This is a genomic window from Leptospira andrefontaineae (assembly GCF_004770105.1).
Classification (GTDB): Bacteria; Spirochaetota; Leptospiria; order Leptospirales; family Leptospiraceae; genus Leptospira_B; species Leptospira_B andrefontaineae.
On sequence record NZ_RQEY01000024.1, the window covers coordinates 1 to 54776 of the forward strand.

At 44.3% G+C, this 54776-nt stretch carries 71 protein-coding genes and 1 tRNA gene (1 of these 72 running past the window's edge); 6 read left to right on the top strand and 66 right to left on the bottom strand.

Going from position 1 to position 54776, the window contains the following annotated elements; translation table 11 throughout:
* From EHO65_RS18145 to EHO65_RS18295, 33 genes are all read right to left on the bottom strand, one after another.
* On the bottom strand, nt 1–477 hold a 477-nt coding region (locus tag EHO65_RS18145), incomplete at its 3' end, for a hypothetical protein (protein WP_135775962.1).
* Between the two features lie 3 nt (nt 478–480).
* On the bottom strand, nt 481–1983 hold the full coding sequence (locus EHO65_RS18150) for a hypothetical protein (protein ID WP_135775963.1): 1503 nt from the start codon (nt 1981–1983) through the stop codon (nt 481–483).
* The gene (locus tag EHO65_RS18155; RefSeq protein ID WP_135775964.1) at nt 1976–3667 is read right to left on the bottom strand and encodes a hypothetical protein; all 1692 of its coding nucleotides are present in this window, start codon (nt 3665–3667) and stop codon (nt 1976–1978) included. The genes EHO65_RS18150 and EHO65_RS18155 overlap by 8 nt, the downstream gene beginning before the upstream one ends.
* A gap of 107 nt (nt 3668–3774) precedes the next feature.
* Nucleotides 3775–4173: a hypothetical protein gene (locus tag EHO65_RS18160; RefSeq protein ID WP_135775965.1), complete on the bottom strand. Its 399-nt coding sequence runs from the start codon at nt 4171–4173 to the stop codon at nt 3775–3777.
* Between the two features lie 335 nt (nt 4174–4508).
* Nucleotides 4509–5648 carry a hypothetical protein gene (locus EHO65_RS18165; protein WP_135775966.1) on the bottom strand — a complete coding sequence of 380 codons (1140 nt, stop codon included), beginning with the start codon at nt 5646–5648 and terminating at the stop codon, nt 4509–4511.
* Nucleotides 5649–5804: 156 nt separating this feature from the next.
* A complete protein-coding gene (locus EHO65_RS18170) occupies nt 5805–6206 on the bottom strand; it encodes a hypothetical protein (RefSeq protein ID WP_135775967.1) in 402 nt (133 codons plus the stop codon).
* Nucleotides 6203–7846: a phage portal protein gene (locus tag EHO65_RS18175; protein WP_135775968.1), complete on the bottom strand. Its 1644-nt coding sequence runs from the start codon at nt 7844–7846 to the stop codon at nt 6203–6205. The genes EHO65_RS18170 and EHO65_RS18175 overlap by 4 nt, the downstream gene beginning before the upstream one ends.
* A 103-nt stretch (nt 7847–7949) precedes the next feature.
* A complete protein-coding gene (locus tag EHO65_RS18180) occupies nt 7950–9515 on the bottom strand; it encodes a phage terminase large subunit family protein (protein ID WP_244243580.1) in 1566 nt (521 codons plus the stop codon).
* Nucleotides 9439–9948, bottom strand: a complete 510-nt coding sequence (locus EHO65_RS18185; RefSeq protein ID WP_135775969.1) for a hypothetical protein — start codon at nt 9946–9948, stop codon at nt 9439–9441. The genes EHO65_RS18180 and EHO65_RS18185 overlap by 77 nt, the downstream gene beginning before the upstream one ends.
* Nucleotides 9949–10029: 81 nt before the next feature.
* The gene (locus EHO65_RS18190; protein WP_135776027.1) at nt 10030–10803 is read right to left on the bottom strand and encodes a DNA-methyltransferase; all 774 of its coding nucleotides are present in this window, start codon (nt 10801–10803) and stop codon (nt 10030–10032) included.
* Between the two features lie 280 nt (nt 10804–11083).
* On the bottom strand, nt 11084–11539 hold the full coding sequence (locus tag EHO65_RS18195; RefSeq protein WP_135775970.1) for a hypothetical protein: 456 nt from the start codon (nt 11537–11539) through the stop codon (nt 11084–11086).
* Nucleotides 11536–11862, bottom strand: coding sequence for a ubiquitination-like system serine protease family protein (locus EHO65_RS18200; RefSeq protein ID WP_135775971.1), 327 nt, complete (start codon nt 11860–11862; stop codon nt 11536–11538). Before EHO65_RS18200 ends, EHO65_RS18195 begins: the two co-directional genes overlap by 4 nt.
* A 10-nt stretch (nt 11863–11872) precedes the next feature.
* Entirely contained in the window at nt 11873–12322 is a 450-nt protein-coding gene (locus EHO65_RS18205) for a hypothetical protein (protein ID WP_135775972.1), read from the bottom strand.
* Between the two features lie 132 nt (nt 12323–12454).
* Nucleotides 12455–13291 carry a DUF5131 family protein gene (locus tag EHO65_RS18210; RefSeq protein WP_135775973.1) on the bottom strand — a complete coding sequence of 279 codons (837 nt, stop codon included), beginning with the start codon at nt 13289–13291 and terminating at the stop codon, nt 12455–12457.
* Between the two features lie 255 nt (nt 13292–13546).
* A complete protein-coding gene (locus tag EHO65_RS18215) occupies nt 13547–13915 on the bottom strand; it encodes a hypothetical protein (protein ID WP_135775974.1) in 369 nt (122 codons plus the stop codon).
* 11 nt (nt 13916–13926) lie between these two features.
* Nucleotides 13927–14802, bottom strand: a complete 876-nt coding sequence (locus EHO65_RS18220) for a DNA adenine methylase (RefSeq protein ID WP_135775975.1) — start codon at nt 14800–14802, stop codon at nt 13927–13929.
* Between the two features lie 503 nt (nt 14803–15305).
* A complete protein-coding gene (locus EHO65_RS18225) occupies nt 15306–15881 on the bottom strand; it encodes a hypothetical protein (protein ID WP_135775976.1) in 576 nt (191 codons plus the stop codon).
* Nucleotides 15882–15901: 20 nt separating this feature from the next.
* Nucleotides 15902–16261, bottom strand: a complete 360-nt coding sequence (locus EHO65_RS18230) for a nucleoside triphosphate pyrophosphohydrolase family protein (protein ID WP_135775977.1) — start codon at nt 16259–16261, stop codon at nt 15902–15904.
* Entirely contained in the window at nt 16258–16800 is a 543-nt protein-coding gene (locus tag EHO65_RS18235) for a hypothetical protein (protein ID WP_135775978.1), read from the bottom strand. The genes EHO65_RS18230 and EHO65_RS18235 overlap by 4 nt, the downstream gene beginning before the upstream one ends.
* A 77-nt stretch (nt 16801–16877) precedes the next feature.
* Nucleotides 16878–17450 (bottom strand): hypothetical protein, encoded by a 573-nt coding sequence (locus tag EHO65_RS18240; protein ID WP_244243581.1) that lies wholly within the window; start codon nt 17448–17450, stop codon nt 16878–16880.
* Nucleotides 17451–17688: 238 nt separating this feature from the next.
* Nucleotides 17689–18129: a hypothetical protein gene (locus EHO65_RS18245; RefSeq protein WP_135775979.1), complete on the bottom strand. Its 441-nt coding sequence runs from the start codon at nt 18127–18129 to the stop codon at nt 17689–17691.
* The gene (locus tag EHO65_RS18250) at nt 18116–18820 is read right to left on the bottom strand and encodes a hypothetical protein (RefSeq protein WP_135775980.1); all 705 of its coding nucleotides are present in this window, start codon (nt 18818–18820) and stop codon (nt 18116–18118) included. The genes EHO65_RS18245 and EHO65_RS18250 overlap by 14 nt, the downstream gene beginning before the upstream one ends.
* On the bottom strand, nt 18817–19569 hold the full coding sequence (locus EHO65_RS18255) for a hypothetical protein (RefSeq protein ID WP_135775981.1): 753 nt from the start codon (nt 19567–19569) through the stop codon (nt 18817–18819). The genes EHO65_RS18250 and EHO65_RS18255 overlap by 4 nt, the downstream gene beginning before the upstream one ends.
* Nucleotides 19570–19853: 284 nt before the next feature.
* Nucleotides 19854–20069 carry a hypothetical protein gene (locus EHO65_RS18260; protein WP_135775982.1) on the bottom strand — a complete coding sequence of 72 codons (216 nt, stop codon included), beginning with the start codon at nt 20067–20069 and terminating at the stop codon, nt 19854–19856.
* Nucleotides 20066–20665, bottom strand: a complete 600-nt coding sequence (locus tag EHO65_RS18265) for a J domain-containing protein (protein ID WP_135775983.1) — start codon at nt 20663–20665, stop codon at nt 20066–20068. Before EHO65_RS18265 ends, EHO65_RS18260 begins: the two co-directional genes overlap by 4 nt.
* A 468-nt stretch (nt 20666–21133) precedes the next feature.
* Nucleotides 21134–21331, bottom strand: coding sequence for a hypothetical protein (locus EHO65_RS18270; protein ID WP_135775984.1), 198 nt, complete (start codon nt 21329–21331; stop codon nt 21134–21136).
* Between the two features lie 337 nt (nt 21332–21668).
* A complete protein-coding gene (locus tag EHO65_RS20115; RefSeq protein ID WP_279632294.1) occupies nt 21669–21803 on the bottom strand; it encodes a hypothetical protein in 135 nt (44 codons plus the stop codon).
* A gap of 56 nt (nt 21804–21859) precedes the next feature.
* Complete coding sequence (locus tag EHO65_RS19965; RefSeq protein ID WP_167482060.1) at nt 21860–22033, bottom strand: hypothetical protein; 174 nt, start codon at nt 22031–22033, stop codon at nt 21860–21862.
* Nucleotides 22030–23289, bottom strand: coding sequence for a hypothetical protein (locus EHO65_RS18275; RefSeq protein WP_135775985.1), 1260 nt, complete (start codon nt 23287–23289; stop codon nt 22030–22032). Before EHO65_RS18275 ends, EHO65_RS19965 begins: the two co-directional genes overlap by 4 nt.
* On the bottom strand, nt 23289–23615 hold the full coding sequence (locus EHO65_RS18280) for a single-stranded DNA-binding protein (protein ID WP_135775986.1): 327 nt from the start codon (nt 23613–23615) through the stop codon (nt 23289–23291). Before EHO65_RS18280 ends, EHO65_RS18275 begins: the two co-directional genes overlap by 1 nt.
* Nucleotides 23612–24628 carry an ATP-binding protein gene (locus tag EHO65_RS18285; protein ID WP_135775987.1) on the bottom strand — a complete coding sequence of 339 codons (1017 nt, stop codon included), beginning with the start codon at nt 24626–24628 and terminating at the stop codon, nt 23612–23614. The genes EHO65_RS18280 and EHO65_RS18285 overlap by 4 nt, the downstream gene beginning before the upstream one ends.
* Before the next feature lies 1 nt (nt 24629).
* A complete protein-coding gene (locus EHO65_RS18290) occupies nt 24630–25004 on the bottom strand; it encodes a hypothetical protein (protein WP_135775988.1) in 375 nt (124 codons plus the stop codon).
* Nucleotides 25005–25647: 643 nt separating this feature from the next.
* Nucleotides 25648–25722 (bottom strand) — tRNA-Met (locus tag EHO65_RS18295).
* 754 nt (nt 25723–26476) lie between these two features.
* Between EHO65_RS18295 and EHO65_RS18300 the strand changes: the two genes are divergently transcribed.
* A complete protein-coding gene (locus tag EHO65_RS18300) occupies nt 26477–26902 on the top strand; it encodes a helix-turn-helix domain-containing protein (protein ID WP_135775989.1) in 426 nt (141 codons plus the stop codon).
* Nucleotides 26903–26910: 8 nt separating this feature from the next.
* On the opposite strand, the gene EHO65_RS18305 is transcribed toward EHO65_RS18300, so the two are convergent.
* The 6 genes from EHO65_RS18305 to EHO65_RS18330 all read right to left on the bottom strand — a co-directional run bounded on the left by EHO65_RS18305 (nt 26911) and on the right by EHO65_RS18330 (nt 31364).
* Nucleotides 26911–27615, bottom strand: coding sequence for a matrixin family metalloprotease (locus EHO65_RS18305; protein ID WP_167482061.1), 705 nt, complete (start codon nt 27613–27615; stop codon nt 26911–26913).
* Nucleotides 27616–27727: 112 nt separating this feature from the next.
* Nucleotides 27728–28630 (bottom strand): LIC10906 family membrane protein, encoded by a 903-nt coding sequence (locus tag EHO65_RS18310; RefSeq protein WP_135775991.1) that lies wholly within the window; start codon nt 28628–28630, stop codon nt 27728–27730.
* A 21-nt stretch (nt 28631–28651) separates the two neighbouring features.
* Nucleotides 28652–29293 (bottom strand): LBL_2463 family protein, encoded by a 642-nt coding sequence (locus EHO65_RS18315; protein WP_244243582.1) that lies wholly within the window; start codon nt 29291–29293, stop codon nt 28652–28654.
* A 74-nt stretch (nt 29294–29367) separates the two neighbouring features.
* Complete coding sequence (locus EHO65_RS18320; protein ID WP_135775992.1) at nt 29368–30096, bottom strand: SOS response-associated peptidase; 729 nt, start codon at nt 30094–30096, stop codon at nt 29368–29370.
* A 436-nt stretch (nt 30097–30532) separates the two neighbouring features.
* Entirely contained in the window at nt 30533–31087 is a 555-nt protein-coding gene (locus tag EHO65_RS18325) for a hypothetical protein (protein ID WP_135775993.1), read from the bottom strand.
* On the bottom strand, nt 31059–31364 hold the full coding sequence (locus EHO65_RS18330; protein WP_135775994.1) for a hypothetical protein: 306 nt from the start codon (nt 31362–31364) through the stop codon (nt 31059–31061). Before EHO65_RS18330 ends, EHO65_RS18325 begins: the two co-directional genes overlap by 29 nt.
* Before the next feature lie 149 nt (nt 31365–31513).
* On the opposite strand from EHO65_RS18330, the gene EHO65_RS18335 reads away from it, so the two are divergent.
* The 5 genes from EHO65_RS18335 (at nt 31514) to EHO65_RS18355 (ending at nt 34835) form a co-directional block, all read left to right on the top strand.
* Nucleotides 31514–32233, top strand: coding sequence for a ParA family protein (locus tag EHO65_RS18335; protein WP_135775995.1), 720 nt, complete (start codon nt 31514–31516; stop codon nt 32231–32233).
* Nucleotides 32230–32790 carry a DUF3102 domain-containing protein gene (locus EHO65_RS18340; RefSeq protein WP_244243583.1) on the top strand — a complete coding sequence of 187 codons (561 nt, stop codon included), beginning with the start codon at nt 32230–32232 and terminating at the stop codon, nt 32788–32790. The genes EHO65_RS18335 and EHO65_RS18340 overlap by 4 nt, the downstream gene beginning before the upstream one ends.
* A gap of 420 nt (nt 32791–33210) precedes the next feature.
* A complete protein-coding gene (locus EHO65_RS18345) occupies nt 33211–33909 on the top strand; it encodes a helix-turn-helix domain-containing protein (protein ID WP_167482062.1) in 699 nt (232 codons plus the stop codon).
* Entirely contained in the window at nt 33906–34232 is a 327-nt protein-coding gene (locus EHO65_RS18350) for a hypothetical protein (protein WP_135775997.1), read from the top strand. Before EHO65_RS18345 ends, EHO65_RS18350 begins: the two co-directional genes overlap by 4 nt.
* 162 nt (nt 34233–34394) lie before the next feature.
* The gene (locus EHO65_RS18355; protein WP_135775998.1) at nt 34395–34835 is read left to right on the top strand and encodes a hypothetical protein; all 441 of its coding nucleotides are present in this window, start codon (nt 34395–34397) and stop codon (nt 34833–34835) included.
* 295 nt (nt 34836–35130) lie between these two features.
* On the opposite strand, the gene EHO65_RS18360 is transcribed toward EHO65_RS18355, so the two are convergent.
* The 27 genes from EHO65_RS18360 to EHO65_RS18490 all read right to left on the bottom strand — a co-directional run.
* Nucleotides 35131–35367, bottom strand: a complete 237-nt coding sequence (locus EHO65_RS18360; protein ID WP_135775999.1) for a hypothetical protein — start codon at nt 35365–35367, stop codon at nt 35131–35133.
* 7 nt (nt 35368–35374) lie between these two features.
* On the bottom strand, nt 35375–36193 hold the full coding sequence (locus EHO65_RS18365) for a DUF4942 domain-containing protein (RefSeq protein WP_135776000.1): 819 nt from the start codon (nt 36191–36193) through the stop codon (nt 35375–35377).
* Nucleotides 36194–36196: 3 nt separating this feature from the next.
* On the bottom strand, nt 36197–36607 hold the full coding sequence (locus EHO65_RS18370) for a DUF6908 domain-containing protein (protein ID WP_135776001.1): 411 nt from the start codon (nt 36605–36607) through the stop codon (nt 36197–36199).
* A gap of 130 nt (nt 36608–36737) precedes the next feature.
* Nucleotides 36738–36989, bottom strand: coding sequence for a hypothetical protein (locus EHO65_RS18375; protein ID WP_135776002.1), 252 nt, complete (start codon nt 36987–36989; stop codon nt 36738–36740).
* A gap of 153 nt (nt 36990–37142) precedes the next feature.
* Nucleotides 37143–37679, bottom strand: a complete 537-nt coding sequence (locus EHO65_RS18380; RefSeq protein ID WP_244243584.1) for a ParB N-terminal domain-containing protein — start codon at nt 37677–37679, stop codon at nt 37143–37145.
* A gap of 229 nt (nt 37680–37908) precedes the next feature.
* On the bottom strand, nt 37909–38367 hold the full coding sequence (locus tag EHO65_RS18385; RefSeq protein WP_135776004.1) for a hypothetical protein: 459 nt from the start codon (nt 38365–38367) through the stop codon (nt 37909–37911).
* A 28-nt stretch (nt 38368–38395) separates the two neighbouring features.
* On the bottom strand, nt 38396–38707 hold the full coding sequence (locus tag EHO65_RS18390) for a hypothetical protein (protein WP_135776005.1): 312 nt from the start codon (nt 38705–38707) through the stop codon (nt 38396–38398).
* Complete coding sequence (locus tag EHO65_RS18395) at nt 38707–39393, bottom strand: hypothetical protein (RefSeq protein WP_135776006.1); 687 nt, start codon at nt 39391–39393, stop codon at nt 38707–38709. Before EHO65_RS18395 ends, EHO65_RS18390 begins: the two co-directional genes overlap by 1 nt.
* A complete protein-coding gene (locus EHO65_RS18400; protein WP_135776007.1) occupies nt 39390–39746 on the bottom strand; it encodes a hypothetical protein in 357 nt (118 codons plus the stop codon). The genes EHO65_RS18395 and EHO65_RS18400 overlap by 4 nt, the downstream gene beginning before the upstream one ends.
* Entirely contained in the window at nt 39743–41275 is a 1533-nt protein-coding gene (locus EHO65_RS18405) for a hypothetical protein (RefSeq protein WP_135776008.1), read from the bottom strand. Before EHO65_RS18405 ends, EHO65_RS18400 begins: the two co-directional genes overlap by 4 nt.
* Nucleotides 41276–41878, bottom strand: coding sequence for a hypothetical protein (locus EHO65_RS18410; RefSeq protein WP_244243585.1), 603 nt, complete (start codon nt 41876–41878; stop codon nt 41276–41278).
* A 67-nt stretch (nt 41879–41945) separates the two neighbouring features.
* Nucleotides 41946–43487 (bottom strand): baseplate J/gp47 family protein, encoded by a 1542-nt coding sequence (locus tag EHO65_RS18415; RefSeq protein ID WP_135776010.1) that lies wholly within the window; start codon nt 43485–43487, stop codon nt 41946–41948.
* The gene (locus EHO65_RS18420; RefSeq protein ID WP_135776011.1) at nt 43484–43852 is read right to left on the bottom strand and encodes a hypothetical protein; all 369 of its coding nucleotides are present in this window, start codon (nt 43850–43852) and stop codon (nt 43484–43486) included. Before EHO65_RS18420 ends, EHO65_RS18415 begins: the two co-directional genes overlap by 4 nt.
* The gene (locus EHO65_RS18425) at nt 43852–44292 is read right to left on the bottom strand and encodes a hypothetical protein (RefSeq protein ID WP_135776012.1); all 441 of its coding nucleotides are present in this window, start codon (nt 44290–44292) and stop codon (nt 43852–43854) included. The genes EHO65_RS18420 and EHO65_RS18425 overlap by 1 nt, the downstream gene beginning before the upstream one ends.
* Nucleotides 44289–44930: a hypothetical protein gene (locus EHO65_RS18430; RefSeq protein ID WP_135776013.1), complete on the bottom strand. Its 642-nt coding sequence runs from the start codon at nt 44928–44930 to the stop codon at nt 44289–44291. Before EHO65_RS18430 ends, EHO65_RS18425 begins: the two co-directional genes overlap by 4 nt.
* Complete coding sequence (locus tag EHO65_RS18435) at nt 44927–46204, bottom strand: late control protein (RefSeq protein ID WP_135776014.1); 1278 nt, start codon at nt 46202–46204, stop codon at nt 44927–44929. The genes EHO65_RS18430 and EHO65_RS18435 overlap by 4 nt, the downstream gene beginning before the upstream one ends.
* Entirely contained in the window at nt 46201–46464 is a 264-nt protein-coding gene (locus EHO65_RS18440; RefSeq protein ID WP_135776015.1) for a hypothetical protein, read from the bottom strand. The genes EHO65_RS18435 and EHO65_RS18440 overlap by 4 nt, the downstream gene beginning before the upstream one ends.
* Nucleotides 46464–47033: a hypothetical protein gene (locus tag EHO65_RS18445; RefSeq protein ID WP_135776016.1), complete on the bottom strand. Its 570-nt coding sequence runs from the start codon at nt 47031–47033 to the stop codon at nt 46464–46466. The genes EHO65_RS18440 and EHO65_RS18445 overlap by 1 nt, the downstream gene beginning before the upstream one ends.
* A gap of 5 nt (nt 47034–47038) precedes the next feature.
* Complete coding sequence (locus EHO65_RS18450; RefSeq protein WP_244243586.1) at nt 47039–48619, bottom strand: phage tail family protein; 1581 nt, start codon at nt 48617–48619, stop codon at nt 47039–47041.
* 296 nt (nt 48620–48915) lie between these two features.
* Nucleotides 48916–49824, bottom strand: coding sequence for a hypothetical protein (locus tag EHO65_RS18455; protein ID WP_135776018.1), 909 nt, complete (start codon nt 49822–49824; stop codon nt 48916–48918).
* The gene (locus EHO65_RS18460) at nt 49824–50267 is read right to left on the bottom strand and encodes a hypothetical protein (RefSeq protein ID WP_135776019.1); all 444 of its coding nucleotides are present in this window, start codon (nt 50265–50267) and stop codon (nt 49824–49826) included. The genes EHO65_RS18455 and EHO65_RS18460 overlap by 1 nt, the downstream gene beginning before the upstream one ends.
* Complete coding sequence (locus EHO65_RS18465; RefSeq protein WP_135776020.1) at nt 50267–52099, bottom strand: hypothetical protein; 1833 nt, start codon at nt 52097–52099, stop codon at nt 50267–50269. Before EHO65_RS18465 ends, EHO65_RS18460 begins: the two co-directional genes overlap by 1 nt.
* Nucleotides 52096–52422 (bottom strand): hypothetical protein, encoded by a 327-nt coding sequence (locus EHO65_RS18470; protein WP_135776021.1) that lies wholly within the window; start codon nt 52420–52422, stop codon nt 52096–52098. The genes EHO65_RS18465 and EHO65_RS18470 overlap by 4 nt, the downstream gene beginning before the upstream one ends.
* Nucleotides 52350–53510, bottom strand: a complete 1161-nt coding sequence (locus tag EHO65_RS18475; RefSeq protein WP_135776022.1) for a hypothetical protein — start codon at nt 53508–53510, stop codon at nt 52350–52352. The genes EHO65_RS18470 and EHO65_RS18475 overlap by 73 nt, the downstream gene beginning before the upstream one ends.
* A complete protein-coding gene (locus EHO65_RS18480) occupies nt 53507–54118 on the bottom strand; it encodes a hypothetical protein (RefSeq protein ID WP_135776023.1) in 612 nt (203 codons plus the stop codon). The genes EHO65_RS18475 and EHO65_RS18480 overlap by 4 nt, the downstream gene beginning before the upstream one ends.
* Nucleotides 54115–54534, bottom strand: coding sequence for a hypothetical protein (locus tag EHO65_RS18485; RefSeq protein ID WP_135776024.1), 420 nt, complete (start codon nt 54532–54534; stop codon nt 54115–54117). Before EHO65_RS18485 ends, EHO65_RS18480 begins: the two co-directional genes overlap by 4 nt.
* A protein-coding gene (locus EHO65_RS18490) for a hypothetical protein (RefSeq protein ID WP_135776025.1) crosses the window boundary here: on the bottom strand, nt 54531–54776 show its 3' end. 660 nt of this gene lie beyond the right edge of the window; the window shows 246 of its 906 coding nt (coding positions 661–906); its start codon lies off the right edge, out of view; the stop codon is at nt 54531–54533. Before EHO65_RS18490 ends, EHO65_RS18485 begins: the two co-directional genes overlap by 4 nt.

Below are 54776 nucleotides of genomic sequence, written 5' to 3' on the forward strand. Positions count from 1 at the left end.
CTTCGGTATATCATCCTGCAGGCCATGAGCAGCCTTATAGACGGTGATATCGTTCCAACCCTCACGGATAAGAAATTTCAGAAGTTCAGAATCCTCAATCGAAACAATTCCACCCTCAACAATTATTTTGGTTGGGCTTGAAACAGTTGGATAAGGCACAAACATTTCACCATCTGCAGGAACATGAAATTTTGCTCTGTATGTTTGCTTTAGTGCATCCTTCGTTTCTTGCTTATCATCCTTAATTTCTGGAGGAGTATTGATCTTCTCTTGATCAGGAATCGTTTTCTGTTCCACTGATGGTGTGTCATTCGTTAACTCTTGAGATTCCCTCTCGGAAAGCGGAGATAACATTTCACCATCTGCAGGAACATGAATCTCTGCATTGCCGTTTTTTTCGGGGATTGTAAGTTCTTGAGGAATCGGAGACGGATTTTGGTCCGCCTCCTCTTGCTCTGGTCTGTTAACTTTACCCATGGATTACTCCGGTTTAAGTCCGTTAATAATAACAGAGCTTTGTTCAAATCTCATCGTCGGGGTACCATATGAATATAGCATCGCCTCAACGTAATCACCTTGCTCTTGAATTTGCTTTACAGTGGTAAAGCCCGTTTCTAACGAAGGGGATTCGTCAAGATACTTGAATCCACCCATTCCTTGGAGATCATCCAAGTCCCATAGAAGAACACTCTCACTGTTAACTCCTGCATCCGCAACTGGTGGGAGATCATCCTTCATTTTCCCATAAACACCCTGCGAAGGAATTCCGGAAGAATCGGAAGTAATAGTTTTTACATCAATGGAAGTTACATATCCGGTAGGGTCGCCATCAGCGTTGTATGTCCTTGCTGCGTAGACTCCGACTAATCGGTAATCAGCAGCAACACCGGTTGTACAAGCATACACTCGATACCAAATCGCATTTTTGTCTTGAGCAAATTGAATTGTAACCTTTTGCGCTGATCCGCCACCGTTCACTACAATGTTGGCTGGCGCGGATGCCATGGATTGACCAGTGAAATTGCCAGTTACATCCAACTTTCTCATAATCTTAGTTACTTTAAAGTAATAGGTAGCATTCGCTAAACTACCACCTGTTGCAGCTTGAGATAGGATTATCGAACCCATTGTATCAATGGAAGGATTGGAATAGCCTCCACCTAGTAGTGTGGTAACTCTGATTGGAATGCCGAGTAGAGTCTGAGGCCAAAGACCAACGTGAGTAGAAAATGGAAGACCGCTATTATTGGCAGCGTTCACATCTTGAGTGATTCGCACTTTATCTAAAGCGAAATCGGAAAGATATCCGGCCATTTCAGGGGTCATTAACCAAACTCGTTTGTTCGCCTCACCACCATTCCTCATTGATCTTACGTATGCGTTTTTAAATACATTGATGTTAGTCGGCTTTGTTGGAACACCGTTTGTAAATGCACTTACTCTGTTAGTTTGAATGTTGACATCTAGAGAGTTTTCCCATCCGCCAAATGCCTTGTCCGAAGGGTTTCCAAGTATTGGATTATCCCAAAGAATCCCTAAAGCAAAGTCCATTGAAAAAGCACGTGCTTCCGCGGCCCAAGTTGCGGAGACCATGTCGATATAATCTTCCGAAGACTTCTTTGCAAGATTCCAAACTTTGACTCTCGATTTCTTCGCTTTGATATACACTTCACCACGGTCGAATGGAGAAGATCTATATTCACCTTGACCCTTCTCTCCAGAGAACGATCCAGGATCACGAAAGCCTGTTTGCTTCGGATATTCATACTTGCGGGAACCCGGCAATCCCTCCGATTTAAACGGAGTTGCATCAACCAATTCGTTAATGGGATTCATATACTGAATCATATTCGTCAAACGTTGAGAAAGCGCATAAGGAATCAAAGCTGGTGCGTCGGAGACGCCTGCGCCTGTTGCCTTATACACTTGCTGGATGGACTTTACAAGGTTTTCTTCGATTTTTGATAGTAGAGCATTATCCATTACTCTTTTCTCCTGGGAAAGATTTCTTAAGAGTTTCTCTTAATTCCTTAACTGTAGTTTGCGCGTTTGGTGGTTGGGACTGATCCTGTGGTTTAGCAACAAGCTCTACTCCTAAAGTTGCTAAAGGAGCGGATAGCGCCTTGATAACAACTTCCGCATTCTGACCTACTGTTGCAGGTTGACCTGACTGCCCGCCTTGTTTTGGAGGAGGTGCCTGCTTGTTCACGATTCCGACCGTTGCAATCTTATCGAAGATATCGCATAGTCCGACTAGGACGTTGTTCTGGTCGGCAAGCTGCTTCTTAAGAACTGCTAGTTCGGAATTCATGCCGAGCATCGGGTTAGCAGCCTTTCTAATTTCACCGGTGATGCGTTTGATCTCGTTGTCCGGAACTCCTAATTTCTTTAGGTTCGCAGCTGTCTTGTTGATCTCGGACTCAACGTTCGGATCAGCCATTTCGGAAACGGCGTCTTTGTTCTTCTTCTTTTCCGGATCATCATCCTGTTTGCCGTCTTCGGATTCCTTTGCAGCAGTAGCCTGCTCGGTAGATCCTTGTCCTGGGTTTAGGAGAGTATTGAATATTTCTCCTAACTGATTGAGCGCTTGTTGCACTTGTTGTGCCAAGGCCTGTTTCTGATCATCGCTGGCGGGTTGTTGTCCACCTGCAGCGGGATCTCCACCGGCATTGTCTTTGTTCTTATCCTCGTCGGACGGATCCGTAGAGGTTGCCTGGTCTCCCATATTGTCTCCTGTGGCGGAATCCGCCGTTGATTCGTTTTCGTTGTCTGGAAAATTAAAATTGTATTTCGCGAACATTCCTAGACGAAGGTCTCGGTATTCGTCATAAAGAGCGGTAAGTCTTGCTTGTTTGTTTTCTGGAGTGTCTTCCGACTCGAGAACCTCTTGCTCTTTCTTACTGAGAGCGCTTTCAGTTTCCCATGTCTCATCATAGAAATTTCTCACTCGATCACGCGCTTGAATTTCCTCTGAGAGCTCGCCTTTGCTTACCGGTTTCGGTTTGCCCTCTTTCGCTGAATGGAATTGCTTAAAGACTTTTTCGATCGTGGAGAAATCTTCCTGAGGATAGGCACCACGTGTCACCGCTGCAACCGCATCGATCTCAATCCAATCAAGATCATTTCCGGATTCCGTTTTGATTACATCCTTCTCATCAAGAAGACCTTGGATTGAGAATTGGCAGATTCGCGTAGGTCGTTTATAAGGCTCCTCACCGCGAGTCATCGCCCAAAACTGTTTTGCTTTCTTTACGTATGCGATGTCAAAGTTCGGATTGTCCTCTACGTCGAAGTCATCGAATAAACGGAAAACAGTTTTCCACTCTCCTTGCTCATCGATGAATGATTGAGTATCGTCTAATATTCCGATTTGATTTTCGAGAAGGTTGTCTGTGTGCGGATGAACTAAGAGAATGGATTTTTCTTTTGACTGTTGCTCGAAACCTTTGACGCACTTATCCGTCATTCGTTCCGTGTGCGCATCGCGCTTGAGAGATCCGGAAGAAGTCCCAACGACGTATTTTCTTTCACGTCCGCTCGCGTCTTTCTTGACGAATGTTGATTTTTGAATTGGATCTCTTCGGTAGTGAAGAGCTTTGAACGTCTCGTGAGACGCAGGAATGAGATCGATTGAAATTAAATGCTTTGTAGATGTAGATATGGCCATGGTACGTCTTTAGCGACGATCCCAACCCGGTGGCCATTCCGAGCAGGATCGGTTGATCGAGGTTTGCCTAACCCGAGACCAAACTAAAGAGCAAGTATTTTTTTATTTTATCCGAGGAATTTTTTGAGGATACGATCGAGTTCTTCAAGCATCTCTGCACGAATCTCTTTTTTGATTTCTTCTACCTGTGATCTAACACTTTTGGAAGCCACTTTTGGAGATCTGTCCTCGTATTCTCCGAAGTCTTCGAGCTTTATACTTTCCGAATACCGTGCGAGGCTTCTATGGATGGCATGGCGATCAAAGTAAGAGCATTCTTTTTCTACCATCGCATGATCTTCAAGATACTGTTCAATGTATGCGTCTTTGTCGATCGTGATTGAACGTTCTCGCCTCCGATCTAATATGATATCGGAGTTTTCTAAATCATCGAATGCAGCAGGTCCAGAATAAATGTCGAAAGGATCACCTTTAGGGATTATTCCGAGAGCATGGTAAGTCCCCATATATTCGGGGCGTATCGTACAGATTCCAGTGCAAACTCGCTTTAGCGGGCAATTCTTTACGTCCAGCCAGAGAGAAATATCGTACACTCTTTCTCCAGATACGTACAATTCTGATCCTTTAAGCAAAGAGACCAAGGAAATTAGGCGCTTAAATTGCTTGGAGAGCTCCTCCGACCTTACTATGAGCAGGGATTTGGAGCGAGATTGTTCGAATTTTCCGGAAATGTGCAATGCCTCTGGAATATTTCCCGAATGACTCTTGGAATTAAACCGGATTTCGAACATTCTGAAAGCGTAACATTGCTCAGTTTTGTTTGTCCACCCCTTTTAATTGCTCACTTCTTGGTAAGTTGTACAATCTGAACACTTTTAATGTAGTTGAAGAGAAAATCCTTTTGGTCCCCAGGCGATTCACTCCTAGGCTTACTCGGTGGTGGCTTCTTTACGATACGATATCGTTCCTCACAATTGCAACCTATGATCTCCCCAGCGGGTAACGAAGGATCGTGAGGACCCTCCACCATGTAGGTCTTTCCATCAGCGCCCTTGAGTTTGAATTTCTTATCCATAGGGATTTCTGATTTCGTCGTCATGCTTTGGTGATTGTCCCTCGCATTTTTGGAAAGGGATCCGTTGTGGACCCAGGATTTCATTATAGAGAAGTCTGGAAGTTCTTTCTGCGTCATCTTGAGGTATTCTCTTCTCACCCCGTTCAAGAGAGTCCGCGTCTCTGTCACTGCGATGGTATGCAAATTCGATGGTATTCCGTAAGGAGGAGAGTTCTTGGTATAACCCTCGAAGTATCCTTTCAATGCGGTTTCTACTTTTTTTGAAATGTCTTTGCGTATCGCGCCGGTCTTTGTTTGCGTAGGCTCCGCATCAAGGACACGTTTAATCACCTTCCGAATCTCATCTCGGCGGGTTTGCGACAAAAGTTTCGCTTTGTCCGCACCCTTAATCAGTGAAGAGGATCGTTTTAGGGCATAGGAAATTTCCGGAGGTCCGAAGTCTTTCTCCTTATCTCCTTTCGGGAGGATGCTCTTTAAATTCTTGTGAAGGCGATCCTTGTCGGCTTGGAGTATTGAGGATGAGATTTTTTCCTGATTTTCTACTACGATCCGCTTTATAAGATCTGAGTAATTCTTTCCATCCCACTTCCCTTTATACTGAGACTTTAGCTTTGCCCATGCAATTGCACGAATTGGATCCGGACCATCATCGTCATCATCTGCAGCATTCGAAGTCTTGTTTCCCTTATCCTTGATTACTTCTATAGTAATGGGATCATGATCGAAAAGGTCAGAGATCGCGTCTTCGACCTGTTGTGCGGACCACTTCTTAGCAACACCCTTCCGAAGAAGTGAAAGGGATTGTTCCTGAACTACGATAAAGACCGTCTTGAGCTCCGCTACCATATCATAGGTCAGATCAAAGAACTGCTTAGACTGAATAACAGGCTGGTAGAATTTCTTCACGATACTTGCACCAGATATTTGTATTTTGTCATCTTCATCAGCTGCTTGTTTGGTAGCTCTACGTAGAAGTATAAATGTTCGCGATCCTCTTCCATAGTCTCGTGAAGGATCCGACTTAGATATACAAATCCCCCGATCGTTACGTTGAGATGAGAATCATCCCTTAACAGGAGCCGGGTTCTTATGATTTCCATGTTTCCAGAACTTCAAGTTCCTTAATCCCTGTTTCACCTTGAAGCGGACGATGCGGAAGGTTCCCTTCACATAGTACCAGAAGGGAGCTGGGCGAACGATGATGTACTGAAACTTGTTATTCGGCTTTGCTAGATAGTCCGTTACCGTGACGTACATCTTCCCATTTAGAGGCCACACGTAACCTTTCGGAATTATGAGAGCATGGCCTTTCCGTCGTTTAAGCTTTACCGGGATTTCTATATTGTTTCGGTTCCTCCATTGAAGAACCTTCTTCAATAGGACAAGGATTCCAACCATGAGAAGGACCTGGACGGATCTCCAAAAAGAGAGTTGGACGGGTTGTTGTGCGGTGGCTGTACTCATAGTTTTTTCCTTAGTTCCTTTAATTCTTTAATCGAATTCATTAGATCGTCGGTGCTCGGTGATGCATTCGAGGTTGGGAGTTCGTCGTCAGCAGGATTGCTAGTTGGATCCATTCCCAGGATCGTTTCCCGTATCTCATTGGCAGAAACGGAAAGAGAATCGCGAGCCTCCTTGGCTTTTGCGAATTTCTCGGAGTCGCTATCCGTGGACATGTGACGGAGTTCCCAGAGGATAGGTCTTCCTCCGTTATCAGTCATCTTTCCAAAACGATTCGGGAAGATTTCAAATGTGAATAGCTTCTCGAGCGCGGTAGCCAAAGGCTTTATAGACTGTAAATTATAAAGTTCTCGTTGCGATTCGGCTCCTGCTTTCGCAATCATACCGCCAGTGTCTGTTACTCCGAGTTCATTGGGTGTTGCTCCGAACACTCGCCCGATGATTTTCTCGATCTTATCTTCTCGCGCTGCATGATCGGCGATGGTATTCTCTTTCGAGAGGTCGAAGAGTTTCGCATCATTTCCTTTTTGCTTAAGCATCCGGACTGCTTTGTCCTTCTGTTTCTCGTTCAGGATTTGCTCTTGTCGTTCTAAGTCTCGCGGATCCACCTTCGTGAAATCGTTCATCTGCTCCCCTGTCGGAAGTTGCATATTTGAATCCACTACAAAGATTACATACTGCGGTGGTTTCTCTTGATTCGCATGTTCTGCCATGAAAGTTGCGAAATTAAAGTTTTCGGAAATCTGTTGAACGACGGCATCGAGTGGCTTCATCCCATAGACCACGGCGGAGTTCGGCATGTAGAATGACATGGCTAAGTCGGTCGGAAGGAAAAACTGAGGTTCCTGCATTCCATATCCGGACATTCCGTACATCAACTGAATATAGAATTCTGGCATACCCGCTTTAATTCCGGGAACAGGAAAAACGGATCCGCCCGGAAGGACCCACAGCCCATCAAAGAAATCGTTTGGATTCTGAGTAGCAGCTCGTCCATGGATAAGCATATCCTGAGCCCACTGCAAAACGTATTCATTAAATCCTTGAACGTTTGCTTCGCGATATACACCCTCATCGACGATTTCAAATTTCTTGGTAACCTGCATCCAATCTTCAATCTGAGCACATGAGATCCCCATTTCTTTCTTCTGAAATTTGGACCACATTCTCAAGCAGCCAGTAAAGTTTGAGAGGTCTTGCTTGAGCTCGAACGATCCTAGGTATCTCCAGATCTCTAAGTAGTATTTTTCCTTTCGGGCTTTGGAGTATAGGTTGATATCTGCATCGTCAATTTGATCGTAACGCCACTTTAGAGCTTTGAGATCGTCTGCGATCTCGTCCTCTATCGATCGTGAAGGAACGACTTTTCGATCAAGACCTGCAAGGATTTGAGACCGTTGAGTTACAAGAGAGAATACGTTATGATTGAGCTTGAAGATTTCGAGACATTGCCAAGGATCCAGAGAAAACCAATTGTTTAGAACTTTGACCTTTGCATTTCTTAGGGTTCCATGCTTATCTCTTGCCGATCGATTTACAAATGCCTCTGGAGAATATACCGCCCAACCTTGCCCTTGCGTGATCGGATCCGCGTTTCCAATCCGGAGAGATTCTTCTATACTGTAGGGATTCTTCTGGGCCATGGTTACTTTTCCTTGTTCTCTTCCGGTTTTTCAGGAGTGGAAGGAATCGGAGATCTCGTTTGCTTGTATGCTCCTGTTCCTCTTGATTGCTTATACGTATTACTCACAGCCTCACCTCTCCTTCGCTTCCACCAGTGTTCCTCATGTATACCCAGAGCTTCCGGGCTTGGTTAAAATATACGCAGGTGTGGAAGTAGTGGTCTGCGTCTGTTCCTTCATTCCAAGTATAGCGATCGCCCTTCTCGTCGTACGTGCGAACAGGGGCTTGCATGTGATTGTAAAAATCTCCAGAGTCGTGAGATTCGATGTTCATCGGAAGACGAGCATGCTTCTTTGCGAAGAACGACTTCACTTCGTCCATCTCGAACGTTCTATTCACAACCATTGTGCGATCGTTGACGTTCACTCGCTCTTTCGTCTCAGTCCTTGCGGTGGGTCCTGAGTTGTATGTTACGCTGTACATCCACGGATACTTCTCTTTGAGATCGCGTACGAGTTGGAGTTCCGGACCAGCGTCGATCGCACCGATGCAAACATTATACCGAGCGATGACTTCGAAGAGACCTTCTTTCCGAGTAGTCCATCCAGCGAATACAAGATCCCACTTCTCCTTATCGAAGTTCTGATACCATATTGAAAAATGAATTCGGGATCCCGGGTCAATACCAATGAGACACTGTCCTCGATGCGTCTGCGGGAATCGGTAATTTGGATCGATGTTCGCATCCAGGATTTCTTTCGTGATCTGCGTTCCAGCAGCGGTGTACGGGAGACCAAGATCCCCATTATAAAAGCGTTGGAGAGCAACATCGTCCTGGAGTCCTTCTTTATAACGGTCTATGATCTCCATGAGAGAAACTTTTCCCGCAAAGATCTTTGATACCTGGTATCCTCGGATGTCGCTATCTGCAGTTTTTTCCCAGAATCCCGGACCTTTACGATCCACCGGTCTTCCGCATTTGTCACAGATAAGCCTCGGTTCAAGTCCCGGTCTCCAATCTTTGTCGTAAGGTTTTCCGGTGATGTCCGCGACATGCTTAAAGAAATCTGGTTTTAGATCGTGGCCACAAACGTCTCTGTGATGGATATTCCAGTTTCGTTGATCGGACTTTCTCCAACGCTTGGAGATTCCTTTTCCGTTGTGGGTTGGGTTCGAAATCCATCTCCGGATCCTGTAGTCCGAGAACGAGAGTCTTTCTTCCGCCATGGGAACGTTTGCGGGTTCGCATTGGTCCTCCTCGTCAATTGTGGCGGCATCGGCGGTGACCATTGTAAATCCGGAGGGAGCATTCGAACCAACGAATGTAAGGTTTACGCCTCCGTAGATCTTCATGGATTTGTTATCTACTTCAAGATCAGGAAGGTCACGCATGCGATCTTGGTAGTACGGGGAAAAGGAAATGCACTTCTCTAGCTTTCCAGATAGAAACTTATTGCGGTCGTTCTCCGTTGGCAGTACGTAAAAATGTGCGAGTCCGAACTCGGCTAATGCGAGCATCGTAACGATCGCCCATTCTGTTTTTCCCCACTGTGTACAAGCCATGATTAAAGTGTCTAAGTCCCAAGCCTCTTGATATAGTTCGTAGTAAAAGTCATCCGGTGTTATTATCAGCTTTTGGTTCTTCTCGTTTCTGTGCTCCGTCACTGCCAGAGCCAGAGCCGCTGACATCGGTTCCGATAGATCGTTTCTTAACACCTTTCAAAAGTCCTTGGTCCGCTAGTTGTTTCAGTAAGCCACCGTTGTTATTTTTTAGTTCAACCTCTTGTTTTGCTTTTCCCAGGAGGCGATCGATGTATTTGTCAAAATCAAAGAACTCACCTTTATCAACCTTCTTCGCCCAAACTTTACAGAGGATCACAACTGCAGGATGGTAAGAATCTCGAACCTTCCTCTCGATTGCGGTGAGTTTCGATTCTGGTTTCGCCATCCTCAGAACGTCCGACCAGGAAAATCCCGAGAGAATCAGATACGCCTCTGCAAGATCAGATTTGAGAAGTGCTCTCGCCTCACGCTCCACATCGGTGAGAGGCGTGCGTCCTTTGAGGTTTCCGGATTGCCCCGGCTTCCAATCACGACCGCCTGTCTTCTTTCCTTTCGCCACTTTTTCGCTGCTTTATCGGTGCTCTTGACCCTATGGATATGCTTTCGCCTATGAATTCGGCTGGGGAAGGTCAAGTTAAAATTAGGTATCGAATATCATTCCGAGGTTATATCGTTTCTCAGCCAGAGCGATCTTGGATTCCGCTTTCTTGAAGTGATCCGCTCTCTGTTCCACGCCGATGAAATCCATCCCAAGTTCAACTGCAGCAATGCCGGTGCTCCCTTGACCCATACAGTTGTCTAAGATCATCGATCCTGGTTTCGCGTATGACTTGAGGAGGAATCGCATTAGTCGAAGTGGTTTCTGTGTGGGGTGCATTCCTGGTTCGGATTCGCTTGGAAAACAGAGGACCGAGTCGGGATATCTGGATCCGTCATCGATGTATTGGTAATTCTCGCTTTTCTCACCCGAAATTCGGAATAGAGTAGAGTCTTTCCCCTGCCCCATTGTTTTTCCCTTACGGCGATAGCGTGGGTCTATCTCGTATTTGATCGGATTGTAATAAGGTTTTTTCCGGTAGAAGATCAGAATGTTTTCGTGCGACTTGTTCGGCATAATCTTGGCATTAAGAAATCCAGAGGCTTTAGTCTTATACCAGATTAGTTCGTATCGGAATAGTTTCGGATTAGAATTGATTAGGTAGTTTGTGAAAGGTTGAGATCCAGTGAGAATGATCGGAGCATTCTCCTTCGCTATACGAAGATAATCAGGCCAAAGGTGCTCCATAGGAATTACAATATCCCAGTCGCAGTCCGTTGTTCCGTATGGAAGGTCACAAAAGATTAGGTCTACAGATTTGTCCGGAATAGTCGGAAGTATTTTCCTGCAGTCAGCGTTGAACAGTGTATAGGTCATTGTGCTCGGACCTGAAATAAAGGTTCGTGCAGTCAACTCCTGAGACAAATTCCTCAGCAATAAATTCGTATGTGGTATATCCTATATAGGAGATTCTCAAATCGGGATCCTTCGATCTGAGCCTCTTCCGATTTGGATTACTTCCTTCTTAGTTCTACGAGAATGAAAAGGACTATTGTTAAATATAAAATGGTCTCTGCCATAGAGGCTACCTCCTTACTAGTATATTTAATTAGTAGGAGGTTTCTTTTTTATTTTTTTTACGAGTGGCAGCGAAAAGTTAAGGAGTCGGCGTTGTCTCCTTTGGTTGTCCAAATTTGAGTCCGATATCGAAAAGAAGCAGCCAAACATCATCGAACCAATGAGAGACCATTCTCCGCATCAATCCGATATCCTCGCCTTTCGCAAAGAGAGCATAGATAGGAACTCCTCTAGCGTATGCAGCTCCAACCTCTGCCCACGCATCCTTTCCGGAAGGACCTAAGTAGATTACGAGGTCTGCGCTCATCGCTGAATTAACATCATACTCAAAGCATTCCTTTCCATCTGCAGACATTACCCATTTATCGAAGCTCATCTCAATTGCAAGGGGATCGTTAACATAAAAGTTCGCCTCCTTCTCTATGAAGGAATTCACTTCAAGACCTCGATCTCTAAGTTCTCCAGTCAAGAGTTCGACTGCGTGTTTATGCTTCCAAGATGCTGCGATGTATGCGTTTTTCTTATCTTGATTCATATTAACCATCCATCTAAATCGAAGTTATCTGGAAATTCGACCATATCAACGGTTTTGCCTGCCAGAGAGTGTTGGCAGTCCTGCAGGAATTCTAACCTTCCCTCTTTCACAAAAAGGTGGCAGGTCGTTTCCTCCGGAATATCTTCGTGTGCTGGAAAGTAAGTTCTGACAGAAGGTCTAATTGTCGGAGTTTCCAAGGATCCACTTGTTTCCCATCTGTTGATACCAATGATGACAGTATGAGGAATTTTACATCCTGGGCAGAAGAACATATAATAATCACCGCCAGATGGATGCGGTGTACTATGTTTAACTAATTTCATAATCCCGTCCTTAATTCCAAGCGGTGGTTGCACCGCAATTTACGCACTGACTCCCTTCTCCTGGATCAGTTCCACAGTATTTGCATTCACCAGCGATTATCGAGCGATATCGTTTCAGTTCTCCGATTTTATACTCGCCGTTGTTGAGAGATGGTGAAGGCAATACCTCTACGTAACCACCATGACCAAAGTGATATCTAAAGCTGTCGTAAACTGTGAGAAGTCTTTGGAGAGTCGCGCTGTCGTTCAAAGTTGGAATTACCTCTCGATCCACCATGATCGCCCAATCTTCAAAAGAAACATGAATCTTCGCAAAAGTCTGATTGGTTTCCTTTAGCTCTTTCTCTATGAGATCCTTTATTTTTGAGATCGTCATCCTTTCCGGAATCGATTTTTTATTTGATTCGCCAAATACTAAACCTTCGAATATATCACAAAGCTCAATCAGTCGTTTGTTCATCTACCGCCTACCGTCGTGATCACAGTCTTCAAAGTCTTTCCCTGAAAGAAACATGCATCTCCCCAGACACATAGAAAGATAGTCAGCAGTGTAAAGCAGAGCGAAGAGAACCAAGTCCCTTGATTTTTTTCCTTAGATTCCATGTGGAAACTCCTGGTGTATTTTTCCATCGAGCTCGTTGCCACGTTCTTTAGGTCGTGCACCTCCCCACTGTTTGAAGAAGAAAGGGACATCTGCCTCCTGGCACTGGTCCCGTAGAAAGCGGATCCAATTTGGATCAACAGGTCGATGACTGGGACCTGATTCTCCCCCCACGATTACCCAATCTATCGAAGAACAAACTCCGCAAAAATCGCCATCGGAGTTATATACTTCACCACTGAGCGAATCGATACCATTCTTTACTCGGGTAAGGTCTACTTCACCAAGCAGAGGTTCACAAGATAGGAAACGTACTGCAGCTGGGCATTCCAGAAGAATCGGGATCCGTTCGTCTGCTGCCTTCTGATTTTCAACCGATACTCCAAGCCAGACATTAGGAAGAGGCCATTTGGGAGCGTACGCATTCATTTCTCGGTTACGCATGTGGATGTGGATAGAGATAAACCGTGTCGTGTTTTTCAAATATTCTCGCATTCGGTGAGGACGCTTTGTTAGTACTTGAAAAATATGCTTTGAATTTAACGCCATTTCTGCAAAAACCTGATCAACAAAATCAAAAGGAACATCTTGATGGAAAAGATCGGACATAGAGTTTACGAAAATCTTGGAAGGTTCCTTAATCCTAAAGGGTTCACTCAACTTGTGCGGTTTTAATCGTATCTGTGAAAATGGTCTGTCCTTCCATTCACCGAATTTCCTCTTCGAAAGAGTTTCCGCATAACAGTTCTTGCATCCTGCTGATACCTTCGCGCAACCTGTGACAGGATTCCATGTGTGGTCGGTCCATTCGATCTTGCTATTTTGCATTGAATCCCTCTTTATAGAAAAGGAACACGAGTCCAAATCCAAGGATCGTAATCTGAAAGATGGATATTCGTTCCGTTTCTCTATCCTCGAGAAAGATTCCAAGGAGATAAAATCCGTTAAACCAGTGGGACCAATAGTTCCTTATAAAGATTCTCCCCTGCTGCCACTCGTAAAGTTCATGTACTGGTCTTGGAAACGCTTTGATCCTTAACCATTGCACTTCGAACCACAATTTCACTTTTTCCAAAATTGATTTCATAGGTCCCCACTTGCTTCAATAGTATCTATTTCTATATTCTTGAAATCAGGACGAATTGTTGGCTTTCTACGATCTGGTTTGTGTCGATTTAGATTCTTAATACCGAGATGCGTTTCAAGCCTCGTCCTTATAGAGTCTTTCCCAATCTCCGTTTTACTTCTAAAAGCAAAGATCCCCTCTTCGACTATTCCATGGCGTTCGACGGAATATGGTAGAGTGAATGTGTATTTAAGATCCGTAATCTCCTCTGCCATCTTTATCTTCCGCATCTCTGCATCCTTTTCGATTGCAGGCTCGAGAATCGACTTCATTGTCTCAATCAAACCGCTGACTACTGGGTCCTCGTGATGTGTGTTTATAACCATTTTTCTTTTTCCTAAAATAAACTTCTTTGTGTGATTGCACCTGGTGATATATAGAGTGCCTCGGTTCGCTCCTTTGATTCGATCTCCACTCCTGCCACCATACAGTTTGCAAGAGTCTTTGTAGTGACTCGTTCCCATCCGTTTTCTTCGCAAAGGATACGCTCATAAAGCGGATGAATGTAGTGGGAAATGACTGACATGCTGCGAACTTGTGCGGCTGCACGTAGGATCCGCTCGTGGCCTTCCACGGTCTTAAATTCGTGAATGTATAGTTTTTTACTTTTACGAGTCTCCTCAATATAAGGCAGATCGATGTAGTTCAACGTTTGCGGGGTTTCGTAAGTTCGAATCGATTCTTCCGCGTCTCTTCCTTCGATAAGAACTCCTCTAAATCGTTCTCCGATCTGGTACAGATGTTTAACTTGGGCAAAAAGACGAGAAGGATTGTGACCCCCCCTCCCATCTAAATTTCCTCTGTTTCTAAAATCTATATTTGAGGATCGAATATCGTTTGCCCGCATGGACATCCAACACACGCAATAAAAAAGATATGCTCTCCTAAGAGTGTTAGGCCTTCCTGAAAGAAGTTCTGTTGTCGCATTTTTTAATACGTATTCATGATATGGACTCCACTGAATCAAGCGGATCAATTCCATGCACTGCTTTCGATCTTGAAGGATTTGGAAGAATGACTGGATGTTTATATCAACGTCGTTCGCAACTTCGAAAGATGAACGGGGTTTTGCAAGTAGAACGGATCCTGCTCCTAAGCAAGTTTCCACGTACGTGATGTGCTTAGGGAAATGCTCTATCACCCACTTACGGAGACGAAATTTTCCTCCGTTGTATTTGAGTGCTGGGCGATCTATAGTAAGATCAGGAGTCATGCTTCACCACTCCGTACATGCAATACAGAAAGGATTCGATATATCTTTCTTCTCTAATTGTAAAAGGACCAACGCCCGTTCATACGTAATGAAATTACATCGACGGATCCAAATTTTATCTTCTTCAGTCTGCTGCCGAAGAGGACTCCCATACACTTCCGGGTCCCACCACATTGATCGCGTAGATTTGTCAATTTCTCCCGCATACATTGAATCAAAGATTTCTTGTAACTTTTCTCCATATTCCTTTCTTGCGGCAAGGACACAGGACAGCAGAGAACGACCAACCCACGTTTCATACTCATTAATCCGATAGACTCTTAGTAGTGAAAGTGATCTCTTATTTTCGCTAATATAGTATTCACAATCACACTGGATATGCTCCGGATCTGGCTGACCGCAGCATCCTACATATCTCCCCTCTTCATCATGAATCTTCCCGCAGCAAACAGGTTCGACTGTCCATCCTTGGCCTTGGCAATTTGGGCACACTGCTGTATTCATTACGCCGCCCCTGCTCGTGTTTTTCCTTGGGACTTTTTATGCGTGGTAATCTTTGCAGTCGGAGTCGCCTCTACGGTAAATCGATCTATCGCTTTCAAGATATCGTAATTCCCAATACCCGAGAAGCCGGATCCGCTAACTCCGTGACCAGAACCGTGAACGATGATTCCTCCGTTTGTTCGTTTGATCGTAAGATGATCGAAGTAATTCGTAAGAAGACTTTCTAGTACTTTCAAGCCATCGATGGAGTGCTGATTGAGAGGAAGTTTCGTCACCCCCATACTCATGACAGTCTTATACTCCGGAGTCTTTTTCTCAACGCGAGTCAGATTACATGCTTGAGCACAGAATAATCGTCCGTCAATGTGTTTGATCAAGAACCGATACTTTCGGGAAACCTTCACAATGTGGCTTCGAAACTTCGCATGATGTTTCTTATAAAGTTTGTGAACGTCGGTTTGAGGTGGAACGGATTCGATAATCAAACCGAGATTCTCTTCTTCCCTCGTTCCCTGACGCCATTTTACGACATCCATCTCCTTAAATCCATTATCGCCTGTTTCGCCAATATTCATTGTTATCTCCTTTATATTCACTAACCTGTGATCGTTCCGTCCATTACTGCCTGGCAGAATAAGTTGAAATCACTTACCTGCTTCGGGCCAGCGAGACGAAGATGTAACTGTTCGAGTCGTCTGATTTTCTCCTCACGCACGATGTCTATCTCATCATCGTGGATACCGAGATCGTGCTGCAGTTGGTCCATCATGTTCCGGACATCTGCCATCTCTTCGATGATCTTTCGCTTGTTGTCACTGCAAGGGTGGATCGTGAATTTACTGATTGCTTGGATCAGTTCTGCGAGCTCCTCACAAACTTTCACCCTTTGACCCGCAGGGGAGAACACTTCCCGTGCTTTCAAGATCACGCTTTCTGGAACTTTAAAATTGCTCATGATGCCTTCCTGAAACCGATCGATGCCCAGTCATCGTTGAGCTGCATGATCTCATATTCAACAGCAGGGTATTGAGTTAGCATTTCCTTGATCCGCTCTATGTTTACAGTACGAATCTGATACTGGAATTCCCCTCTCCCCCACTTTAAATATCCGTAAAGTGTTCCGAATTCAACGCCGAGAACGAACGAGTTCTCTCGTGATTCGGATATGAGCTCGTTGTTATCTATTTTAAACGGGACCGCTAACCCATGGTGGTCAGATGAACTATCTTCCATTTCTGTATTTCCCTCCGGAGAATTTCGTTGATCCAGATACCAGTCGATTCGTTTGATCGCTTCCTTGTATCCCACCGCGAAGTATGCTGCGTATCCTCGGTTTCTAAGTTTGCTTATTGTAACGTGCTGTTCGCGTATTACTCGGTCCGCAACGAGACCTTGCTTGGGACGGAATATCTGAGTGCCGTCCGGTTTCACTACCAGAAAGAGACCAGCAAAGATTCCGCTCTTCTGGAGGATCATTATCGATTCGCGTTTCATTTCGTAGTCTCTGTCTTGCACATACGTTGAGAGACCTTTCGACTTCGCGTACTCGTAGATTAATGTTCGGAGTGACTTCAAGCTGCGTCACCTCCGAGGGGAAGATGCGAACCACGTCCAAAAACTATAAGAGCAGCATCCCGCGCATGTTCCGAGGTACGTTTGGTCCAACCGGTATACTTCTTGAAATCTTGGGCATTCCACTTTGTTCTTCCAGCCATAGGGTGGACCATCTCGAACGGAATTTTATTTTTAGTAAGAAACTTTTCCCAGATCGTGCAATCTCGCTTAATTGATCCAGCACCTTGTAATTTTCCTCTTCCATTCTTTCCGAACCATTTTCGTTTTCGCGCATCTTCCACAAGAACAAGCAGGTCCTGCCGCATATCTATGAGGCCTGGAATCGGTTTACCGATGTTATCGGTAAGTTTCTTGATCGCTTCATCGATACTTAAAGTGCATATTTCTTCGAACTTTCTTGTCTCGGTGTTCCAAACTGCGAACCCGGTTTTCGTTCCTGGGTCGATTCCGATATAGTATCTCGGCTTCAATACTTCTGCGATCATGCAGTTTTTCCTATTAGGTTGTGATAACGTGCGGTTCTTTCTTCCCAATTGGAAAGCCACTTCTCCAGCTGCTTCTTTGGCCATTCTTGATTGCGTCCGATATCATCTAACCAATGTGGATACACTGGAGCTGCGGTGTGAGAGAGGACGTCGTAGCGTTTTAGAAATTCCTCTGTAGTAAACGAGTGACGAACTTCCCTCTTTCGGTATGAAACTATCTGGAAGTATCCGGAGTCGCCATGTCGGTGAAAATCGGATCTACAAAGTTCCCGAGATTGTTTGTCTTCGACGAGACAGACTGCAGCTGGAGCGAGTCCCATGACTAAGCGGTCTCCTTGAGGAGGTGCGTTTCAGCTCTGCGATCCCTTACGTAGTCTTGAGCCTCTCTTTCAAGATCGCTTAAAATTTCTAATCCGATATCGGAGAGAGATCTTCCTTTAAGATATTCGGTAAAAAGTTTTGGAGTTTTGAATTTTCCATCAAGATCTTCTTCCCTATTCTTTCCTTTCTTAATGATAAGACCAGAGACTTGAATTTTCTTTCCGTCCTTATAACTGAATTCAACTGTCTCGATGCGCAATGCATTGAACGGATCTTCAAAGCCGAATTCTAAGAAGTCGTTAACCTCGAGTGCTAATCCTTGAAGTGCTTTTAAGAAAGAATCTTTCGGGCGATCGTTATGCTTTAGCCCATATTCGCCGCCATATTCAGAAAACTTAATCTGGGTAATACCCTTCTTGAACTGTATCTTATCGAAGAACATGTGATTCTTTCTCCTTCTTGTTTGTTGTGATTTCTAGATTTATAACTTTGAAGTCGATCACCCATACCCATGGGTTCTTCTTCCACTCCCCTTTCCCGTGAAGGTGATCCCAAAGAAGAGCATACTTGAGAATTGGTAACCCAGTTACGTTCGTAGCCGATATAAGACCTTCACCATAGGAGTGGACAACCTCCCCTTCCTCTATTTGGATTCCTTCCGCCTTCGCATCCTGGATCGATATTGAATTGAGTCGCTCTACTCGAAGATTTGTTATTTCGAGCTGGATCCGCGATGCCTCGCGAGGCATATGGATTGAGGGTTTCCAACCTGCAAACGCAAAGAGTTTGTAACCACCTCTAAACCTTACCCACCGATGCTGCTCATCCTTGTATTGGATCAGCATGTCGTATTTTGGGTAGTCGGCGTCAAAGCCCATACTTCTCCAGGTTTCTCGTACCCAAAGTTCTCCACCGATGTTGCCGTATACGGACTTCGGCTTAATCTCGAAACGCTCGCCAGACCATCGGTTCACGAATACATAGGTCCATCCGTTCTCCGTACTGTGAAGTTCCCAATCATCAGGACATTCATTGATTTTATCTAATCTAGTAGTTCGGCGAGTTACCGTTTTACTTCCATCAATTACGGAAGGGATCAACTGCTCAGAAAAAATAATCGATTTCTCCTTCATGCGACTCTACCTCTCTCCCTTTCCTTCCACTTATCAAGCAGCAGAAAGAGAGTTGTATGCTTTACCTCGGGTCGAAAAGGATCCACCCAACAAGACGTATCCTGTTTTTCGTAAGCCTCTGAAATAAGTTCGTTCGTTGTTCGACTTAGATTTTTCTTTGCCCACTCGACAAACCCGATCGGAACGAGCGGCATATGATCTTTAGTTGTATCTAGAGAAGGATCTTTAATTCCATTCGCATCCATAGGTATGCGAAACTGATCTGCACCCTTGGGAGGCGAAACAGAATCGCCAGTAGGAGGTGTGGTCTTCGTTGATTCGCTAGGCTTTTGAGTCCGCGAATCGGATTTGTTCTCTGGCTTCTGCATTGTAACTTTTATGTAAGTCGTGTCGGTCAGTGGGAGAGTGTAAGAAGGAGTAACTTTCCAAAAGACGTTGCCTCTTCCAGTTCTACGGGATCCAAGGCATTCCCATTTCTCAAGATCCCTTTTAAGCTGCGAGATCCTGCGAATCGTAAAATCCTTTAACCCTTCCATTCTCCGTATTCTGTTTACCTCATCCGCGATATGTTGAAGCTTCGCGGTCCAAGACTCATTTCCTCCTATCATTTTATAAATAACTGCAAGCACCTGCAGATGGTTCGGGCGACTGGATAATCGTACCAATACTCTCAATGAGATCAGTGCGAAGTAGTCCGGTTCGTACCGCTCGATTACGACAGCATTCTCTTCTATCGTTTTCTCTATCAAACGGAGACCTCCTCCTTGGTTGGAACTTTATATATTTTGCGAATAGTCGATTCCAACTCCTCGACAGAATTCGTTGTTTTGACCAGACGATGATTTGAGAAGATGCGAATCTCCGAATCGATCTCTACCTTCGTATCGCATGGACCATTAAATGTCTGAGGAACCCCAGGCATCATCGGTCTCAAGTAAACGAAAGAGAATGGATTCAGAATTGTTTGAATTTCTGTTTTTAGTCTTTCATCCATGGTTGCTTTCCTTTATGTCTCATTCTCAGGTTAAAAAAATTACCAAGGACGGACCTTTCCCTCTAACTCCAATTCGTGGTTCATACGATCTAAGATGTCTTGGTTCGATTTCTTACGAAAGATTCTTCTCCACAGAGAAGGCTTCTTAGGAGATTCTTCCACTGCTTCAAGTGAAGGATTCTCGTTCTGACGTCTGCGTAAGTACTGCAACAGGTATACGAGTAGTAATGGAGTGAGCATAAGTAAGATTGTCATACCGCCTTCCGTTCGTTCTTCGCTTGCTCGAATGCAAGGTTTAATTCGACCATTCGATTGTGGTCTCCACCGAGATCGGTGTGGACTTCCTTTACCTTTTCGTGATACTTCTTGCGAATCGTTTCGATGTCTGCATCCTTCTCGACTCCGATCACATCCGCCCAACTAGGCCCAGCAGGAAGAGCGAGGAATCCTGTAAATATTCGGTCCATCATGTCGGAACAACCGTAACGATCGATTACTCGCATTGACGAGACAGTCATTGCAAGAGCGTAGAGATTTTCCTCTGGAGACTTCCATGAATCACATGCGAGTGACTTTTGAGATCCGTTGATCTTGAACCAGATTGAAACTCCCGGATCTTCCGGTGGTTTGCGACCGGAAATCGGAAGGCCATCCTTCTTCAACTCGATGTTAGAGGAGATGATAAGATTTGTTCCTCTTAATAAGCGGATCTCGTCCTTGATCTTTTGAGTCGCCACTGCAACCGAAAGGGTATTCTTTCTTTTCACCTTAAGAAAAGGAGAAGTCTTCCGTTCCCAGCTCTTGGTTCGTTTGAAACCCTCAGGCCATGTCAGAGGATATGCTTCGATCATACAGAAAGCTTCCCATAGATGCGTTTAACCCAACCGTAAACAAGGATAGTATATCCCGTTGTTGTGGCGAGGATCGCGATCGTTCCAAGTATATGCCATCCGAAGTAAACGGCATTCGTCCAAAACTCGTAATGTTCGTTAATCATTTTCCTTCTCCTTCTTCCCGAATCGAAATTCGAAGAGAGTTATATCCAACACACCGGTAAGATCAATAGTGAGGTTTAGGCTTTCGAAAACTTTCGAGACCCAACAGATAGGACCAAGAGCCCCACAAATTGAGAGAATGACGAAGTCCGAGATTTGTATTTTCGGATACTTTTTGTTATTCCAATAAGTGTGCTCCGCTAAGATCTCGATGCTTTCCTTTATCTTTTCAATAATCCAAAAAACGATCCCAGGAAGAACCCAAGCTGTCTTTGGATAGGTTTGTATGAATATGAGGATAACTTGAAAGTCCATGTCGTCGCCTTAAGGGATGTAAAGCCCGTCATGCCTGCGGTTATTAATGTATCGTAGTTTGTCCGAAAGCTTCGTTTTACCGAGTCGGATTTCCAACTTGTTTCGAGCGTCGGAAACATCGATGCCTGCAACATGTGCAGTCTTTCGAACTCCATCCTCCTCATATACAATATGATATAAATTTAATGGTTTCTCTTTCTTTGCCACTTTCAGCTCCTCAATATAAAGATAATAACGCAAACCCCGGACAACTTTTCCGCCCCACAAGGGACATAACGTTAGTTGTCTCTAAGCACTCAGCGGTGGTCCAGCCTGATGATTGAGCCAAACGCCCGACACAGACCACCGCGAGAATCTAACCCCCGTATAGCCGGAAGAACGCCCACTCATTTACCAGCAGTGCTACTACTGTTAAATTTTATTAGGACCTAAGTCCCTCACAGAACCCGATGTTCGGATGCTCTGAGGGGCTCCTCTTCGTATTGGAAGAGGAAAGAATCCCGGGGCAAATAACCAAGGAGTGTGTGACCCCGGGATCCGTTTTTCAACCTGCGACGTCCGCTGGTTCGTGAGTTTCCTCTTTCAAGGAACTCTCCTCTGCAGTACCGGAAGTTTCCCCTACTGTAGATTCTGATTCCTTTACTGCGTCTTCGCTGGTTTCTTGGTGTTCGTTAGCCAAAGTTATTCTCCTTTGGTATTCCCGGAATCCATCCGGCTCGGGGAATCGCTTCCCGTTTACTCTAAGAAAGAACTTCCGATGGAATCATCTTCCATTCGTTCGAGGCGTCTTTCTTCCCTTGCCTCCCTGACTTTCTCTTCGTAGTCGGAATACGAGTCAGGTGGGTCCATATTCCGGTCGTTGAATGTTGCAACTTTTCTCTGTTGAGCTCGGAGTTCGCTTGCGTTCATGCTGCTTCCTCCTGCTCTTCTTGCTCGGTTGTATCTGGGATTTCTAATCCCCACAGTTCTTCGATCTTTCTTCTTTCATCCGGCTTCACGAGCATTCCCTCGATATTGTCGAAGCACAGAGTCTTGATGTCATCGTTGATCGATTTCTTTCTGCATGAATGAACAAGAAAGTTAATCGAATTCGCAGTGAGTTCGTTATGCTTCTCCCAGTGAATCGCTTCTTCGAGCATCATCTCGTATTTACGGAAGATTGAAGGAGGCTGGAATCCTGGCTCTTTCGCGGCAAGGATGAGTTTCTCAACAGTGTCTGCGGTAACTGATTTCGGTTTTCCACTCGCGGTGAGGTCTCCGTTCTTGAGTGAGATTTCTTTAAATTTGTTACAAATCTCTGTAACACCCAAGCCTGCTTTGATCATATCAAGAAGCAGCAGATTCCTTGCATCGTCTCTGCCCTGGCGTGTGGTAACTACGAGCTCCCAAGGTCGCTGTTCTGTCACAGCAGCAAACGCAAGCTTGCACTTATCGTTGAGTGAAACCTTCTCCCACGTCTTTGGAACTTTATTCGGTTCAGAGGACTTGAGAATATATCCGCGAGACTTCGTTACGAACTGACCAAACCCGAAAGTAGGTACTGGGATACCGAAGTAGTTCGCTTTGATACGTTTGCGGAAAGTGATCGGCTCTTCGATCTTTTGGAAGTACTCAACGGCCTTCGGAATTCCTTGTTCAATGAGGACGTATTGTTTCTCAAGTCTCTCAAGGTATTTCTTGTGTGCGGAATGATCCGGATCCATGAACTCAGGAATTGGACCATACAGTTTCAAATCGAATTTCGTTTGAATAATCCCCTTGATCGCGTTGAGGAATTCTTCCTTTGTATTTCCGCATAGGATCGATGCCAGATCCTCGGCTTGGAATTCAGGTGATAGTTTCTCGAACTGAGTTAGGAGGTGATCGGCAGCATAGAACTGGTACGACTGAATTGCCGTCTCTACGTATCCAGGCATTTCCATATCATGAAGCAGCACTGCCCTTTGGATCACTTTATCGATCGCAGATTGTCTCCATAGACCTTCCGCTGGCCATGCCGACTTAAACCGAAAAACATATTCCAACGCCCAAAGCATTCTGTTGTCACGGTATCTGTTGAAGGAAGAGATAGTATATCTTCCCAAGTCCAGATCCGAATACTTCTCAACGTGAATCTTGTCGGTCCGGGATAGTTTTATCCCGGTGATTTCAGTAAATTTTTCCATTAGAATCCACCTCCTTGGTTGGATTCTTTCTTGGAATCGAACCGGACCTTTTGTGCTACGATCTTTATTTTAGATTGGTTCCTGCCCTCCCCGTCTTTCCAACGGTCCTGGCGAAGATCGCCTACGATGGTGACACGGGATCCTTTTTCAAGGTGGTTGAGACAAGATTCTCCAACCTTGTCCCATGCCTCGACTTCAAAGTAGGAAACCTTGTTCTCTGCGTAATTGACCGCGATGTTAAACGAGGTGACTTGTTTGCCCATCACCTGCTTCCCAGTTGGGTCGGCAGTCAAGTTTCCATCCACAAAAACTAAGGAGAAGTTCATGCCGGCACCTCCAAAGGAAGTTTAGGTTCTGAGTTTGCTCCTTCTTTCGTTCCCTCTTTCTCCTGCTCTTTCGGAGGTGGTGCCCAACCTAATACACCAAGCGCATTAAGAATTTCTTGTGAACCATTCTCATACACGTGGAGTGACTTGGTTTTCTCAAGATCTGGTTTAGTGAGATCCCATCTCTTTTGAACTTGCAGGATCTCCTCAATCTTCTCTTTTTCGGATTTCTTCGTTTTTTGGATATCGTCGAGGCGATTGATCATCTCTCGGTATCGATCCGCTGGAGTTCGTTCGGCGCTAGGATCCTTTTTCGGAGGTTTCGGTTCTGGTGCTTTTCCTTCGCTCAACCATGCAAGAAGAGATTTTCCAAACTCCACTCCCGGCTTGTCCAAAATCTCGTCTTGAAATTTTCCTGTTCGGTCTTTCGAGACGGTTGCAAGGTGTTCCATGGTCAAATCCATTAGAAGGTCGAATTCGTATTCGATGCCCTTACCTTGTTCCGCTGCCATGCCCACCTTTTTCGGAGCAAGCTTTCCTCCCTTTGTCGTCTCCATGACGTACTCAATTTTTACTCGCATCGTTGCGATGAGGTGACCAGGAAAATCGTAAAGAGCATTCACAAGTTGCTTTTGTTTTGGAGTTCCTTCCGACCAAGCTGAGAAAGTATTTCCGTTGTACTTCGCTCTTGCAAGTTTATCGATCTCCTCGAGTAATTCCTGCCAAGCATGAGTGAGAGAATCGAGGATCAGTACATCGTATCCCTCTTCTCCTGCTTCCTTGATCGCTTTAATGTACGCCTCGATGGATCGATCTTCCAAGTTACAAGCATCAAACTCGAAACGATCGGCATACTTTGAAGCGGATCCACGCTCGGAGTCGATGACTGCAATCTTGCTCCCCATGCCTGTTGCCATGGAAAGCGCAGTGAACGTCTTTCCGGATCCCGGTGGACCAAACATCGCACAACGAAGTTTGGATTGTGTTTTATCTGCCTTTTTAAATGAGCCCATCTTACGCATGCCCCCAATTTCTTCGAGACTTGCGAACTTTTTCAAACTCTACCTTTAGTAAATCGAAGGCTTTGTTCGACTCAGCGAGCTCGCGTTTTAATTTGCGATTTTCTAATATCGCATTTCGTAACTGCGGAAGTCTTTTCCTAACAGTTTGGATCGCTCTGAACGGTTTGAACGCAGGGCGCAATTGCTTGTAATTTTCTTTCGTTACAAGAAAGAGAGTGGATTTGAGATCCTCTTCTTTCGGAGCGATATCGTAGAGCTCCTTCATTATAAGCTGATCCGAGGTAAGTTTATCGACGGTTTTCTTTAGACCATCGATCTCCTGATCCATCAGCTTGGTGAGGTTGGACATCTGATTCTTTTCAGCCATCACACCCTCCCCGCTTTGACTAGCGATTCCATCGCAGAGAACTTTTCCTCTACGAGCTCCATATACCCTTCGTCACGCAGAAACCCGCATAACTCTTCCGTGTTCGCGGAGTATCCGTTTCGATTCTGAAACACGATCCTCGCTTCGCTCACGATCTTTCCGATTCCGGCTTTAGTGTTCATCATACACTCCAAAATTGGTTGACATTCGGAGCGGACTGGGAGAGGTATTTCTCTATAACCATTTTCAAAGAGAGCAATCTCAACCGAGCTCGGCGCCAACCGAGCTCTTTTTTTATCCGCACAACTCGCGGAACTTTCGTTCCGAACCCCGCCTGACATCATCGATCACAGGAATTAATCTCCTGAACCAGATGCCGAGGCACTCTCTACAAAGGTCGAATTGGAAGAGATTTGGTGTCTCGGTTCCACATCCTTTGCAAATTTCCTTCTTCACATCTCCTTCCATCAAACCTCACCAGATGTCTTTGCTTTCCTTAGAAACCAATGACGAGTGATGGAACGAATCCTTTTGTTTTGGATTCTCGGAGTTCCTCATTCAGCACGGGATGAATGAGGTTCCGGATTTTTCGGCGTTTACTCGCGCAGTGCTATGTCCGGCACTCCGACGATCCAAAACCTTATCGCGGGGAAGGGATTAGAACCCTTGACTTTCGGGATATGAGCCCGATGTTCTAATCAGCTAAACTACCGCCGCAATCTCGCTGTTTCCACTATCGCAGGAAAGGCAACTCATCGTCCGAATTTCACGGAGGGGGATCGGGCTTTCACCCTATAACCCCAAATCAGAATCGTACTCATAGGATTCTCGGAGCTCCCAAAGCTTACCATATGGGATTTGGGTTCCGGTCTCATACGGGTGGGGAGACTTTTTTTCCCACCTACTTGGGCTGTTTCTCTGATCAGCCTTCCTGAACCACGAGGTTTCAATACATTCAGGAATCCGATCTAACAAGAGAGTCTTTAAACCGAGCTGCCAAGCTCCGACAATCCTACGTTGTATTATTATTTTCTAATGCACCTCCTTTGAAAAAGAGCCCAGGGAGAAATCCTCCCCAGGGACCGGAATGTTGTTGGAACGGAGATTCATACAGCGAGCTTCCTCAGAACTTCTGCCCGTTGTTTTCTCGGAACTTCGCGGAGATCCACAGGCGTTCTTCCGTGATTGATGCGAAGCTTTTTCCGAAGAAAGTTTAGAACGATTTTGTTGTGCGCGTGGCCGTTAACTGTATCGCGTATCGTGTTGTAGCAAACATGTGGATCGATTTCCTTTTCGATCCTACGCATAGTCCATTTCCCTTTGTTGTCCGCTGGAACATCCTCGATCGCACGATGGAGCTCCAAAGGAGACATAGGTCCCAAATTGGATATAGGTTGCGTAATTTCCCTGGACATCAGTAAATACCCGAAAATGTCAATTTGGCGTTAGTGCCAAAATGACCATATGTGCCAATGGCACAAATTGCAAGCACAAAAATTACCATTGGCACATTTTTGAATAATACAGGACAAAGGCTAGAAGAGGCTCTGGAAATCCTTGGGGTTTCCCGTGAGGCATTACGAGACAAGATTGGTGTCGAATTGTCCACGATTAGCCGTTATATTAATGGGAAACGTGAAATCCCTGAGCCGACATTACGACTGATCGCATCCATTTACAAAATTTCCTACACGTGGCTGAAAGATGGCCTAGGGGAAATGTTCGAAGCTGGAGCCTTAAATGCAGTAGAAACGGACTTAAAGGTCCATGATCGAATCTGGAGAAAGCTTGCGAAGGATCCGGATTTACTGGAAGCAGTGAGGATCTTGGTGGAGGAACTTCCCGAAGCGGATCGCGAAGTGGTAATCAATATGATCCTGAGGCTGAAAGGAAAGTAAGAAAGAACTTATTTTTTTAGGATCACACCGAAACTTGGGATCTTACTCTGCTTGAAAGGCATCCCAGGAAGATAATATTCGTAAGCTTCGTTTTGTTCTAAGTTTTCAGACGAATTGTAAAGACCACGAACGTTCGCAATGTCGTGCTGAGATACTGCAGAAAATCCGGGTATCGAATCCTTGTACATTACCGATCCAATATCTGACGAATGGTCAAGACCAAGGCAGTGTCCGATCTCGTGAGTGAGCGTCTTTTGTATTTCCGATTCATAGAGCTCTATATACGATGGGGAGTGATCAGAAAACTTTATTCCTAATCCTAAAGCAATGTTCACGGTTTCACGGATGCGATCAGTCCGAACGATAAGTATCGATTTAGAAATTATATTTTCGGAAAAGTCTTTCGTACAACGACCAGTTCCAATAGGACTAGCTAGGAAATCCACACACGCATCCAGATCGAAACCGGTCAGTCCATCGCAATCCCCGTCTGAAAAATAGATTAGGTTCTTTGCATCCAGGATCCTTCCTAAGATCGGATACACATCGATTCCAACTCCCCAAAGCGAAGCAGCTTTAAATACCTTTTTCTGAGTTTCATCCGCTGGATGTGCAATCCGTAGAAGTGCCTTGTTCTCTTCGGAGATATCATGGTCCGGAGTATTGTGTGCGCAGAATAGGTTTAGAAGGATTAAGAGAGCTAAGATTTTCATATCTTCCCTGGTATGGAAGAATCGTAGCAAGGTGGGTACAAAATGTAAACAGTAAAATGAGTACATTTTGTACCCAGATGACATAATTTGGAAAAAAGTTAGGAAAAATTGCCTATTTCAAATAATTCCCAAACCTCTTCGCAATAATTTTCGCCCGAAGAGTATCGTCCCATTCAGTTCCAAGAAGTAGCATGTGGTTTTGTAGAATCACTCGGTGGACAAGGAAGGCCTTTTGTTTGAGCGACTTTATCCGATACTCAGAAGGATCCAAGAAGCTGTACAATCCCATCACTGGAATATTCGAGTAACGTGTTAAGAAAGGAACGGATTCCCCTGCGAGCAGCTTATCTTTAATTTCGAATGCATCGTAATGTAAAATTGCAACTGCCCAAAGAACTGCAGAGATCCCGAGACCGATCGCTGAATATTGAGCCACAAAAATTCCGAGGAGCGGAAAAACATATACACAAAGAATTGATCCAACTAGTCCGATACTTGCTCCCAGGAGAAGTAAGAAACTCCGAACCCGGTTCATCCCACGAGAGCGAGTGATCCCCTTTCCCATCAATCCGATCGACCAGAGAATGTATACTGCAGAATACATTATTAGGGTGTGATACTTCCAAGTCGCTTTGTAGGAAAATTTCGCTGGCTCTCGTATCTCAACCGCTTCGCAAGAAACAGTGACGACTAGAAAGAAACCGATACAAAGTGAATTAAGGATCCGGAAAAAAGGTGAGAGGTTTTCTGATATTCCCACTACCTGACGGACAACCAGGTAGAGCAGGAACGGGACAAGAACAACCGGAATCAAAGTCCAGTTAAGAGCCAACTCACGAAGCTCAAAAGGAAGAGCAATCCGGAACCCAAGACAAGCGAGCCAACCAAAGAGAGCGACCGACAAAAGAAAGTAGGTCGTCTGAAGTCTATTCCTTGGTTGGGCGGAGTATACATAGCCTCCCAAAAGAAGGATAAAAGCTGCCACCAGTATACTTGTCAAATTTATAGAATTCATGTACCCTTTGAAACACGGTTACTACACCTTTGCCGCAATTTGGTGTAAAGTGGTTTTTGAGATTTCTACGATCTGTAGCAGAGCTAACTCCCCTTTCAGTTCGAATCCCGGAAAATATACCGGTCCAGGGAATCTTTCCGACACTCGAGCACCCGCTTCTAAATAAATTGATTGGATTCCTTCTAGAACTGGGTTGTACATTCCGTAAACCATGTCGAATCCCTGTTTTATGCAATAATTCGCGACTACAGCGAAATTTATTTTTGCCGCCTTCGCTCCGTTAAGCGTTCTTTCGAATGCCACTGAGTTCCAATCTGCTACGTTATCCTCCAATAGCGCGTACCTGATTTGGGGTATGGAATTGTGTTTTATAGCCTGTTCTAACGGAATAAAATTTTCAGGTTTTTTTTCTACGATCCTCATCGCCGAGAGAATTTGATCTCCTAATGTGACATAAAACCATGTTGACCAGGGATCTAAATCGATGTTTTTATAAGGAGAATTTACGTATCCTGCTTCGGAATATATTCTGGAAATAAATTGTTTCAGTGCTGCGAGCTCTTCCGGAGCGGAGACTCCTTCAATAATTCGAATCTGAAATGCCCCTTTTTTCGTGGCTGGGAGCAATGTTTTTGTAGTTGGTTCTAACGTTTTAAGAGACATAATATTATTATAATAGACTCAAAAATGCCATTTTGACTACAAAAATTTGCGAAAAATTGACTGACCCTTTTGGGTTAGTCTTCGATGTCGAATAACGTATTTTCTTGTTTCTTCTTGCGAGGTGCGATATCGGACGGGATCCGCGTTGCGATCACCCAAGATGAGGGGTACGAGTTGATCAGCTTCGAAAGTTTTTCGGGATCGTTGTACGAAGGGTCCAACCAAGCTTCCAGATTCTCATCCGCGAGAATGACCGGCTGTCTCCAACGGTTTTCTCCGTGGTTGTGGATTTCCTTCATTCGATCGTTGGCTTCCTGAGTGAGAATAGTACACCAATGCTCTTTCACTTTCGTTTTCGGATTTATATCCTCCCCATAAATTCCGGCAAAGACGAAAGATTCCCGGCCAGCGATTTCTATCTTAGTATTGTGTTTTATTTTCTCCGTCTCGTATTCCCATTCGTAGAATGCCGTTGCGGGAATAAGGCAACGATTGTGGGTTGAATATTTTCCCCAGTGCTTTGAGGAGAAAATGTTTTCCGATTTACTATTGGCTATTCTTGTCGGTGCCCATGGTGGATAGTTTCCCCAAATTCTAATCTCCGGAGTTACCGCCTCCCCATCGTGCGAAACACAAAATACATCATACCCAGGATAATAAACCGGTCTGTCAGGTAGTGGTGGATTTGGAAAACTTTCGGTACCGAATGGAAACTTATATTCGGAGTCTGCAAATGTGACTTTGATCCAGCGCTGGGTTCCATCCTTTAGGGTAATGAGTTGAGCGCTGAATCGATTACACATAATGACATGAGCCTACGTTGTTGAGTGAGATACCAGAATTTTCGCGTATGCATGTTTTACGACATGCCACGTGAAAGCGCTGTGAGTCGCTGATCCTTTTATCTTAAATTTTGGCTTAGGCGAGAAAATAAAATTATTTCTAGGAACCACAACCACCTCTGCCCTATCGCAAATAATCATATCACCTTTATTCCTTGCTGGAATGGACCGGATCATACCCTTTTCATCCTTTGTAATGAACGGGCAATTCTCGTTTTCCTCAGTCGAATGATCTATCTGTTTCGCAATTAAGCACCTGATATTGAAATCTACAGTATATCCATGCACTCTCTGGGCTCTGTAGAGCAATTCACCGTTATTTTTGGGTGGTTTCCTAGAAGAACCGTGAAGGATTTTTCCTTCGATTGAGTCACCAATCGCATAATATTCCACGGATCTATCGATTTATAATTTCAAAGGCTTTATTTGCAAGACTCAAATCTGTACGAAACATGATAGCAATCTCTGTCGGATCCAACCGGGCACCTAACATAATCTCCAAATCTGCTACTTTTTCTGCAAGCACCCTTGGTTCGTAAACCTCGATACCATCGAAATATTCACGAGCAATTTCGTCATAAATTTCATTATCAATTTCCTTCTTCGCAAAGCTAAGTTGGTACCCTAAGAACTCTCTATGGGACTTAAGATTCTTATAAACTTTTCGAAGCAATTGCAAACTTCTTTCTGGTGAGGCCACAACGGGTGCATGGTGATATGGACCAGCTGCCAACACAGCTGCAATTTGAGATCTACCTTCCTCTAACGAGTTGATACGGTGAAATCGGCTAACATCTACGGCAACAAAGAGAGATTTGTCATCATGAATGTTCCATGTCAAATGATTCTGAGTAGCGCTCATTTCAACTTTTTCTGCGGACGTAAATCGTAAACCTTCAATCGAAGCATTTCCAAGATGAGTTCTAAATTTTCTTCGCAATTGACTTTTCATAAATCTCATCGATCTCCTTTTTAAGTTGAAGAAAGCCATTTCTATCCATTGCAATTTTTGAGACAACCATCAGCCCTTCTTTCGAAGGATCTAAATCACTGACTCCTAATGCGTGGTTGGCTAATGCCTGATAGTCCATTTGATAGAAAGATAGCGCGAATATTTCGGAAATCCTACATACCTTTGCAAAATCTGCCCGGTCATAGAGCATCCGATCGGAATTTCCTATGCCTGTAAATTCAACGTAACCTTCTAGTTCATCGGGATTTGAACTCATATAGATAAGAACGGATAAATAGATAAAAAAATCCACATAAATTCGACTTTTTTACTTATTGCAAAAGTGACATAATTCAAAATTCCGACAAATCTGAATTTTTCGGAAAACTGCTTTCAAATAATGTTCCGTTTTAGCACGGTGAATTTGTGAAGATAATTACTCTTGCATCTTTAAAAGGCGGAGTCGGAAAAACTACCGATGCTGTTTTTTTGGGGCAAGCGTATTCTTCCTTGGGGAAACGCGTACTTGTAGCGGACTTAGACCCAAACAACAATTTAACCGATTATTACCTCCGAAATATTTCCGTAGATGAAATCTCGGCTCGTAATATTAAGCATGTTTTCCTTGGAAGAATCGAGCTCAAGGACGCGGTATATCAAACCAGCTTTGGTCCTGACTGTATTCCTGCCACCCCAAAACTAGCCAGCATCAATTCCGAATTGAATAACGATTTTGGAGCAGTTTTACTATTTGATAAAATGCTTAAGGAATCCGGGTATGATATTATAATTTTAGATACTCCTCCTGCAGATTGTTTTGAACTTCGTGCAGGTGTTTTCGTGAGCGATCTGGTAGTCTGTCCAATCTCCTATTCACGGTGGACCATCCATGGTTATGAAATTCTGGAAGATATGGTTTCAACAAATCGTAAGACCGGAAGGAAAATAGATTTAATTTGCCTGCCCTCAAATGTATCGCCAAAGAAGTCTGAAGGACTTTTGGAAATCACCGATCAGATCCCGGTTCTACAAACTCACATCACTAGGAATGATGGGTTAGAAAATGCTGTGACCCTCGGTGCAAAACTAAAAGTGACATCGAATGCCTGGTCCCAGTTCCTGGACCTTGCTCACGAGGTGGCATGATGGGAAATGAAAGGAAGAAAGAAGCAATCCTTGGGAGTCGAACCGGCTTTTCCCGAACCGAGGAAGCAAAAGATATCGTCGTTGATAGCGCCGCAAAAGACCTCAATGCACTGCATCAATCGATCCTCACATCCGGGAAAAACATGGTAAAGTTCGCGATCGAAGCCGGAGAGATCCTGACTAAGAAAAAGGCCGAACTTAAGCATGGAGAATTTTTACCCTGGGTCGAGGAAAATCTCACGTTCAAAATTAGGACCGCACAACGTTATTTGAAAATTTACGAATCCCGTGACTCGATAAATGCGTCAGCGCTGACGCATTTGGAAGATGCTTATAAATTAGTTGCAGGCCCATCAACCTCAGAGAAGGAAATCAATCCAGATTTCGTGGATGGAATCGATCCAAAAATCCTGTATAAAAAATACCGGAATGGCGAATCTATCACTAAGTCCGAAAGAAAATCTCTTAGGGAATTTCTCACGTCCGAAAAGGAAAGAATACTTACGACTGCGAAATCCAAGGTCTCAAGAATTGAAGAAGAGCTAAAACATCTCTAATCCGGCAATTCGCTAACTGCCCAAATTTTTTCTTAGCAGAAATAAAAAAGTAGTACCCAAAAGAAATCCATGGTACTATCGTACCGAGTAGAGCATTTCGCTCACCGACGTTTCAACAACGTTCCGCGTAAGGCAATCGGGGAGGTCAGAGCCCCCGAGTGCCACTCTCAAAAATTTCAAATAATAAAACTATGTCACATTAATGTGATTGACAATTTCTCCTTAATGGATTCTAGGTACGTACGAACTTAGGAGACATAACCTAGTTCATTGGCCGCTCTGACTTAAGGCCAAAAATGTTGAAACGTCGCGGACCTTCTCTCAGGAATCTTACCTAAGATATTTCCCCGACACAATGATAGAGTAGGGTAGAACAATTTCGGAATCTGCCTCACCCGTTCTATGTCCGGGTTCCGAAATATGGAAATTAAAATGGAAGGAACGCATCTTCGTATCCCTAGCGGATTTATGCACGACAAACGGATCCACCCGAAAGAAAGATCAAACCTGTTCGCTGTATTAGGTGCATTTTGGAGTTTCGCAGGGAAAGGAAATACTTGCTATCCGGGGATAGGAAAAACGGCAGAAGATTTCGAGCGAACCAAAAAAACTACTCTCTGTTCAAGATCCGGACTCGGAAAGAATTCTGTAGTGAAAGCAAAGAAGCGTTTAGCAGAACTCGGCTGGATTCAGGTAACCAGAGTAGGGCAGGGGAAAAACGATTTAGTATTACTACTCGAAAAGCCAATCGAGGTCGGGGCCGTAGTTTACCCGTCAAACGTCCAGACTCCCGTCAAAGGGAATTCAGAAACTTTCAACGAAGATTCCGCGGAATTGCAGAATTCCTCTCCCATGGCAGGTTCGCCCGAAAGTGTACCGCAAGGGGAGGCGAGCATAGTACAAGAACATGTACAACTGAATATAGAAGAACATATTCCAAAGGCATTCGTTGAGTGGGCAAAAGGAAAATTGAGTCGATCCAGTGTTGAGCTTATTGTAGAAGCCTACGAGAAACAGGACACTACTTGTTGGGTAAATCCCTTCGGGCTGAACCAGCCGAGCACTTTGCACTTGATTTTCAAGAAATGGATGAGCGAGAAGTTAACGGTTACAACATGACTTATCAATTTAAATTAGAAATCATCGTAGAGGGCAAGGTTTTTGAATATCCCTTGGTTACTTTCACCTTTAACGAGCGGGAGCAAGAACTAGGGCTATCTGTTCTGAGAACGGACTTAAGAGGTATATATGAGCTTTGGAAAGTTGAATTTTCCGATAATCTAATTGGCTCTGTCGTAGATGATAAGTCGGTTTTACACCGCATAATCATAAAAGATTTGGATGGTAAAATACTATACGATTTTGAAAAATCATACCCAATTTGGATTCCAAATTCAGAGCATCATGATTTCGCGTGGGCAAAGTTTTGGTTCGTTGAGTAACCTTGGAGGATTAAAAAAATGGGTATAGATTCTACGACTTTCTATTACGTTTTTAGTACGATAGCTCAATCTTTTTCAGCGATCGTTGCATTGTCCGCAGTATTCTATCTGAAGCGGATTGATAGTATCGAGTCGGACATTCTTTTGAATGGAGATCAAGCAATGAGAGAATTAGAAAAGAGAAAAGATGAGCCGACATCTCAGAAATTTATTAGGGATATCGTTGCCTTGCTTCATTTTAAGTCTGTCAGCAAAATCCGCCCCAAGATCTCCGAGATTCTTGATACCGGAGATGTGATATTCACTCCCGAAAATGGACACAAGGAAAGTCTTATAAAGCGCGAAAAGATCCAAGAATTTTTAGATGCTCTGAAAAAACTGGAAACATTACTCTCGACCGAAGCTAAAAACTACAAAAGCCAAATTGCCATTCCAATGGTAATTTTGATCGCAGCCTCACTTGTCTGTATTGGATTCTCGGTTCAATTCGCAGGATATTCAGATGCACATAAATTGGTACTTTTGGCGATATTCATGCTTTTCTCAATTCTTGACCTTGGATTGTTTTTTTCGTTTATGAAAAAAAGCATCAGCCGATCGTAAGCCGCTTCCTATGTGTGCAAAGCCTTGATTGAAGTCGACTCGACTTCCGATAATGTATCCTATGTCTCATTAGATTTTTTTGAGGCGAGAAGGGCGGTCGCTTTCTCATTGAAATCATGGCGAGAAAGATCCAGCATCGGAAATTCGTCCGACGAGAATCCACAAGCAGTGCAGGTGACTCTGTGTAAACGCCCTTCCCTATTAGGATTCTTGCGCCAAGAGTTTTTGATTCCAAACCAATTCCTGCAATTAGGACAAGCGAGGAGTTTTACGGTTTCGCCAATGATTCTACCGGTCACCCTAATGCCTCGTGAATCTTTTCACTAAGACGAACGATTGGGGCATACGCGCCCCTTTTAAGCGTATTTGTGATTGTACCCGGATCTGGAGCATCGTCACCATATTTCTCTACAAGAATTCGATGTAACCCCCTAAGGCCGTGCATTTCAATTTGCCGCTCAATGTGTGCAGTATGAAATGCTTTATCCACCTCGCGGAATTTTCTTGATTGCGAAAATGATCTGATTTCCATTCTACATCTATCCTTGAGGCGATGACCTTTTCCATCGTTTGCTTTTCGTTCTGTCTCCCATACGATTGGATTCACCAAAGGCGTTGGAGATTATCCGATTTACTTTATCAAGTAGATCCATTCTTTTGAAAGTAACGTGAAAGTTTCCATTTTTATATCGATAGATACGTAGGTAAGAATCCTCAGCAATGATACCCGCGCTTTCGCTCGGTAGATAGAAACATCGAATTTTTGATTCTACTGAATGAGCATGGTCAGGGGGAGACTTCCCGTCTAGAATATGCAATATCCGCTCTATATCCTTAATTTTCGTCCCCGTTCTTCCCATATAATTTCCTTGGAAGATAGCTAACTTTCCAACTCGGAAACTATCATTATTTATATACGTTCGATCAAGCTCTTTGAAAACCTTTATTACGCCTCGATTAAAGATTATTTCCTTTTCCTGCTCCAATCTATCAAACGTTGCCATTACGTTGGATTCGCAAAAGACTGGAACATCCTTTGTTAGCTGCTTTTCAAACTCTTCGCGTGCACTTGCGTCCATAAGGTCGAATAGTCCAGCCTTTTCGCCAAGGTAATTCCATGCATTGCGATCGACAGACTTTCTAATTTCTTCGTTAAGTGACACATCAAATTTCTCATCAAACCAAACGTGCTTCCGGTCAATATCTAGGCCAAGGGCATAAGAGGCGAATTGTTTGTGAAATGCCCCGGCTCTTTTATAGGCTGTGATCATCTCCTGGTAATTTCTAATCGACTGATCACGGGCCTCGATGAGGCCCGCGATTGAAAGCTTTTTTGCTATATTAACTTCCCGATTCATGGTTTACTTAAAGAACCCTTGCGCCTTAAGATTCTTGTCCCATTGGATAGAAAAGGATTTTACTGACCTGATCAGCTTAGGTCGATGAAGAAGGCCCACATCAGAATTCCATACGAGAATCTGCTTTATACTCAAAGCACCATCTTGCCGAAATTCGATTGGGTTCAATTCAAGGTATTTTTTCCCTTTTTCCTCTTCAAAAGAGACTTCGAAAACGATTTCAGGATCCCTCATCATATCCCCATTTTGTAAGTAATAATGTGCAACAGAGATCGTATGCAGCCCACGAGGCCCCTTCCCGACATGTTCGATAACGAGGTCCATGAAGCCATTTGCGCGAAGCTTGATGATTCCATTTCTTTTTAGGGCATCTATTCCCCCCGATTTTTCAATGCTTTGAAGTAAGTTTCTCATTTTATTTTCCTCGCGGTTTCGGTCGCGACCCGTAGCATAATGTAATTATGAAAAGTGTTGTATAAATTACAACACTTTTTTACTAAAACCAGAGGAAATATTTGCAATTAAACTACGGTGATGTTTAAGTTTATTTAAAAGTTTCCCAAATTTTCTCGCTCAAGCGCACTTGAGACATGTAATAGTCTGGATTATCGCGATCTCGGCCTAATGCTTTAATGATCCAGCTATAGCTGATGGGGTCTTCTGGAAATTTGTCGTTTATTATGCGGGCAAGGCCTCGAAATCCATGCACATCGACATGGTACTGAATATATGCAAGGTGATATGCCTTATCTAATTCTCGAAATTTTCTAGATTCCTCATGTGAGTTGATCTTCATTTCGTAGGCGTATGCTCCGTACTAACGCTTACAAACTGTGCACAAAATGTCACCACTATTTATCTTAGAAAAGCTGTCTTTTTGCGCGAACGTCCCGGTGAGCACTACGGGGAAAAATGGAATACTATACGGAAAAGTAGCATTAGTTAAGACTTAACTTTTCTTCCACTCCTCTGATTTCCAGAAAGAAATTGGCGCAACCTTCTCTAGTTCATACTGTAGTTTTTGCCTTTCGTTTTTGATATTGTTTTCCTTTTCTAAGAGAATCTTCCATCGGTTATACTTTTCTATTTTCTCTTGGAACCTTTTCTTTGGGACCTCTTCCGCCTTGAATCGTCTTTTATTTTGGAAATCAACCGAGTATTGCTTTAAAGTCGACATGTGGATCCCGGTTATTTTATGGATGGAAGATAGTGCGCCATGTTTTCCAATGGAGTCTTTGAATCTTTTGTAAACCATTGCACGCCGTTCGGAAGGCGAGACCTGTCTCCCTACTAGATTCAAGTGATAGATAAGACGCTGCTCGACTTCTTGTGGGAGTTCTTTTTGAAATCTAATGGTCGGGACCAATATGCCCTTTTCCGACGCGATAGTTCCCCGGTTTCTTCCCGAGATAATGGTATAATCCATCCGGAGATACACTGCATGGAGGATTCCGTTTAGTTCGATTGATTGCCTAAGTTCTTCCAATCCCTCTTTATCAAGATAGTCGAACGGGTGAGAATCGTCCTTCGGAAATACAAATTTATTCGGGTCCTCGTAGTAAAGTTTTGTTGGTGCATATTTTTTGAGTTCGCTATTTTCCATCTAGCAAGGCTTTCGTTTTGTAGGAGAAGATCAAGAATAAACATTGGTGGCAGTGCCGCCAAAATGAGGAAAAGAGAAACGCCCATTTCTGGAGCGCTCTCGTTGAAGCGATTTAAGAGGTAGGTGGAGTATCTTTGGAGAATAGAGATCCGGCGACACTTATCGCCTTTGCCGAAATGGATCCGAGATTTCCAAATTTTGCCCAGAGCAGTAGAGCAGTCGTTACTACAGAAACGGTTATGAACCAGATCTTTTCCATGAACACTTTCTTGCCGTATTCGTAAAATCCAACCATGGAGGCTTTGTCGCTCTCGCATTTGTTATAGGCCGCTTCGCCTTGCTTGAACTTTTCGGCTTGATCTCGGAATTTCTTTTCATACGAATAAAGAAGCTTTGCTTTCTCCAGATCACCTGCTTTTTCTGCTGCCTTTCCTTCTTTCTTTGCATCCTCCGCATACTGTTCGGATGTAGCCGCCTCCTTTTTAAAATCAGGAGGTTGAACCGAAGTGCAAAGAGCAAGTAGAAAGAGAAGGCTCAGTGTGGAAATTAGATACGCGTATGGTTTCTTCATGGATAGTTCCTTTAAGATTTTTTTGCTATTAACTTGGTTCGGAGTCCTGTGACGGAGGAGGGGGGATATTCTGTCCGACTTTGAATGGGAGATACCGGAACGCCCAACCTAATCGTCGGGCAATAAAAGGACCGATGGCTGCAGCAATCAGAACTATTCCAAACGAGAAATAGGCAGGCCCACCGACCCACGGAATCTGACTTGGAGTATTCCTCAAATATAGAAGCCCTTCAAACCCGCAGGATAGGAGACCGAGAATTAGGCAGAACCATACGAGCCTCCTTTCCCTACTCTTCGCCTCCTTCTCTTCTTTTGTTTCTCTCTGAGCTTTCTTTACCATTATGCGGCACTCCTGTTTAGTTTTTTGTAAATGCGATCGAATACCTCTTCCTGATCGTAGACGATATAGGGAAACCCTTCCCATGCTTTAGGCTTCTTCTCCCCTTCGGCATAAATCGGAACTATGTAAGAATTCCATTCGGAGTCTGCCCAACCGGAATAGAATACCGTACAACCCACCGAAGAGAGATCGACCGTTCCTTTTTTGGATCCGGAGGAATGTATGTTGATGCCATGTGCTTCGGATTGCTTATCAAGTTTATTCCACTTGAAATCCTTGTTCTTATCACGAAGCGCAAGGAATGTACCGCTTTGGATCAGGGCTTGATGTCCGTTATGATACCCAGGTTTGTGACGATATATTTTCTTGCTCTTGAGCGAAGAGATTACCCTCGCCTCGCCTTCGGGATTCAAATACTTAAGCTCCTGACTTTTCAGGATCCTTCCGGGATCGCAAGTGACTCGCCAAGAGTTCCAGGACTTTCCGCCGACTTCAATTTTCCAGAGCCGGTCGTTGTATTCGTTGAACGCGTCATTGTTTAGTCGGACGAATCCATCATCGTGGCAAGTAACTCCCCTAACCCCAATATTCACCGATTCGAAATTCCATTGGACTCCGAAATCTTCCTGAACGAGTCTTACTAGCTCACGAGAGAATATGGAGTAATCTATTTTCAGTTGGTTCATGTTGGGTGCCCTGTTCCTCCGTTTATAGCGCCGGGAATTTTATCAGCTAGCCGTTTAACGGATGTATCCAACTCATGAATCGAATCTTTGAGGTCGTCTTTAAGAGCTGTAATCGCCTCCTGGATCTCTTTCAATGCTTTTGATAGCTCATCTTGCCTTTGCTTTTGAGTTTCAATCCTCTCTTCAAGTAGACCTGCCTTTTCCTTGGCTGCGTATGCAATCGCGGAAATTCGATTTAGCTTGTTGAAAAGATGGATAAGAAAGAAGGCAACAGTCGCACCGAGCATACCGGCGACAGAAGTGAGAACCCAGATGATTATTTCGTCTCTAGCTGCTTGAGCCTCGGGGGTCATTGTAGAGCTCGCCTTCCCCTTGGGATGAGGATAGAAGTTACATATCCGCCGACGTTGAAAGATGCGCTTCCGGATGCCTTTAACTCTCTCCGATAATTTGATCTAAAGGAAAAATTGCCGGAATCTTTTTCATTTGCAATACCGTAAAGGGTTCCCCCGCCAGCAGTCGCTATTGCACTCGCATCATCGTAGGATCCGATATTCGCTCCCCAGGCAGCAGTATGTTTGCCGGTCAGTTTACAATTTATTATGCATTCTTTTACTCCAGATGGCGTCACGGATTTGTGGAAAAATTGGGACGCAATGGCGTTTGTCAGAGAAAAAGAGAAAGAGCTATAGTTGTTTGCAATATATTCAACTCTTAGAAACTGCCCGTATTCGCTGCATTTTACTATTGGAGAAAGTCCGTAGGATGTCTGTTGAATATAAAGTGCGCTAAGATATGTCGTTGGCGTCCAGCCTAGATATACACGCCAAGAGTATCCGGAAGGATAATCAAATTTTGTACCGGATACCGAACTGCAGATGTCATCGTTCTTTCCTGTGCCACCAATTCCCCACCAATGACGACCATTCATTCTCTTAGTGCTATCTACTGGTAAAATGAACAGTGTAGTTACTAATCCAGCCGTATAAGCATTTTCCGATTCTGAAACCGATGTTCCCATCGTATAAGAGAATGCATATTCATCAACGATTGTAATTTCTACCTCGGATGTATTATAATCAGTTGAGATCCCGGTTATCGCAAGGCGTGCCTCAGGAGCGAGACCATGCTTCTCCTGCAGTTTTAATGTCCTTGTAGTTCCCGTTGAGGCTTTAGTTGCGGTGGCGAATGTTGAGTTAACGTGGCATCCTTGATTATTCCCTTCCGCGAACAGTGCATCGGTTTGCTTTGTTAATACAGTCGAGGTCTTTATTAGTTTCGTTCCATCCTCGGATTTTGCATTCCCAGGAGACCAGTCGACATCATTCGTTGAATCCGTTGCATTTCTAGATGGTACGAAGCCATGCACATCTATGTCATCTGTTGCCTTGCTAACTGCACTTGAGATATTTGCAAGATTTTCTGAAAGAGTAGGAATTCGGTAAATAGTCACTCCCGCATTGTTTGACCGAGATGGAACGGTAATGCTAAATTGATTATCAGATGCGATAGTCTTAACCTTTCGGACCGCACCTCCTGGGAGGTAGATTAACTCATTATTATTTAATTGAGTCAACGCGTGCCCTCCAGATCCAGTTACAACGGATGCCCCATTTGTTAGCGACCAAGATCCATCAAGAGCAACAAATGCTCCGAAGAACTTTTCGTATCCTCTCCTGGTGGAAGGAGATCCCAAAAGATCGTAAAGTCCAAAAGCCATTCCGGCGAGTTTTGCAATTGTTGCAATTCCGGTTTTTCCGTTTAGAAAGTTTCCGTTGTCCTCAAACTCGACTGACTCAGTGGCAAGGTCTGCAGCTGCCATATTGAAAAGTTCATCAGATGTAACCTCCTCGCCTAAGAATTTTGCCAATAAATTTGCCATTTAAAGACTCCTTAATGATATAAAATATTCACCCGACTGATCTACCCCATCCCCAAGGACGAAGTTATTATCACCTATTTCAGTATCTCCGATAGTGAAAGCGCCATAATTGAAGGTGCCGATAATTCCAAATTCGATCGGGAAATAGATGTTCTTTAGTGCCGCACACTTTTTTACGAGAGCATCCAGCTGCTCTTCTGTTGGTGTGATTTTTAGATTAACTCTAATGGTTCCCAGTGGAGGTTTGGTAAGCCTAGTTGTATAAGGCTGGGTATCCAAATCTGAACCAAGCTCGTCGACTCCTCCAAGAATTGACTCTCCTAACGTGAACGACTTGGCAAGATTGAATCCATGATAAATGACACTATCTCCACCGGTGATAGCATCGATCTTGTCTTTCCAAGTTAATCTAAAGGAAAGCGGCCTTCTTTGAATTGCTGGCGTCTCGTGTGCAGCTTGCCTAATTGAGCGAATCGAATCCCCATCTGAGAAGTACGTACCTAGGCTTATTGCTCTTTGAATCGGAAAAGGAGTAAAATCCGATCGCCTGAAATACCGGATAAGAGAAAGCTTTCGGGAATGCTGGTCCCAGTATTCTTTCATCTTTTCGAACAGACCGTCCCATCGTTCGGATCCTTTTAAAGGCTTCGGTTGGAATGAATAGAAGTCTCTAATCATCGCTGGAAAATCCTATGCTTGATGGGTTGATGATTTCTCCGGTGGAAACGTTAATGCGGCTAAAAGGATTCTGCATCTCGATGTAATCTACTCCCTCCACGTTCGCAATGACGAAGGTTTGAATATCATCTGGACCGAACGAATCCCCGAAGTATTGATATTCCAAATTATCCAGCATCCGACGAATCGGAACAAGATCGTTGTTATAATCAAAAGAAAATCCAATCAAAGATAGAAAAGTGCCGTTGATTAGATCGATCGTTGCTTGTAATCCGTTTTCGATGTAGTATTGGTGAATGTAAAAAGAAGTGGGATGAGAACGAAGACCTGCTGCGAGGTAGATGTATTTCTCCTTAGAGGAATATGTGTATCCGGTCTTCATGTGGACCTTGCCCTGGATCCCTGTATAAAGATACTGAACTCCGAAAACGGAAAGTCCTTCTGCAATCTGTTCAAAGACACTATGTGCGATTAGTTTGTCCTTCACTTCATCAAGTAAGGTTTGAGAAGGGGTCCCTCCTCCGAAAGGCATGACATATACATCCGCCGCCAAAATTCCGGTAATGATGCATCGGGCTTCCAAAACTCCGGAGACTGTTTTTGCTATAACTCTTCCAGAGTTCTCATCCCAAAACATGTCATGAGTATTTGAACGAAGCGGTGCGATACGTTTCGCATTCTCGAGTGTTTCTGGTTCTGCTCCGCCCTCGCCTTTCTGTGGATTATTTATGGAAAGGACTTTCGGATCCTCACCGATATAATTTGTGATTGTATTCGCAGGTTGGTTCCCTATCGCTCCTCCGCCTACGGCATAGTGAGCGATTACATCAAGACCTACTGCAGGTAATTTTCCGTATTGCGTTCCGTCGATCTCATCAATGAAACCAAGAATACAAACAGCTTCACCAGTCGAGAGACGTTTGCAAATAAAGTGTCGGTCCGTCGATGAAGAGTATGCCATCGTGTCCACAACATCGTATCGTTCGGCTCCTATCTCTAACCAAAGAGTTTCCGGGAGGACATCGATGTCTCGAATATAAAAAGTTTGCATATTGAGGTTTTGAGTTTTCCCGATGGAGAGCTCTTCCTTGCTTGTTTGATGGAAGAACTCCAGAACAGTCGTTGTCTGTCCTTGTGGAATAACTAAAGGTTCCCTCGCCTCATATCGAATTGGAGTGGCGTTTAATATTGGCTTCGTAGTTCCACGAAGTTTCTCAACCGGAATTGTGTAAGGACCGGAAGCAGTCGCAGTCGAATCTACAACGATGTCTATAAGAACCCGCGCTGCAAGTTTTCCCCGCAGCCTGTAATCCTGTTCTGCGAAAAGGTCCTCCGCAATCGTTCGATCCTCGACAGTCGGCCCAAACATCTGATTGATACCAACATTCGCACGAATTGAAAGAAGGGCAAATATACCGGCAAAAATAACCTTCCACCAATAAGGAGCATCGGAAGTCTTAGGATCCGAATTCAAATCCTGAATGATGTCATTAAATGTTATGGAGATATACTTGATCGGATTTACGAAGTTCATATTGCGAGCTCCGCAAACTTCTCGTCGCCGATCCGGTAATATCTCACGCTAATGTCCACATCACCCGTCCTTCTATTTTCGCTGATGTTGACAAGATTAAAATCGGTTAATGCCTGCCTTTCTCGTCTCGCAGTAGAGGAATAATCCGCTAAGGTCTGCGCCGCCGAGATGGAGGCTGGGATATCAAGATCCACATTCGAAGGGGTGTTTTCGATCTGAGGGAAGTAAGTCCCCATTTCTCGATAAAATGGAATACTCCCTACCGGTGTGAGAAGCTGGAGAAACACCTCGGCATCGGTCTCCTTCACAAAGTCGGATCCCCAGTTGATAAACACATCAATAGGATATTCGTATTTGTTTTCCATTATGCCCAAGGCTCCGGTGCAGAAGGTGGAACAGCTGCAAGTCCGGTACTGAACCAATCGCCTAGTTGTTGAGAGATTTGCGTCAAGAAAGAATCATAATTTTGTGATGAAGAACTTGGTAAAAATGGAGTAGGGGGAGGAGTGGCAACATGGCCTGTCATCCCATTGCCTAGGGTTGTCGCGAAAGCATTGCAAGCAGCTTGAAAAATGGGGATACTCATCGCATTGTTCCCGACAGCTGCAAGAAAAGCTGCCTTGGCTGCTAAAGCACTTTGACTAGGCGGTTCAATACTCTTTGTACATTCGTACAATGCGTTTGCCCACCCGTTCTTAGCCGCGTCCTTTGCCTCTTGCTCATTCTGCACATCCCCCTGATAGTGGACGGATTTCGGGTTCGCAAACTTCTCGAGTTCCGACTTTGCACCTGACGCGGAAATCATGGGTGTAGACCTGGAATCCTTGAAACAGTTGGTCCCATGACAGTCATATACCCATCTGTTTTGGCGGACCTTCCAGACGGTTGAAACTTTACATCCATCGCATCTTTTACGATAATACCTTCGTCCGTGATCTCTATCGAGTTTGGGGCGGAACCAATATTGAGAATAAACTTGTCCAATTTTTGGCGGAACTTTGTATCTCCGAACTCAAGGACAATTTCCTTTTCGCTCTTATCAAAGTAAATAGCAGTAAGGTCGTCTCCGTCCTTATACTCGAAGAGTACCTTTAGATCCTCGCCGCTCTTTTTGAAGACGTACTCCATCGGATCAAAACCTTTGTAGAATACTCTGTCTGGAGTTTTGTCCGGAAAATAGATAGTGACCACGTCTCCGACGTCAGGTGGGGAATTGGAATACTGCAGACAACCAGGGAATGCAGGAAGCCAGAACTGGGAATCGGATTCACTTTTGCCTGGATTTCGGACCTCACAGAAGACGCGAATCATTGAGCGATTCGTTCCGGACTCAGTGACTTCCTTCACCTTCGCGGGATGTTCTTGGAAAAAGAAGATCTGTTCGTTAAGAATTTGTCTTACCATTCCCCGTAAGTCTCCAAAGATTTCTTCAGTTCTACTCATCTTTTCATCACCAAGTCTTGAGAGACACCGCCACCATCATGTTTCCACTTACTTTTCGCGAGTCTCCAGAGCGCATTCTTCCCAGATTTTCGATATGATTTAATCTCTGGCGGGATCACACTCTCCCCGGTGTCATTTTTCGGACCGATCCAACATCTATCTCCAATTTGGAACACTGGATCCGGTACTACCGGAGCTTCAAAGGACCAGCCCATTTGTTCCGGCGCAGTCGTAAATGTCTTCACATCGAAATACTTATCGAAAGGAGGTTTGATTTTATCATCGTCCATGAAGTCTTCAAAGGATGCGCTCTGAACCATAACGTTCAATCGAAGTGCCTCTGCTGGCGAAACGGACCGGAGTGCCTTCCGAACTTTATCCGTATTTAGGACATATTGAGTCGTCTTTTCAGTCTCGGACGAAGTAAAGGTGGCCACAAGTTTCCCGTCTGCATCCTTAGAAATGGACGCAGATGATCCCATGGAGCTCCCAGTTCCTAGATCATACTTTGGAGATTCTAAAAGGTTACTCTGATTGTTTCCATAATCAAAATAATGGTAGTTTCCGGTTTGCCCCTTAATCTTTGTGAACCCTTTGTCGAGTAAGTCCAGAGTTTGGGAAAAAATTAGGATAAGGCTTCCTTTGTCGTTTAGGCATTGGATTAGAATACATCCGAACTTTAGAGCCAGTCTTAAAAGGAATTCGTGATTTGTTTCGTTGCTTTGGATAAGGCATCGCTTAGGATTAATCTCCGTCGATTTTTCAGGAAAGGAAACAATGGAATCCGAATATCCCATCTCTTCCGCTCGGGCTCTAATGATGCTTTCATAAGTACCGGATTCGAATGTCTTAGTGAGTTTGGCTCGAGTCTCCAATTTTGTTGCTCTAAGGACAACTGTCCTGAAATGCTTTCCACCAGAGAAAAACCCGTTCGAAGTGATAACGGTTGCCGTGACTGGACCTCTGATTGTGGAGGACGTGATTTCATCACTTCCTAAACTAAATATCCCTAATAGACTCCCCTCGTTTTTTATTCCCCACTTTATCTTTAGTTTTTGTCCGCGTCTGCAGGCTTTCGAGGTGATCCCTATATCATCCCTTACCGTAAAAGTGATAATTGTATTTGAGTATTCTTCCTCCTCAACTTCAAAGGAAAGAGTCGCCCTAGTAAGATCGTTTTGAGTGGAGCTCAAGTCCTCATCCGAAAACTGAAATAACAGATCAGTATGCTGAATGTGGAAAAAATATTTTCTATCGTAACCGATGAGTCTCATGCCGGTATAACCAACTTTCTCAGCTTGTTTATATCGAAATCGTACTCGGATAGAATTCCCGAATTCGCCTCACAGAGTTTTTGGAACTCCTCGTAAGTTTCCATTTCTTCGCGAGCGATCAGATCCAAGTCCCTGCCGTCTACGTCGACGTCTTTCCTCTTGAGGACTGGATCCGGAACGTGGCGAATCCGCATGGTAACTCCCTCCCCCGTTAGAGGATCGACATATTTCTTTGGTTCAACTTTACTCCATTCGAGCATTAAAAAGAACTCCCGATCTTTTGAGCGGTATTGACGAGTCCACCTATCGACTTCATAACATTGTAGGCTTTGTACAATGAGGAATCTTCGAGGTATCGCATCACGAACGTGACCTCTGTGAACTGGGATATACCATTCCTGTTCGTAAAATCTCGCCGATGGTTGAACTTGCAATCCTCAACGACTACTGGAAGCGGTGGCCTATGGGTTCCCCATCCTGAATAGATGCAAGTCGGGTTTGTCTTCCATTGTGCTTCGGATGAAAATGATAAATCGAATGGTTGCGATCGAACTCGTTCAACGTCGTAAAGATCAAACATGTTCCCGGTCTCGTTGTCGATGTTCATAATCGGAACAGTCAGGGTAATTTTTGTATTATCGTTGCGAACATGGCTGAATGGAGAATAGTTCAATCCGGGAATGTTGTAGTCATTGTAGACGGATTTCTTTTCATCCGATATGTCCCCGGGCAAGAGTCTATTCGTGATCAACGCTCCGGAGATAAGATCTAACCCAAGCCCCTTTGGAAGAACCAATATCCACCAGTTGTTTGTCTTTTTCCTAGGCATGATTCTTACGCTGTCTTTAGATTAGAGTTCTTGTATGCTTGTTTAAGATTGAACTCTGGTTTTTGCGCCTTGATGATCGCCATGATCTCGTTTGCAGCTGCTAAGGGATCAGTTGCCTTTATCTCAAAATGCATCTGCCTTTCATCTTTATAGATGATCTCCTGCGCCTGCCCGCCTCCCCCGCTTGCTTGCAATGCCGGTCTCAGTTTTTCATTAGAAATAATTCTTCCAGAAGTTCCAGGAATCATCAATTCCGGACCCTTCTCTCCGACGATAATCGGATTATTTGCGGGAAAGGTTCCGCCGGAAGCAAAGCCCGGAATCTTCCTTGCACCTTCTCCAGAAAAGGATGAATCACCGGAGATTCGGTCTAAGAGTCCTTTCAAAGGTTCGAAGAATTCCTTAATTTTGGAAACAAAAGACTCGAACTTTGATGAGATCGCATCCCAGGCACCTGAAAAAATATTCGAGAACCATGTTCCGATTCCTTTAAGCCATTCCTTGAAAGAGTTAAATTTTCCAATCACCCAATTTACCGCATTCTCCCATCCTCTCTTAAAGAGATCGGCAACGGCATTGTTACTAAAGACATCCCATAGCGTTTTTCCTAAGTCGATGATTGCCTTCTTAGGATTGATGAACACCGTTGCGAGGAAACGTACGAGTGCAATTAGAATGCGTAGCGGAGCAATAACAGCGAAGCCCAAAGTCTTACCAAGGAATCGGAATGTATCTCCAATCCAAGAGAAGTCTCCGTCTGCCTTGAAATCCTTAAAGAGTAATGCGAGCTCCTCAATCATCATGTTGAACTCTTCCGCCATCGGAAGAACCTGAGATTTAAAACCTTCCCAGAAGCCCATAATAAAAGGTTCCACGACATTTTTCCAAAGCCATCCGATTGTTGCACCGATGCCTTTTAAAATCGGTGTCAGAAGAATCTCTAAGAATGCGAATAGGAAAGCAATTTTAAGCATAAGGAAATTCATATAGTCAATGAATCCTTTAAGCGTAGCCTTTCCTCCCCCTGCAATTGATTTCCAAAGACTATTCCAACCGGTTTCGAGGAGATTCAGGACGCTCCGAGCAACAGAGAAAACTATTCGAAAAAGAGATACAAGGATCGTTCCGAGTTGAACGAAGACGATCCGATTGTTACGGACCCAAGAGAACATTTGCTGGAACAAAGGCATTAACTCTTTTGCAAGTGGGTAAATGAGGTTCGCAGAGATCACCTTCCCTGCCATGTCTAAACCTTGGAATATGAAAGGCATCTGCTCACGAAGCGCCCCGAGACCAGAGGTTAATAGTCCTACGCCGGCGTTGTAAATTGCCATTCCCTTAGCAACGGCAAAAGCACCAACGCCACCGCCTTCCTTTTTCTTATCTTTTTTTTCGTCTGTGTCCTTTTTTGCGTCAGTTCCGATGGATTTAAAAGCTGCTCGCAACTTCTTGAATTTATCCATTGTATAGTTGAAAAAGTCGGTGATCCCTTCTTTGGGAAACTTGGAGTAATACTTTACGTAAGTTTTATAATCTTCGAATGAGGTACGAAGTTTCGCACGCACTGACTCCATTTTCTTTCCCATGTAATCGAATCCTTGGGAAAAAAGTTTCTGCGATTTTATAGCAGAGGCAAGATCGTAGATGTATCGTATTCCGATTGTATCCATTTACTTTTTATTCTCCGCTCTCGCTGCCTCCGCTCGTGCCTGCCTATCTAAAAGGATCTGAATTAGTAACGAATATTCATCCCACCGCATTCCGAAGATTTCTTCTTTCCGAAGTGTTCCGGATACTGCCTCAGATATTGCGACGAATTCCTCCCATAGGATCTCTTCTGAAAAATCTAGATTCTGTAGTCCAAGGACATACCAATCCCATACTAACCACGCCCTTTCCCCGATATGCTCCCCGACGTTTTTGGTCGGAGAGCGGAGGCGAAAAAATTTGGGAACGGCACATCGAACTCGTAGTCAGTTCTACATCCTTGACAAATCAATCTGGTCGCTTGTAACCCAACTGCAGTAAGTTCCGCATAGATGGAATCATAGTAGTAGATGGAATTTAAAGCAAAGAGGTCTTGCTCGGTATTTCTGAACTTGTTTTTGATATCTTGGACGGTTTCGAACTCTCTCTCATCCTTCCCATCCCAAGCGAAATCTGCATCAATGAGGATCTCAAAATATAACTTGTTGTTGAACTCGAAATTATCTTTTGCCTTCTTGGAAATCATGATCATGTCCTCTAGGGTGTGATCCCTAAACGTCATGGTTAAGATCTTGAGCTTCCCATCTGGGCGCGAGATAACCTTCAAGGTTTCGAGTCGAAGCTTATAGTCTTCGTCGGACTCATTTGCGTATTTCTCACCTACGAGTTTCCTGCGAAGTTCCGGATCTTTTGGAACCTCGATTTTGATGGTCCGATCAAGATCATCTGAATATTTTGTGACGATCGTGGTAAGATCGATTCGATCATCCTCGGCATCCTTCTTCTTATGGATGTTTTGGGTTTCACAAAATCTGCAGACAGAAGTTCCTTCAAAATATCGTGCAAGATTTGAAGCACTGGTGAAGATTTCTTTCATCAACGCCTCGGCAGATCTCCAAGGAATTTTCTTAATATCCTCGATTGGTTTACCATCAACTGTAACACAATCGCTGAGAATAATTAGCACTGCGGAAAAGATCTTTCCCGCCTGTGCCTCAGATCGTGCCTTTGCGATCGATCCTGGTGAAGGATTCGAAAGGTCTACTTCGGTGTGTCCGTTGAATGGTATTGCTAATCGAGTCATTATCTTAACTTATATGCGATTCTTCTTGGGAGAATGGTAGCTACGTACTTTCCTGCAGTAGGAGAAGCTTTCTCACCGCCTGGATAGTTGTTTGGTCCGATACCGCACTTGCCAAGGTCGAAGACAGCAACAAAGCAACTCGGATCGAATGGATCCGCGGTTGCATCTGTTTCGATAACGGTTACTTGGCGTTCGTCCCCCGCTGCTATCCACTCTTCACCTTTCCAATGTGCGGAGTTAGGGCTCTTGGTTCTGTTGAACTCAAACTCTAACGGCTCAAGCTTGTTCATACCTGTGGCGACGGGAAAGATGTACTTCTCGTCGTTCGCCACTTCAACAGTCTGCATGTCCTTTTTGAAATCAGGCCATTTAACGCAGTCCTCCCAAAGAACTCCGTTCACGAATACGAACCTATGCGATCCAAAATACTTTTCTTGGCTCATTATTGTCCTCGGTTAGTAAAGATTTGAACTGCGGTGGAAACTTTGATTCGAAGTGATTTCCGTAAACTATACGGAATCCATTCAGGCCAGAGATCCGCATCCCCTTGCGCGAATTGAGCAGGCGGGTTGTTGAATCGGTCTGCACGTGTTCCCGCTACATCGTACCAATTCAATTTTTTTCCGTCGTCGTCCTCGCTGCGGAAAGCACCGGTTTCCTGGTCAATGCAGAAAGGTGCGAAAGATCCTTCAAACATTGGTTTGAGGACTTCCTCATCTATTCGCCTTGCGTCTCTTTGAAGAAGTGCAAATTTGTTTGGAGTGTTCTCGGTTCTCCGCAGGTTTAACTCTGAGGTAAACTTGATCAACTGGTTGATAGCATGAATGTGTAGATCTCGAACTAGATAGTCCTCCGAAGGAGAACGGAAGTTTCTTAGGAGAACTCCTCTAACACCTTCCTTCTTGTTCACGATGTTCACTCCGGCGTTATAAAGATCAGTTCTGATCTGATCAGTCCAAGAATCCTCTGGGCGAGCAGCAGGACCGTCTAAATAACCACTCATGAAGAATCTTTCTTCCGCAGGTGCTCTATGAACGAAACCGGAATAGATTACTTTGATCCAGTTGCCTAAGACTCCTCCGCAAACAGGAATGAGTTTTACCGGATCGGAACCATCACCAACCGGATCAGATACGTATCTCCATCCGTAGAATTCGCCAAACTGAACCCATCCGTCCCTCTGGACAAAATCCAACGCCCAGTCTCTTAGCGAAACGAAGTCAGTTCCGAAATCTTGGATCGGTGCAACATAGACAGGATGATCCTTTCTTCCTGCAGCGAAATCGATGTAACTCTGGTGAACAGCTTTACTTGAGCTCTCTGCGTTCAAGATTGCAAAAGTATTTTTGGAAGGGAAAGATGCTTGGAGGTTAGTCCAGTCCGAGGTGGATGCTGGCGCAGTACCATCGGAACCAGAATCCAGAAAAAGGTAAGTTCCGGCTGCAGTTGGCGCAGGGAATTTTTTCCAGAATAGAGCAGTAGAGCTCTCATCGACTGCTTTGAAAAGAGGATGGTTCTTGAATACAGTAACGATGTAATCCTCGGACTCGCTTTCCATAGACAACCAAGAATCATTTAATCCGATCGGTTGCTTAGAAATCTTTCCACGGTAGTCTCTTCTTACTGCAGTGATTTTGAAGCCGACAATCTTAACAACGTCATTCGCTGCCAAGGCAGGAAGAGCAGCATCTGCAATTCCAGAAACCGTCTTATCGTTCTCGTTGATTGAAAGGACTTTAAATCCGAAATCGGAGGCAGCATGCGTGATACGAAGAATGGATCCCTTTTTTACTCCTACAACCGAGGTCAATGGCAGAGTGGTCGCATTCGCAAGGGTGGTTCCGGAAATTGTAGTTTGGGAAATAGTTCCGTGATCTACTCTAAATCCTGAATCGTTTCCCCAAACACCGGATGATACTTTGTCACGATACGCATCTTTTAGAGACAAGGTATTCGCTGGAGAAGTGCCGGTGTCTAAAATCGATTTCGATGCTTGAACAGCACCAGTTCCTTTGAAAGATAAAAATTTGAGATTGATCGGATAAGGACGAGCTTTTTCGATCATATCGTTAATGACATACCAGGTAAGCTTTCCTGCTTGTGGAGAACCGAGAACGTATTCTCTTTCGGTTTCTCCCTGTAGTGTCATCACCTCATCGAAGATACGAGGAAATCTTCCGACTGCCTCGATAACGTTCATTGGGGATGGTTGCATCGCGGATCCCGGAATTGGATCGCCTGTCTCCCCGTATACACCTAAGAGTCTTGAATTCATTTCTTAGGGTCCTCCTTCTTCGCGGCTTCTGTTCGCCTATGAAGATAGTCGCCGTTGTTCAACCTTTTTTTCACATCCGGATGATTTAAAAGGACCTCTGGAACTTCTACATTAAGGCCAGGCTCGAAGTAGAAGATGAACCCTTCCTTTTCAATTAGATATTCAACCTCCTGAACAGTTCCGGTTGTGTTGTCTATTTGGACGTACTTGATCTCCTTTTTAGGAACGTTATTCTTTTCCTTTGCCGGATCTAATTTGGTTGCGTCGGCTTTGGTGTCACTTCCGGAGGATTCACTACCTTCGGCGTTATTGTTGTTACCCATTCGTATTCTCCTATATCAATTTCGCAGGGGATTTGGAGCTCGCCGGTATCATCATCAAATGACACCTCTTGAGATCGTGATAATTTTAGAATGACTCTCCTTCCATTGATCCAGATTGGTCGGTTCAATCCCTGGACTTGTTGAAAGATGGAATTGATCATCTTCTTCGTGCCGAGGCTCCGGAACAGTCCGTGAATGACGGGCAAGTGTTTGTACATTCCAGCTTTTCTCCGAATGTACAGATTCCCCTCTGTGTCCTCGCAGACAATGTCGTCTCCCGGAAAGGATTGTTCAGGTATTGGTGAAGGATCGTAACCACCTTCGATCGAAATTGCCGGAGTTGATGCTTCGACATGTCTTGGGTTCACCTTTACAGGTATTGCAAGTTTCAAAACCGGATTGTCTATGGTGTTTAGAATCTTTGTCCCGTCGAACATCTGTGCGAACGTAAGTATCGAATCTGAATTTTTTGGATCTGCACTAACAGCATCCACCTGGTGAATCTCACCGTTAAACTCTATGACAGTAAATTTTTCAACGAACGCAAGATTGCTCACTCGAAGATTCGGTGAGTTCGCCGAGGCTTTAAGACATGTCCCTACGATCGGGAGATTGTATCCCGAGACTGCTCGCTGAAAAAGTATTGCGATTGCATTGTTCAAATCGTCTGACATCTCGTCTTTGTATGCGACAAGGTCCGTGATTACAAGATCCAGATCCGTATCCGTGGAGAATTCCACTCTCGTTACCTTTGGGAAAGGAAGGTGAACGAAATAATCAGAATACTTTGGTTGGAGTGTTAGAATAAATTCCTTAGAGGATACACCATTGAATACTTTGATTTTCAGACACCTAGGATTCGTAAAGAGTGATGTTCCTACGGTGAAGCCAAGAGTATCGGCTCCTTTCGTATCTATCTCTGGAGAGAAATCCTTATAAAATTTCTGGTTTGCAGGAAGGTGAACTTGGAGTTGGCCATCTATCCAAGAGGATGCACACTCCGAATAGTCCACTGCTTGTATAATTACAGTGGGATCAGATCCGGTCCAACCCGAGACTGCAGACATCTTGTCCACTTGCACTTTCATGAGGTTGGCCTGATCAATGCCTTGAGACGTTTCTTCATCGCCTCGTTGTTTTCCTTTCGAATCTCAGATCGTAGGTATCGGTTATACGCCCTCTGGAACGGACGACGTGCTGCAATAACCATCTGGGTCGTGCTTTGCTTAAGAGGAATTTTTAGAACAAGAAGGAAATAGTAACGAAGCTTCTGGGTGACCGTAATGATCATCCCCCACTCTTGGATCATCCAGAGTTTCTTCCACGAGATACGGGTTGTCTTTCCATCCGGATTTTTTGTTACGGAGAACTTATTGTTTGGTTGGAGATTGTATCCATTTCCAACTTTCACGATTTCCAGATTTCGGATGAGTCCACCATCTCCGACAAGTGGAGACGTAGGCTTCGAGCTCTGCCCCTTTGCCTCACGGATTCGCATCGTCATTGGAGAAAGCTTACTCATCCCAAGATTGTTCTTTCTCATCCCGGTTTCTAGTACGTCACGAATCGATTCTAGGTGATTCTGTGTTCCCTCTTCGAAAACAACACCGGTTAGGTATGGTAGTTCGTGGAACTTCTTCTTATACTTTTTGTATTGTGCTTCCGATTTAAAGCCTAAGTCAAATGCGAGGGTCATGTTTGATTTATTCCCCCGATTACAACATAGCGAAATCCGTTCTTTGTCGTTCCGTAGTACTTTGCATTTTCGATGCTGTAGTTTAGGTTCTTTCCTTGGAATATTAGATTGATGCGATGGCGAACGATGTCTACGGGATCCTTAGAAATTTTTGCATGGTATTCTTGTATTGAAATATAGAAAATTGCGTTGATCCCTTCTTTCATCCCAGCACGGTCTAGTTGCCGTTGGCCTGGATTGAGTTGGATAGGGTGTGCATGAAGAGGAATAGGTTTTACCTTCCTCCCTACGATATCTCCCGACTCATCCCGAATAACTTCGTCCTCTTTAGGCGGGAAATAGTAGATTTCCTGTCCAACACTCGCACTTTGTAGTGTCTTATGCGTTCTTCTCTCAGCGATCTTGGAAAAGTTCATGATCCCACCTCGCCAGATCTCCACGGAGTAAGCAGGGAAGTTGCGAGATTTACGTATGATCGAATATCTTTTCCGACATCCATGGATTGAGTAAATCCATCTATCGCAAACGAATTTGCGTTCCCGAGTCGGGAAACTTCCTCGGTGAGGACAATGGAACATGCCATGTATTCGATCGCTTGCTTGATCTGAGAAGGAAGTTCTTCCGGTGCGTATCCATAAGTTCCCTTTATAGAGATTTT

What these genes read in the sequence shown, in the direction of transcription:
- EHO65_RS18455 (WP_135776018.1), bottom strand. Translation starts at nt 49,824, where the DNA reads ATGACTCGATTAGCAATACCATTCAACGGACACACCGAAGTAGACCTT.
- EHO65_RS18485 (WP_135776024.1), bottom strand. Translation starts at nt 54,534, where the DNA reads ATGAACTTTTCCAAGATCGCTGAGAGAAGAACGCATAAGACACTACAA.
- EHO65_RS18195 (WP_135775970.1), bottom strand. Translation starts at nt 11,539, where the DNA reads ATGAATCAAGATAAGAAAAACGCATACATCGCAGCATCTTGGAAGCAT.
- EHO65_RS18215 (WP_135775974.1), bottom strand. Translation starts at nt 13,915, where the DNA reads ATGGTTATAAACACACATCACGAGGACCCAGTAGTCAGCGGTTTGATT.
- EHO65_RS18305 (WP_167482061.1), bottom strand. Translation starts at nt 27,615, where the DNA reads ATGAAAATCTTAGCTCTCTTAATCCTTCTAAACCTATTCTGCGCACAC.
- EHO65_RS18390 (WP_135776005.1), bottom strand. Translation starts at nt 38,707, where the DNA reads ATGGTAAAGAAAGCTCAGAGAGAAACAAAAGAAGAGAAGGAGGCGAAG.
- EHO65_RS18200 (WP_135775971.1), bottom strand. Translation starts at nt 11,862, where the DNA reads ATGAAATTAGTTAAACATAGTACACCGCATCCATCTGGCGGTGATTAT.
- EHO65_RS18375 (WP_135776002.1), bottom strand. Translation starts at nt 36,989, where the DNA reads ATGAAGATCAACTCACATGAGGAATCTAGAAAATTTCGAGAATTAGAT.
- EHO65_RS18150 (WP_135775963.1), bottom strand. Translation starts at nt 1,983, where the DNA reads ATGGATAATGCTCTACTATCAAAAATCGAAGAAAACCTTGTAAAGTCC.
- EHO65_RS18350 (WP_135775997.1), top strand. Translation starts at nt 33,906, where the DNA reads ATGACTTATCAATTTAAATTAGAAATCATCGTAGAGGGCAAGGTTTTT.
- EHO65_RS18400 (WP_135776007.1), bottom strand. Translation starts at nt 39,746, where the DNA reads ATGACCCCCGAGGCTCAAGCAGCTAGAGACGAAATAATCATCTGGGTT.
- EHO65_RS18265 (WP_135775983.1), bottom strand. Translation starts at nt 20,665, where the DNA reads ATGATCGAAGCATATCCTCTGACATGGCCTGAGGGTTTCAAACGAACC.
- EHO65_RS18460 (WP_135776019.1), bottom strand. Translation starts at nt 50,267, where the DNA reads ATGAGCCAAGAAAAGTATTTTGGATCGCATAGGTTCGTATTCGTGAAC.
- EHO65_RS18170 (WP_135775967.1), bottom strand. Translation starts at nt 6,206, where the DNA reads ATGAGTACAGCCACCGCACAACAACCCGTCCAACTCTCTTTTTGGAGA.
- EHO65_RS18370 (WP_135776001.1), bottom strand. Translation starts at nt 36,607, where the DNA reads ATGAGAAACTTACTTCAAAGCATTGAAAAATCGGGGGGAATAGATGCC.
- EHO65_RS18435 (WP_135776014.1), bottom strand. Translation starts at nt 46,204, where the DNA reads ATGAGACTCATCGGTTACGATAGAAAATATTTTTTCCACATTCAGCAT.
- EHO65_RS18360 (WP_135775999.1), bottom strand. Translation starts at nt 35,367, where the DNA reads ATGGAAATCAGATCATTTTCGCAATCAAGAAAATTCCGCGAGGTGGAT.
- EHO65_RS18320 (WP_135775992.1), bottom strand. Translation starts at nt 30,096, where the DNA reads ATGTGTAATCGATTCAGCGCTCAACTCATTACCCTAAAGGATGGAACC.
- EHO65_RS18275 (WP_135775985.1), bottom strand. Translation starts at nt 23,289, where the DNA reads ATGGAAAAATTTACTGAAATCACCGGGATAAAACTATCCCGGACCGAC.
- EHO65_RS18260 (WP_135775982.1), bottom strand. Translation starts at nt 20,069, where the DNA reads ATGACAATCTTACTTATGCTCACTCCATTACTACTCGTATACCTGTTG.
- EHO65_RS18440 (WP_135776015.1), bottom strand. Translation starts at nt 46,464, where the DNA reads ATGCTCGAATGGAGTAAAGTTGAACCAAAGAAATATGTCGATCCTCTA.
- EHO65_RS18235 (WP_135775978.1), bottom strand. Translation starts at nt 16,800, where the DNA reads ATGAAACGCGAATCGATAATGATCCTCCAGAAGAGCGGAATCTTTGCT.
- EHO65_RS18310 (WP_135775991.1), bottom strand. Translation starts at nt 28,630, where the DNA reads ATGAATTCTATAAATTTGACAAGTATACTGGTGGCAGCTTTTATCCTT.
- EHO65_RS18240 (WP_244243581.1), bottom strand. Translation starts at nt 17,450, where the DNA reads ATGGCCAAAGAAGCAGCTGGAGAAGTGGCTTTCCAATTGGGAAGAAAG.
- EHO65_RS18285 (WP_135775987.1), bottom strand. Translation starts at nt 24,628, where the DNA reads ATGGGCTCATTTAAAAAGGCAGATAAAACACAATCCAAACTTCGTTGT.
- EHO65_RS18430 (WP_135776013.1), bottom strand. Translation starts at nt 44,930, where the DNA reads ATGAGTAGAACTGAAGAAATCTTTGGAGACTTACGGGGAATGGTAAGA.
- EHO65_RS18250 (WP_135775980.1), bottom strand. Translation starts at nt 18,820, where the DNA reads ATGAAGGAGAAATCGATTATTTTTTCTGAGCAGTTGATCCCTTCCGTA.
- EHO65_RS18180 (WP_244243580.1), bottom strand. Translation starts at nt 9,515, where the DNA reads ATGTCAGCGGCTCTGGCTCTGGCAGTGACGGAGCACAGAAACGAGAAG.
- EHO65_RS18175 (WP_135775968.1), bottom strand. Translation starts at nt 7,846, where the DNA reads ATGGCCCAGAAGAATCCCTACAGTATAGAAGAATCTCTCCGGATTGGA.
- EHO65_RS18405 (WP_135776008.1), bottom strand. Translation starts at nt 41,275, where the DNA reads ATGGCAAATTTATTGGCAAAATTCTTAGGCGAGGAGGTTACATCTGAT.
- EHO65_RS18230 (WP_135775977.1), bottom strand. Translation starts at nt 16,261, where the DNA reads ATGAGCAATTTTAAAGTTCCAGAAAGCGTGATCTTGAAAGCACGGGAA.
- EHO65_RS18425 (WP_135776012.1), bottom strand. Translation starts at nt 44,292, where the DNA reads ATGATTTCCGCGTCAGGTGCAAAGTCGGAACTCGAGAAGTTTGCGAAC.
- EHO65_RS18385 (WP_135776004.1), bottom strand. Translation starts at nt 38,367, where the DNA reads ATGAAGAAACCATACGCGTATCTAATTTCCACACTGAGCCTTCTCTTT.
- EHO65_RS18290 (WP_135775988.1), bottom strand. Translation starts at nt 25,004, where the DNA reads ATGGCTGAAAAGAATCAGATGTCCAACCTCACCAAGCTGATGGATCAG.
- EHO65_RS18325 (WP_135775993.1), bottom strand. Translation starts at nt 31,087, where the DNA reads ATGAAAAGTCAATTGCGAAGAAAATTTAGAACTCATCTTGGAAATGCT.
- EHO65_RS18340 (WP_244243583.1), top strand. Translation starts at nt 32,230, where the DNA reads ATGATGGGAAATGAAAGGAAGAAAGAAGCAATCCTTGGGAGTCGAACC.
- EHO65_RS18475 (WP_135776022.1), bottom strand. Translation starts at nt 53,510, where the DNA reads ATGAAAGTGCAAGTGGACAAGATGTCTGCAGTCTCGGGTTGGACCGGA.
- EHO65_RS18445 (WP_135776016.1), bottom strand. Translation starts at nt 47,033, where the DNA reads ATGCCTAGGAAAAAGACAAACAACTGGTGGATATTGGTTCTTCCAAAG.
- EHO65_RS18280 (WP_135775986.1), bottom strand. Translation starts at nt 23,615, where the DNA reads ATGAACTTCTCCTTAGTTTTTGTGGATGGAAACTTGACTGCCGACCCA.
- EHO65_RS19965 (WP_167482060.1), bottom strand. Translation starts at nt 22,033, where the DNA reads ATGAACGCAAGCGAACTCCGAGCTCAACAGAGAAAAGTTGCAACATTC.
- EHO65_RS18210 (WP_135775973.1), bottom strand. Translation starts at nt 13,291, where the DNA reads ATGCAAAATAGCAAGATCGAATGGACCGACCACACATGGAATCCTGTC.
- EHO65_RS18465 (WP_135776020.1), bottom strand. Translation starts at nt 52,099, where the DNA reads ATGAATTCAAGACTCTTAGGTGTATACGGGGAGACAGGCGATCCAATT.
- EHO65_RS18155 (WP_135775964.1), bottom strand. Translation starts at nt 3,667, where the DNA reads ATGGCCATATCTACATCTACAAAGCATTTAATTTCAATCGATCTCATT.
- EHO65_RS18190 (WP_135776027.1), bottom strand. Translation starts at nt 10,803, where the DNA reads ATGACCTATACACTGTTCAACGCTGACTGCAGGAAAATACTTCCGACT.
- EHO65_RS18365 (WP_135776000.1), bottom strand. Translation starts at nt 36,193, where the DNA reads ATGAATCGGGAAGTTAATATAGCAAAAAAGCTTTCAATCGCGGGCCTC.
- EHO65_RS18355 (WP_135775998.1), top strand. Translation starts at nt 34,395, where the DNA reads ATGAGAGAATTAGAAAAGAGAAAAGATGAGCCGACATCTCAGAAATTT.
- EHO65_RS18395 (WP_135776006.1), bottom strand. Translation starts at nt 39,393, where the DNA reads ATGAACCAACTGAAAATAGATTACTCCATATTCTCTCGTGAGCTAGTA.
- EHO65_RS18345 (WP_167482062.1), top strand. Translation starts at nt 33,211, where the DNA reads ATGGAAATTAAAATGGAAGGAACGCATCTTCGTATCCCTAGCGGATTT.
- EHO65_RS18245 (WP_135775979.1), bottom strand. Translation starts at nt 18,129, where the DNA reads ATGTTCTTCGATAAGATACAGTTCAAGAAGGGTATTACCCAGATTAAG.
- EHO65_RS18220 (WP_135775975.1), bottom strand. Translation starts at nt 14,802, where the DNA reads ATGACTCCTGATCTTACTATAGATCGCCCAGCACTCAAATACAACGGA.
- EHO65_RS18205 (WP_135775972.1), bottom strand. Translation starts at nt 12,322, where the DNA reads ATGAACAAACGACTGATTGAGCTTTGTGATATATTCGAAGGTTTAGTA.
- EHO65_RS18300 (WP_135775989.1), top strand. Translation starts at nt 26,477, where the DNA reads ATGGCACAAATTGCAAGCACAAAAATTACCATTGGCACATTTTTGAAT.
- EHO65_RS18420 (WP_135776011.1), bottom strand. Translation starts at nt 43,852, where the DNA reads ATGGAAAACAAATACGAATATCCTATTGATGTGTTTATCAACTGGGGA.
- EHO65_RS18450 (WP_244243586.1), bottom strand. Translation starts at nt 48,619, where the DNA reads ATGGGAAAGAAAATGGAGTCAGTGCGTGCGAAACTTCGTACCTCATTC.
- EHO65_RS18330 (WP_135775994.1), bottom strand. Translation starts at nt 31,364, where the DNA reads ATGAGTTCAAATCCCGATGAACTAGAAGGTTACGTTGAATTTACAGGC.
- EHO65_RS18480 (WP_135776023.1), bottom strand. Translation starts at nt 54,118, where the DNA reads ATGACCCTCGCATTTGACTTAGGCTTTAAATCGGAAGCACAATACAAA.
- EHO65_RS18315 (WP_244243582.1), bottom strand. Translation starts at nt 29,293, where the DNA reads ATGTCTCTTAAAACGTTAGAACCAACTACAAAAACATTGCTCCCAGCC.
- EHO65_RS18415 (WP_135776010.1), bottom strand. Translation starts at nt 43,487, where the DNA reads ATGAACTTCGTAAATCCGATCAAGTATATCTCCATAACATTTAATGAC.
- EHO65_RS18410 (WP_244243585.1), bottom strand. Translation starts at nt 41,878, where the DNA reads ATGAAAGAATACTGGGACCAGCATTCCCGAAAGCTTTCTCTTATCCGG.
- EHO65_RS18470 (WP_135776021.1), bottom strand. Translation starts at nt 52,422, where the DNA reads ATGGGTAACAACAATAACGCCGAAGGTAGTGAATCCTCCGGAAGTGAC.
- EHO65_RS18160 (WP_135775965.1), bottom strand. Translation starts at nt 4,173, where the DNA reads ATGGGGACTTACCATGCTCTCGGAATAATCCCTAAAGGTGATCCTTTC.
- EHO65_RS18225 (WP_135775976.1), bottom strand. Translation starts at nt 15,881, where the DNA reads ATGAATATTGGCGAAACAGGCGATAATGGATTTAAGGAGATGGATGTC.